Annotated in this window: 46 protein-coding genes and 1 other RNA gene; 18 read left to right on the top strand and 29 right to left on the bottom strand. The window is 64.2% G+C overall.

The window, feature by feature from the left end:
• The 4 genes from SO139_RS28860 to lepA form a co-directional block, all read right to left on the bottom strand.
• The coding region (locus SO139_RS28860) for a transposase (RefSeq protein WP_498541043.1) at window positions 1-374 on the bottom strand (374 nt) is incomplete at its 3' end.
• A 64-nt stretch (window positions 375-438) separates the two neighbouring features.
• Window positions 439-648 (bottom strand): hypothetical protein, encoded by a 210-nt coding sequence (locus SO139_RS28855; RefSeq protein WP_498541042.1) that lies wholly within the window; start codon window positions 646-648, stop codon window positions 439-441.
• Between the two features lie 148 nt (window positions 649-796).
• Window positions 797-1,318 (bottom strand): hypothetical protein, encoded by a 522-nt coding sequence (locus SO139_RS28850; RefSeq protein WP_449378258.1) that lies wholly within the window; start codon window positions 1,316-1,318, stop codon window positions 797-799.
• 191 nt (window positions 1,319-1,509) lie between these two features.
• The gene (lepA, locus tag SO139_RS28845) at window positions 1,510-3,321 is read right to left on the bottom strand and encodes a translation elongation factor 4 (RefSeq protein WP_474800703.1); all 1,812 of its coding nucleotides are present in this window, start codon (window positions 3,319-3,321) and stop codon (window positions 1,510-1,512) included.
• Window positions 3,322-3,467: 146 nt separating this feature from the next.
• Between lepA and SO139_RS28840 the strand changes: the two genes are divergently transcribed.
• The 3 genes from SO139_RS28840 to SO139_RS28830 all read left to right on the top strand — a co-directional run bounded on the left by SO139_RS28840 (window position 3,468) and on the right by SO139_RS28830 (window position 7,311).
• Complete coding sequence (locus tag SO139_RS28840) at window positions 3,468-4,826, top strand: YARHG domain-containing protein (protein ID WP_449378257.1); 1,359 nt, start codon at window positions 3,468-3,470, stop codon at window positions 4,824-4,826.
• The gene (locus tag SO139_RS28835) at window positions 4,823-5,599 is read left to right on the top strand and encodes a M15 family metallopeptidase (protein WP_449378256.1); all 777 of its coding nucleotides are present in this window, start codon (window positions 4,823-4,825) and stop codon (window positions 5,597-5,599) included. The genes SO139_RS28840 and SO139_RS28835 overlap by 4 nt, the downstream gene beginning before the upstream one ends.
• Before the next feature lie 86 nt (window positions 5,600-5,685).
• The gene (locus tag SO139_RS28830; protein WP_449378255.1) at window positions 5,686-7,311 is read left to right on the top strand and encodes a glycosyltransferase family 39 protein; all 1,626 of its coding nucleotides are present in this window, start codon (window positions 5,686-5,688) and stop codon (window positions 7,309-7,311) included.
• 127 nt (window positions 7,312-7,438) lie between these two features.
• Here the strand turns inward: SO139_RS28830 and SO139_RS28825 are convergent, their stop codons facing one another.
• From SO139_RS28825 to SO139_RS28805, 5 genes are all read right to left on the bottom strand, one after another.
• Window positions 7,439-7,777 (bottom strand): HPr family phosphocarrier protein, encoded by a 339-nt coding sequence (locus tag SO139_RS28825; RefSeq protein ID WP_449378254.1) that lies wholly within the window; start codon window positions 7,775-7,777, stop codon window positions 7,439-7,441.
• Window positions 7,774-8,175, bottom strand: a complete 402-nt coding sequence (locus SO139_RS28820) for a PTS sugar transporter subunit IIA (protein ID WP_011090868.1) — start codon at window positions 8,173-8,175, stop codon at window positions 7,774-7,776. The genes SO139_RS28825 and SO139_RS28820 overlap by 4 nt, the downstream gene beginning before the upstream one ends.
• A 177-nt stretch (window positions 8,176-8,352) precedes the next feature.
• Window positions 8,353-8,832: an HPr kinase/phosphorylase gene (locus SO139_RS28815; protein WP_498541041.1), complete on the bottom strand. Its 480-nt coding sequence runs from the start codon at window positions 8,830-8,832 to the stop codon at window positions 8,353-8,355.
• Window positions 8,829-10,631 (bottom strand): sensor histidine kinase, encoded by a 1,803-nt coding sequence (locus SO139_RS28810; RefSeq protein ID WP_449378252.1) that lies wholly within the window; start codon window positions 10,629-10,631, stop codon window positions 8,829-8,831. Before SO139_RS28810 ends, SO139_RS28815 begins: the two co-directional genes overlap by 4 nt.
• A 103-nt stretch (window positions 10,632-10,734) precedes the next feature.
• Window positions 10,735-11,436: a response regulator transcription factor gene (locus SO139_RS28805; protein WP_027520846.1), complete on the bottom strand. Its 702-nt coding sequence runs from the start codon at window positions 11,434-11,436 to the stop codon at window positions 10,735-10,737.
• A 246-nt stretch (window positions 11,437-11,682) separates the two neighbouring features.
• Here SO139_RS28805 and SO139_RS28800 point away from each other — a divergent pair, with 246 nt between their 5' ends.
• From SO139_RS28800 to SO139_RS28790, 3 genes are all read left to right on the top strand, one after another.
• Window positions 11,683-12,420 carry a HugZ family pyridoxamine 5'-phosphate oxidase gene (locus tag SO139_RS28800; RefSeq protein WP_449378251.1) on the top strand — a complete coding sequence of 246 codons (738 nt, stop codon included), beginning with the start codon at window positions 11,683-11,685 and terminating at the stop codon, window positions 12,418-12,420.
• An 81-nt stretch (window positions 12,421-12,501) separates the two neighbouring features.
• Window positions 12,502-15,087, top strand: a complete 2,586-nt coding sequence (locus tag SO139_RS28795) for a CHAT domain-containing tetratricopeptide repeat protein (RefSeq protein WP_498541040.1) — start codon at window positions 12,502-12,504, stop codon at window positions 15,085-15,087.
• Between the two features lie 297 nt (window positions 15,088-15,384).
• A complete protein-coding gene (locus SO139_RS28790) occupies window positions 15,385-17,001 on the top strand; it encodes a phosphoenolpyruvate carboxykinase (RefSeq protein ID WP_449378249.1) in 1,617 nt (538 codons plus the stop codon).
• A gap of 247 nt (window positions 17,002-17,248) precedes the next feature.
• Here the strand turns inward: SO139_RS28790 and SO139_RS28785 are convergent, their stop codons facing one another.
• Complete coding sequence (locus tag SO139_RS28785) at window positions 17,249-18,064, bottom strand: acyl-CoA thioesterase (RefSeq protein WP_449378248.1); 816 nt, start codon at window positions 18,062-18,064, stop codon at window positions 17,249-17,251.
• 235 nt (window positions 18,065-18,299) lie between these two features.
• On the bottom strand, window positions 18,300-20,825 hold the full coding sequence (locus SO139_RS28780) for a glycogen/starch/alpha-glucan phosphorylase (RefSeq protein WP_449378269.1): 2,526 nt from the start codon (window positions 20,823-20,825) through the stop codon (window positions 18,300-18,302).
• A gap of 239 nt (window positions 20,826-21,064) precedes the next feature.
• Here SO139_RS28780 and SO139_RS28775 point away from each other — a divergent pair, with 239 nt between their 5' ends.
• On the top strand, window positions 21,065-21,298 hold the full coding sequence (locus SO139_RS28775) for a hypothetical protein (protein ID WP_449378247.1): 234 nt from the start codon (window positions 21,065-21,067) through the stop codon (window positions 21,296-21,298).
• A 72-nt stretch (window positions 21,299-21,370) separates the two neighbouring features.
• Here SO139_RS28775 and SO139_RS28770 read toward each other — a convergent pair whose 3' ends face one another.
• Window positions 21,371-21,661, bottom strand: coding sequence for a GIY-YIG nuclease family protein (locus SO139_RS28770; protein WP_449378246.1), 291 nt, complete (start codon window positions 21,659-21,661; stop codon window positions 21,371-21,373).
• Between the two features lie 192 nt (window positions 21,662-21,853).
• Between SO139_RS28770 and SO139_RS28765 the strand changes: the two genes are divergently transcribed.
• Complete coding sequence (locus SO139_RS28765) at window positions 21,854-22,285, top strand: hypothetical protein (RefSeq protein WP_449378245.1); 432 nt, start codon at window positions 21,854-21,856, stop codon at window positions 22,283-22,285.
• 9 nt (window positions 22,286-22,294) lie between these two features.
• On the opposite strand, the gene SO139_RS28760 is transcribed toward SO139_RS28765, so the two are convergent.
• Together SO139_RS28760 and pyrE are read right to left on the bottom strand one after the other, a co-directional pair.
• Window positions 22,295-23,059 carry a DUF2865 domain-containing protein gene (locus tag SO139_RS28760; RefSeq protein WP_449378268.1) on the bottom strand — a complete coding sequence of 255 codons (765 nt, stop codon included), beginning with the start codon at window positions 23,057-23,059 and terminating at the stop codon, window positions 22,295-22,297.
• Window positions 23,060-23,268: 209 nt separating this feature from the next.
• Window positions 23,269-23,832, bottom strand: a complete 564-nt coding sequence (pyrE, locus tag SO139_RS28755) for an orotate phosphoribosyltransferase (RefSeq protein WP_449378244.1) — start codon at window positions 23,830-23,832, stop codon at window positions 23,269-23,271.
• Window positions 23,833-24,036: 204 nt separating this feature from the next.
• On the opposite strand from pyrE, the gene SO139_RS28750 reads away from it, so the two are divergent.
• Entirely contained in the window at window positions 24,037-24,663 is a 627-nt protein-coding gene (locus SO139_RS28750) for a glutathione S-transferase family protein (RefSeq protein WP_449378243.1), read from the top strand.
• Window positions 24,664-24,840: 177 nt separating this feature from the next.
• Here the strand turns inward: SO139_RS28750 and SO139_RS28745 are convergent, their stop codons facing one another.
• From SO139_RS28745 to SO139_RS28730, 4 genes are all read right to left on the bottom strand, one after another.
• Window positions 24,841-25,476, bottom strand: coding sequence for a LysE family translocator (locus SO139_RS28745; protein WP_449378242.1), 636 nt, complete (start codon window positions 25,474-25,476; stop codon window positions 24,841-24,843).
• Between the two features lie 31 nt (window positions 25,477-25,507).
• A complete protein-coding gene (locus SO139_RS28740) occupies window positions 25,508-26,107 on the bottom strand; it encodes an NADPH-dependent FMN reductase (protein ID WP_498541039.1) in 600 nt (199 codons plus the stop codon).
• 13 nt (window positions 26,108-26,120) lie between these two features.
• Window positions 26,121-29,204 (bottom strand): DNA polymerase I, encoded by a 3,084-nt coding sequence (gene polA, locus SO139_RS28735; RefSeq protein ID WP_449378240.1) that lies wholly within the window; start codon window positions 29,202-29,204, stop codon window positions 26,121-26,123.
• A 196-nt stretch (window positions 29,205-29,400) separates the two neighbouring features.
• On the bottom strand, window positions 29,401-30,468 hold the full coding sequence (locus SO139_RS28730; protein ID WP_449378239.1) for an acyltransferase family protein: 1,068 nt from the start codon (window positions 30,466-30,468) through the stop codon (window positions 29,401-29,403).
• 201 nt (window positions 30,469-30,669) lie between these two features.
• Between SO139_RS28730 and SO139_RS28725 the strand changes: the two genes are divergently transcribed.
• From SO139_RS28725 to SO139_RS28710, 4 genes are all read left to right on the top strand, one after another.
• Complete coding sequence (locus SO139_RS28725; RefSeq protein ID WP_449378238.1) at window positions 30,670-31,986, top strand: UDP-glucose dehydrogenase family protein; 1,317 nt, start codon at window positions 30,670-30,672, stop codon at window positions 31,984-31,986.
• Between the two features lie 142 nt (window positions 31,987-32,128).
• Complete coding sequence (gene hrpB / locus SO139_RS28720) at window positions 32,129-34,606, top strand: ATP-dependent helicase HrpB (RefSeq protein ID WP_449378237.1); 2,478 nt, start codon at window positions 32,129-32,131, stop codon at window positions 34,604-34,606.
• A 279-nt stretch (window positions 34,607-34,885) separates the two neighbouring features.
• Window positions 34,886-35,401 carry a TIGR02281 family clan AA aspartic protease gene (locus tag SO139_RS28715; RefSeq protein ID WP_449378236.1) on the top strand — a complete coding sequence of 172 codons (516 nt, stop codon included), beginning with the start codon at window positions 34,886-34,888 and terminating at the stop codon, window positions 35,399-35,401.
• A gap of 182 nt (window positions 35,402-35,583) precedes the next feature.
• Window positions 35,584-37,083: a phosphomannomutase/phosphoglucomutase gene (locus SO139_RS28710; protein WP_449378235.1), complete on the top strand. Its 1,500-nt coding sequence runs from the start codon at window positions 35,584-35,586 to the stop codon at window positions 37,081-37,083.
• A 189-nt stretch (window positions 37,084-37,272) separates the two neighbouring features.
• Here the strand turns inward: SO139_RS28710 and SO139_RS28705 are convergent, their stop codons facing one another.
• The 9 genes from SO139_RS28705 to SO139_RS28665 form a co-directional block, all read right to left on the bottom strand.
• Entirely contained in the window at window positions 37,273-37,782 is a 510-nt protein-coding gene (locus SO139_RS28705) for an Lrp/AsnC family transcriptional regulator (RefSeq protein ID WP_027520825.1), read from the bottom strand.
• A gap of 98 nt (window positions 37,783-37,880) precedes the next feature.
• A complete protein-coding gene (locus SO139_RS28700) occupies window positions 37,881-38,801 on the bottom strand; it encodes a sugar kinase (RefSeq protein WP_449378234.1) in 921 nt (306 codons plus the stop codon).
• A gap of 12 nt (window positions 38,802-38,813) precedes the next feature.
• A complete protein-coding gene (gene nudC / locus SO139_RS28695) occupies window positions 38,814-39,758 on the bottom strand; it encodes an NAD(+) diphosphatase (protein ID WP_449378233.1) in 945 nt (314 codons plus the stop codon).
• Between the two features lie 27 nt (window positions 39,759-39,785).
• Window positions 39,786-40,205: an HIT domain-containing protein gene (locus SO139_RS28690; protein WP_449378232.1), complete on the bottom strand. Its 420-nt coding sequence runs from the start codon at window positions 40,203-40,205 to the stop codon at window positions 39,786-39,788.
• 325 nt (window positions 40,206-40,530) lie between these two features.
• The gene (locus tag SO139_RS28685; protein WP_449378231.1) at window positions 40,531-41,658 is read right to left on the bottom strand and encodes a muconate cycloisomerase family protein; all 1,128 of its coding nucleotides are present in this window, start codon (window positions 41,656-41,658) and stop codon (window positions 40,531-40,533) included.
• Complete coding sequence (locus SO139_RS28680; protein WP_449378230.1) at window positions 41,655-42,410, bottom strand: SDR family NAD(P)-dependent oxidoreductase; 756 nt, start codon at window positions 42,408-42,410, stop codon at window positions 41,655-41,657. Before SO139_RS28680 ends, SO139_RS28685 begins: the two co-directional genes overlap by 4 nt.
• Window positions 42,410-43,228, bottom strand: coding sequence for an amino acid ABC transporter ATP-binding protein (locus tag SO139_RS28675; protein ID WP_449378229.1), 819 nt, complete (start codon window positions 43,226-43,228; stop codon window positions 42,410-42,412). Before SO139_RS28675 ends, SO139_RS28680 begins: the two co-directional genes overlap by 1 nt.
• On the bottom strand, window positions 43,225-43,887 hold the full coding sequence (locus SO139_RS28670) for an amino acid ABC transporter permease (RefSeq protein ID WP_254110009.1): 663 nt from the start codon (window positions 43,885-43,887) through the stop codon (window positions 43,225-43,227). Before SO139_RS28670 ends, SO139_RS28675 begins: the two co-directional genes overlap by 4 nt.
• Before the next feature lie 217 nt (window positions 43,888-44,104).
• A complete protein-coding gene (locus tag SO139_RS28665) occupies window positions 44,105-44,965 on the bottom strand; it encodes a transporter substrate-binding domain-containing protein (protein WP_449378228.1) in 861 nt (286 codons plus the stop codon).
• Between the two features lie 178 nt (window positions 44,966-45,143).
• Between SO139_RS28665 and ffs the strand changes: the two genes are divergently transcribed.
• The 5 genes from ffs (at window position 45,144) to SO139_RS28640 (ending at window position 48,586) form a co-directional block, all read left to right on the top strand.
• Window positions 45,144-45,240, top strand: an RNA gene (ffs, locus tag SO139_RS28660) — signal recognition particle sRNA small type.
• Window positions 45,241-45,334: 94 nt separating this feature from the next.
• Window positions 45,335-47,173, top strand: a complete 1,839-nt coding sequence (locus SO139_RS28655) for a DNA polymerase III subunit gamma/tau (protein ID WP_449378227.1) — start codon at window positions 45,335-45,337, stop codon at window positions 47,171-47,173.
• A 26-nt stretch (window positions 47,174-47,199) separates the two neighbouring features.
• Window positions 47,200-47,520: a YbaB/EbfC family nucleoid-associated protein gene (locus SO139_RS28650; protein WP_449378226.1), complete on the top strand. Its 321-nt coding sequence runs from the start codon at window positions 47,200-47,202 to the stop codon at window positions 47,518-47,520.
• A 1-nt stretch (window position 47,521) separates the two neighbouring features.
• Window positions 47,522-48,124 carry a recombination mediator RecR gene (recR, locus tag SO139_RS28645; protein WP_498541038.1) on the top strand — a complete coding sequence of 201 codons (603 nt, stop codon included), beginning with the start codon at window positions 47,522-47,524 and terminating at the stop codon, window positions 48,122-48,124.
• Window positions 48,125-48,154: 30 nt separating this feature from the next.
• Window positions 48,155-48,586 carry a hypothetical protein gene (locus SO139_RS28640; protein ID WP_449378225.1) on the top strand — a complete coding sequence of 144 codons (432 nt, stop codon included), beginning with the start codon at window positions 48,155-48,157 and terminating at the stop codon, window positions 48,584-48,586.
• A 139-nt stretch (window positions 48,587-48,725) separates the two neighbouring features.
• Here the strand turns inward: SO139_RS28640 and SO139_RS28635 are convergent, their stop codons facing one another.
• Together SO139_RS28635 and SO139_RS28630 are read right to left on the bottom strand one after the other, a co-directional pair.
• Complete coding sequence (locus tag SO139_RS28635) at window positions 48,726-50,099, bottom strand: AmpG family muropeptide MFS transporter (protein WP_449378224.1); 1,374 nt, start codon at window positions 50,097-50,099, stop codon at window positions 48,726-48,728.
• A gap of 86 nt (window positions 50,100-50,185) precedes the next feature.
• Window positions 50,186-50,363: GIY-YIG nuclease family protein (locus SO139_RS28630; protein WP_498541044.1), on the bottom strand; the 178-nt coding region annotated here is incomplete at its 5' end.

Genomic DNA, 50,363 nt, shown 5'->3' with positions numbered 1-50,363 from the left:
TATTGAGCCGCAACACCAACCGAGCGTTCGCCCTTCTTCGGCAGTGAGGTGTCATCAATAACCAGCACCGCATCCCTACCGCCGACAAGTCGGTCCGCCTGGTTGAGCAGCTCTGTCTCGAGCGGCGTCGTGTCCCAGACACCGTCCGCAATGAAATGGTGCAGCTGGTCGTAGTTGCCCGTGGCAAGGCGCTCCGCCATCGGCTGAACGCTCTTGCGATCGCCAGGACCGATCAGTCCCGCAACATACAGAGGACACATCCGCTGCCGAGTCTTATGACCCAGCCGGTCCAAGAACGGCATCAGCCAGCGTTCAAGTTCGTCTTCCCATCCCGCCATGGTCAGCCCTCCAAGAGCCGACCACCCATGAATCATTGAAAAATTGATTCGGGAATCCTATAAAGCACGGCAAAATCAACGATCTGCCAAAGTAGTGCTATCAGGCCGGCGCCTTGCGGCCGATCAACCCGAACATGATCATGACGATGCTAAGGCCGCCGACGGCACCGGAGACTTCGCCGACCGTGCGCATCAGGACGACAGGATTGTTGGACCAGGGTGTCATGTCCCGCATGGACAGAAAGAACAGCGCGGCGAGAGCCAGCAGCACCACGCCGACGGCGATCAAACGCCAGTTTCGCTTCCGCATGACAGACCTTCCTCGGGGCGACGCCAGGACGGGCGTGGCCGTACGATACGCAGAGGAATAGTGTCGTCGATTTCGGTTCGGGTTCGACCAGCCCACGAAATAAAGCAGGGCTCGGCGACCCACTTCGTGTCGCTGTTAACGCGCTACGCTATTTGCCGTCGATTTCTCGCCAGAGTGTCCAGATCCAGCCGGCGAAGGTCGCGACCAGCACGGGATAGGCGTAGGTCGGCAACGGTATGGACGTTGGCTCTAGCGGCTCACCCCAGAAAATTCTCGCCGCGGTGACGATGAACAGGGCCGCGCTCACGATGCCAAGGATTCGGATTGGCATGGCGAACAGCCCGGGAATGCTGATGAGGAGAAGCGCTGTCCCCCAAAGAGCGCTGCCGGCGGCAAACGCCGGGATGCTGCCCGCAACACCTGCCGCAGGGCCTGAAAGCATGATGATGCCCTCGCCGATGGCAAAAACCAGAAAGCCGCCGGCGACAACGTCATGCCCTGCCCGAAAGTATTTTGTGGCGAGCAGTGCTGCGGCCATCACGAGTCCCGAGCCGTCGATCGCCCACAGAATCCCCTGCACGTTCTGTTGCGTGACCATGGCCCCCGCCATTCCCAGGGCGCCACCAAGTGCAAGGCCTATAGCCGCGATCACGTTGATCGAGCGATGCATCGTCTTCCCCCAGCAGGACTCTGCCGATTCCACGGGTCGCGATGATGCCATCATGCCGGTGATTTGCCCGACGTGTCAATCGAATTTCGTAAAATCGGAAGGTGTCGCGCCGGCCGTCGCCGGCTACTTTGCATGGGGTTGTTTTCGAGTTTTTGTTGTCCGGCTCCAGGCCGGCCCCCGTCTCATCCGCCTCAGCTGTCGACCTTCAGCGCGGCAATGAAAGCTTCCTGCGGGATGTCGACCTTGCCGAACTGCCGCATCTTCTTCTTGCCTTCCTTCTGCTTCTCCAGAAGTTTCCGCTTACGCGTGATGTCGCCGCCGTAGCACTTTGCGGTGACGTCCTTGCGCAGCGCGCGCACGGTCTCGCGCGCGATCACCTTGCCGCCGATCGCCGCCTGGATCGGGATCTGGAACATGTGCTGCGGGATCAGCTCCTTCATCTTCTCGACCATGGCGCGGCCGCGGCCCTCCGCACGGGTCCGGTGCACCAGCATCGAGAGCGCATCGACCGGCTCGCCGTTGACCAGGATCTGCATCTTGACGAGATCGGCCGGCTTGTAGTCGGTGAGATGATAGTCGAACGAGGCGTAGCCCTTGGAGACCGATTTCAGGCGGTCGTAGAAGTCGAACACGACCTCGTTGAGCGGCAGGTCGTACTTCACCATCGCGCGGGAGCCGACATAGGTGAGCTCTTTCTGCGAGCCGCGGCGGTCCTGGCAGAGTTTTAGCACGCTGCCGAGATATTCGTCCGGCGTGAGGATCGTGGCCTCGATCCAGGGCTCGTCGATCTCCGATATCTTGACCACGTCGGGCATGTCGACGGGGTTGTGGATCTCGATCTCGGCGCCGTCGGTCAGCTTCATCTTGTAGATGACGCTCGGCGCGGTCGCGATCAAATTGAGATCGAACTCGCGCGACAGCCGCTCCTGGATGATCTCCAGGTGCAAGAGGCCGAGGAAGCCGCAGCGGAAGCCGAAGCCCAGTGCGGCAGAGGTCTCCATCTCGAAGGAGAAGCTGGCGTCGTTCAGGCGCAGCTTACCCATCGCGGCGCGCAGCGTCTCGAAGTCGTCGGCATCGACCGGGAACAGGCCGCAGAAGACCACGGGGATCGCCGGCTTGAAGCCCGGCAGCATCTCAGCGACCGGCTTCTTGTCGTCGGTGATGGTGTCGCCGACGCGGGTGTCGGCGACTTCCTTGATCGCGGCGGTGATGAAGCCGATCTCGCCGGGGCCGAGCTCGTCGACCTGCTGCATCTTCGGCGTGAAGAAGCCGACGCGCTCGACGTCGTAGGCGGCGCCCGTGCCCATCATGCGGACGCGGCTGCCCTTCTTCATGATGCCGTCGACGACACGGATCAGCACGACGACGCCGAGATAGACGTCATACCAGCTGTCGACCAGCAGCGCCTTCAAGGTCGCGTCGCGGTCGCCCTTCGGCGGCGGCAGGCGGGTGACGATGGCCTCCAGCACATCGGGCACGCCAAGGCCGGTCTTGGCCGAGATCATCACCGCATCCGACGCATCGATGCCGATGACGTCCTCGATCTGCTGCTTGATCTTTTCCGGCTCGGCGGCCGGAAGGTCGACCTTGTTCAGGACCGGGACGATCTCGTGATTGTTGTCGAGTGCCTGGTAGACGTTGGCGAGCGTCTGCGCCTCGACGCCCTGGCTGGCGTCGACCACGAGCAGGGAACCCTCGCAGGCCGCCAGCGACCGCGAGACCTCGTAGGCGAAGTCGACGTGGCCGGGCGTGTCCATCAGGTTGAAGATGTAATCCTTGCCGTCCTTGGCGCGGTACGAGAGCCGGACGGTCTGCGCCTTGATGGTGATGCCGCGCTCGCGCTCGATATCCATGGAATCGAGCACCTGCTCCTTGCCGGCCATTTCGCGCTCGGACAGGCCGCCCGTCATCTGGATCAGGCGGTCGGCCAGGGTCGATTTGCCATGGTCGATATGGGCGACGATGGAGAAATTGCGGATGTTGGAAATGGGGGCGGTCGTCATGGGGCGCGGGATACCACTCACATCCCCGTGCGGCAACCATTCCCTTGATCTGCCGGGGGATCGCTCAGGGCTTCCCAAACCTTCAACCCATCGATTTCAGGCGGCGCCTCTGCTATTTTTGCAGCTTTCAATGGTGGAGGCGGGCCATGCGTTGGAAAATTCTTTGCATTCTCGTATTTGCCGCATCTTTTACCTCCCCGGCCTCGGCGGAGAAGCGCGTAGCCCTCGTCATCGGCAACTCCGCCTACCAGAGCGTGCCGCGGCTTGAAAATCCGAAGAACGACGCGCTGCTGGTGGCCGATACGTTGCAACGGCTCGGCTTCACGCTGGTCGGCGGCACCGCCCAGGTCGAGCTGGACAAGGCGGGGTTCGACAACGCGGTCCAGCACTTCGGCAGCCAATTGATCGGTGCCGACGTCGCCTTGTTCTATTACGCCGGGCACGGCATCCAGATTCGCGGAACGAACTATCTCGTGCCGGTTACGGCGAACCCAGCCCGCGAGACAGACGTCGATTTCCAGATGGTCGATGTTGCGCTGGTGCTTCGACAGATGGACGGAGCAGGTACCAAGCTGAACATCGTCATCCTCGATGCCTGCAGGAACAATCCATTTGGCGGTCGCGGCTTGCGTGGGTCGGACGGCGGCCTGGCGCAAATCCGCGCACCGGAGGGAACGCTGCTCTCCTATGCGACGCAGCCTGGAAACGTTGCGCTCGACGGGAGTGATGGCCACAGCCCCTATACGCGGGCGCTGGTCGAAACGATGCAGCGGCCCGGGCTCGATGTGCTGCAGACGTTCAATCAGGTGGGACTCTCAGTGAAGCGTGCGACCGGAAGCGCGCAGCAACCCTGGGTTTCCACCTCCCCGATCGATGGCTCGTTCTACTTCTCCGGCGGCCCAGCAGCCCAGGTCGCGACGGTCGATGTGCCGGCGACGGTCGTGCCGCCGCCTTCCAACCTTCCGTCTTCCGCGCCTTCCGTGACGAGGACACAATCGGACTTCCTTTTTCCGGATTCGGATACACGCCTGCTTGACGAAAGCGATCTGAGGACGTTGAGCAAGGATGATCTGCGCCTTGCGCGCAACGAAATCTTTGCGCGGCGAGGGCGCTACTTCAACTCGCCAGATCTGACGGCCAGGTTTTCAATGTTCCCCTGGTACGCGCCCCACACCTGGGACCCTCAGCTGAACGCCGTCGAGAAGGCAAACGTTGCCTTGATCGAGCGTTACGAATCCGGCGGACCGACTCAAAACGGTTTCATCTTTCCCGATTCGGACCGGCGCCTGCTCACTCCCGCCGATCTGCGCGGGCTTTCGAACGACGAGCTACGCCTTGCGCGCAACGAGATCTTTGCGCGACGGGGACGCTATTTCGAGTCGGCGGATCTGAAAGCCCGCTTCGAGCGCTTCCCGTGGTATTCGCCCAATACATGGAATCCCAAGCTCAATTCGATCGAGGAGGCCAACATCGCGCTGCTCGATCAGGCCGGCAAGCACCGATGATCGCGTCGCGGGCGGCCCGCGTCCTCATCGTTCTCCTGCTTGCACCCGCGCCTGCGAAGGCCCAAACCAGGACCGAACTGCTCGATCGGCTGGTTCGTGCCTATCCCGAAGCTCTGTCGAGCCACGACGGCAAGCACATTCTTTGGCGTGATGGCACGACCATGCCCGTGGACGATGGTGTCGACGACAAGTCTTTTGATCAGCGCCTACGCAATGCCTCCATTCTCGACCAGCTGCGTTTGCCCTATCCTGTCGGCGCTTCCGCGCCCCCTGCATTGAACGCTGATCCCGGAAGGTTCCGGAACGAGGCGTTCTTCAAGAAGATGTATGGCGATTGCCACAATGGCGAGGTCCAGCGGAATCTCGTCACCGTCGTCTGGCTGCCCCGGTCGTGGGGAAAGACGATCCGGGTGACGCGGATCAATGGCGTCGCCGATCGGCTCAGAGAGGTGTCAGCGGAGATCGAAAAGCTCGATCCCGCGCTGAAGGCTGCCGCCTTTCCCATTGCGGGCGTCCTGTCGTGCCGGCCCGTCGCCGACACCGGAAGAATGAGCATGCATGGCTATGCCGCCGCAATCGATCTGAACTTGCGATACTCCGACTATTGGTTGTGGGCGGGCCGAAGCAAGTCCGTTCCCTACAAGAACAGGATGCCGCGGGAGATCGTCGACATCTTCGAACGCCACGGATTCATCTGGGGCGGAAAATGGTATCACTACGACACCATGCATTTCGAATACCGCCCGGAACTCCTGGTTGGTGGTTCTCGATAACTTTTCCGCGCCAAAGGCGCGTTCAGCGGTTCTCATTCACGCCAAGCTGATTTCACTAAAGCGCAAAACGCGCTAGGCAACGACCCATGTCGACGACTTCGATCCTGCCCGCCGGAACGCACGCGAAGCGCGGTTTGAGCCCGAGGCGGCTCGTAGCCCGGCTGGTCGCCAGCGCCACCGATCCCAAAACCCGCCTGTGGCTGGTGATCCAGCTCGCCGTCCTCCATGCGGTGGTGTGGACCTTCATTCTGATCAATCTGAAGGCCGCGCAGGACGTTCACATGGACGTCGCCGAAGCCTATGCCTGGGGTCAGAAATTCCTGCTCGGCTACGGCAAGCACCCGCCGCTGTCGGGCTGGATCGCAGGCCTCTGGTTCATGGTCTTTCCGCCGATGGATTGGGCGACCTATGCGCTCGCGATGGTGACCGTCAGCCTCGGCATGGTGATCTGCTGGCTGATCGCGCTGCGTGTGGTCGACGCCCGGCGCGCATTCCTCGTCCTGGTGATGACCGCGCTCTACCCGATCTTCAACTTCAAGGGTTTCAAGTACAACCCGGATTTGTTGCAACTCGTCACGCTCCCGCTCCTCGTGCTCGCCTATCTCAACGCGTTCGAGAAACGGAGCTGGCAATCCGGCGTCCTGCTCGGGCTCGCCGGGGCGCTCGCGCTGATGACGAAATACTGGGTGCTGACCATGATCGGCGCCATCGGCCTTGCCGCGCTGATCCATCCGGATCGCGTCAGATTCCTGGCCTCGCCGGCGCCATGGGTTGCAATCGCAACGCTGCTCGTCGCGATGATCCCGCATGGCATCTGGCTGGCTGACGCGCATTTCGTGCCGCTGACCTATGCCGGCGACACCTACAGCCTCAGCGATCGCGCGCAGATCAACGATCTCGTGCGCGGCTACGCCCTGCATAATTTCGCACTGCTCGCACTCCCGGTGGCGCTGGCGGCACTGGCGATGGCGCTGGTGCCGCCGTGGTGGAGATTGCTGCTGCGCGCCCCCCTGGCGATCGTCAGCCGCGCCTGGGCGCGCGGCGACAATCCTGGCGTCAACGTCTCGCAGGCGCTGAATATCTGGATCATCCAGATCATCGTCGCGGTCGGCCCGCCGCTCGGCGCGCTCGCCTTCGGCATCTACATGAAGACGGACTGGGGCATCTCGCTGTTCTTCCTGGTGCCGTTGGCGCTGGTTTCGATCCCGGCGCTGCGCGTGCAGCGCGCGAGCCTGTTCAACGTTGCAGCGATCTGGCTCGTGCTGTCGCTGGCAACGCTCGCCGCTTCGCCCTGGATTGCCGCGCGCGAAATGGCCGCTAATGCCGGCAACACCGCGACCTATGGCGCGCGCTCCGAGCTCGCGCGTGAATTGACGCAGGCGTGGCGCACCCGCTTCGGCTCACGCTGGCCGATCGTCGCCGGCACCATGGAAACCATCCAGCCGATGGCATTCTACAGCCCCGATCATCCGAGCCCGTTCACGCCGCACGAAGCCTGGAGCTCCGGCCTGACCGCAGCGGAGGACGTCAAGCGCCTCGGCTTCATCGGCGTGTTCGATCCCACCGACGGCCGCGCGGACGATTTCGACAAATGGGTCAAGGAAACCGCGCCGAACGCCGAGCGGATCGTGATGACGACGCGCCGCTTCACCCATGGCAAGGCAGGCCCTGCGATGACGTGGAACGTCTACATCGCGCCGCCGGGAGGGTAACTCTTCGCCGCAAGCTGTAAGGTGGGCGAAGGTGCGAAGCGCCGTGCCCACCACTTCTGTCGAGAGTTGGAGAGTGGTGGGCACGCTTCGCATTGCCCACCCTACGCAGCTTCATTCGCTGAAGCCGCTACGTCCCTTCCTCGTTGAACTTGCTTTCAACGAGCTCGGTGATCGCGGCGAGCGCGGCCTCGGCGTCATCGCCCTTGGCTGAAACGGTGATCGTCGTGCCGGGCCCTGCGGCCAGCATCATCAACCCCATGATCGAGGTGCCGCCGACGGTCTCGCCGCCGCGCGTCACCCAGACCTGCGCGTTGAAGCGTTCCACCGCCTGCACGAACTTTGCAGACGCGCGCGCGTGCAGGCCGCGCTTGTTGATGATCAGCAGTTCTTTGGAGATCGCCCCTTCGGGCACGCCAGTTCCCGCAGGAGGACTGGCCTCACTTCCGAGTGGCGCGTCGTCGCTCATTTGCCGGCGAGCACGCGGCTGGCGATGGTGACGTATTTGCGGCCGGCCTCCTGGGCCATCGCGATCGCGTCGGGCAGCGCGCGCTCCTCGCGCACCTTGGCGAGCTTCACGAGCATTGGGAGATTGATGCCCGCCAGCACTTCGACCTTGGGTCGGCTCATGCAGGATATTGCAAGGTTGGACGGCGTGCCGCCGAACATATCGGTTAGGATCGCAACGCCGTCGCCGGAATCGACGCGATTAACCGCTTCGATAATGTCGCTTCGACAGAGATCGGAATCATCCTCGGCACCGATCGTAATCGCTTCGATTTGCTTTTGTGGGCCCATGACATGCTCAAGCGCTGCCTTGAACTCGTCGGCAAGGCGCCCGTGGGTCACAAGTACTAGACCAATCATCGGAAAACTCCTCGCGGGCGCTTTTGGTGCGCCGCACGAACGCGCCACTTTGACCATCCAGAGCCCCCGCGCAAGAGGGGATGTTGCGTATCTCCCTGAATCTAGACGGATGGATGAGGGGAGCTGCGCCGATCTATTCGGTCGCGATAGTGGGGTTCATATGGTTACCATTTCCCTTCAAACAATCGCCCGAAGGGTTAACGGAGATGAACTCTTGGTAGTGATCAAGGCCGCGACAACCAGGGGAAGGGCCTGGTGACCCACTCCGACCGGGATTCGCGGTAATTCAACACCGGAAATGTTGGTTTTCAGGGCTTCTGGCGACGGCAGGCGCTCCGCATCAGGGGCAGCGAGGTCGACCACGAGGCCGACAGTCGCATGCTCCACGAAGTCGCAGCGGCGGATGCCGAGGCCCCGGATCTCGATCAGGCCGGCCAGGACGGGGGCAGGGCGGACTACAATTTCGTTGCCGACTGTCGCCAGATGGACACGGTCGTCGCCCACCAAAACGGCCCTTTCGACCATCCCGGCGCGGCCCGCCATGATCAAATCGAAGGCAAGGCGCGATTTACCGGCGCCCGAGGGCCCCCGGATCAGCACAGCCTTATTCCCGATTCTGACCGCGGAGGCGTGGACGCTAGCGCTGTCCTCGCTCATAGCGCCGGCAGCCTCACCAGGAAGCGTGCGCCGGCAACCGTGGGCTCGCCGTCGGCGTCCGGGGTACCAACGCGATTCTCCGCCCAGATGCGTCCGCCATGGGCCTCGATGATCTGCTTGGAGATCGACAGGCCGAGGCCGGAGTTCTGGCCAAAGCCCTGATGCGGGCGATCAGTGTAGAAGCGCTCGAAGATGCGCTCCAGCGCGTCCTCGCGGATGCCGGGGCCGTCATCGTCGACCAAGATCTCGATCTCGGTTCGCACGCGGCGGCAGGTCATGCGCACCTTGTTGCCCGGCTCGGAGAAGGACTGCGCGTTCGACAAGAGGTTGGAGATGACCTGCCCAAGCCGCGAATCGTGGCCGGTTACGGATAGGCCGTCGGTCGGGCCGCGGCCTTCGAATCGGGTTTCGACCGCGACGTCGTGGCCGAGCTTGGTCTCGTTGGCGACCGAGGTGAGCGTCGTCAGCAACCGCCGCAGATCGACCGGGATAGCATCCTGCCGCTGCAGTTCGGCATCGAGCCGGCTCGCATCCGAAATATCCGAGATCAGGCGGTCGAGCCGCTTCACGTCGTGCTCGATCACTTCCAACAGGCGCGCGCGGCTGGTGTCGTTGCGCGCGAGCGGCAAGGTCTCGACCGCCGAGCGTAGCGAGGTCAGCGGGTTTTTCAGCTCGTGCGCGACGTCGGCGGCGAACATCTCGATCGCCTCGATGCGGCGATAGAGCGCATTGGTCATGTCGCGCAGCGCGCCGGAGAGATGGCCGATCTCGTCGCGGCGGCGAGTGAAGTCGGGGATCTCGATGCGGGACTTGGTGCGGCGACGGACGCGCTCGGCACTGTCGGCGAGGCGCCGGACGGGACCAGCGATCGTGCTTGCGAGCAGCAGCGACAGCATGATCATGACGGCGGCTGCGACACCGCCGACTTTCAGGATCGCCAGCCGCTCGGCCGTGACCATCTGGTCGATATCGTCGCCCTGGGTGGACAGCATCAAGGCGCCATGGATGGCACGCGAGCGCAGCACGGGCACTGCGACCGAGACGATCACCTCGCCGCGCGAATTGACCCGCACCATCGACCGCTTCTGGCCCTTCAGCGCGTCACCCACCTCGTCATAGCCATTGCCGTTTTCGGGCCCGAGCTCGCGATAGAGCGGCAGGTCGCCGCGGTTGAGCCAGGTGCGCACCGAGGTCATGCCGCGTTCGAGGATGCCGGGCTTCTCGGACGGCGGCGGCAGGTCGTATCGCAGCACGTTCTCGAGGTTGCGGCTGTCCAGCAGGAGGATGCCGTTGGGATCGTAGATCCGCGCGCGCGTCTTGGTCGGTGAGATCAGCGTGCGCAGCACCGGCGCCACGCGCTCCGGATTGATCGGGAAATCCAGCGGCGAATAGTCGTCCGACCCGCTATAGCTGTCGCCCAGCTTGAGGTCGAGCAGCCGGTCGGGGTCGATGGTGATGGCGTTGGTCTGCACCGTCGCGGAGGCCGCGATCGCCCCCGCGATGATCTCTCCCTGCACCAACAGGCTCTGCGCGCGCGCGTCGATCAGGCCGGCGCGGAACTGCGACAGGTAAAGGATGCTCGCGACCAGCGCGACGAGGCCGGCGAGATTCAGCGAGACGATGCGGCGGGTCAGGCTCGAGAAAGAGAGAGCGAAGAAGAACTGTCCGGCGCGCTTCAGCCAGTTCAGAGGCCGCCAGCCCTGCGCGACCTGCTTCTCCTCAGCCGAATAGTCCTGAACGCCCGTGGACACGACATCCTCGGCGTTCAGGCTGGAATCAGGCTGTGTCCGGTCAAGCAATGCTTACGCCCGCGTTAGGACTGGTCGTGCGATTGGTCCCGCATCTTAGCCGAGACCGACAACCCCGTCAGTCCGCAAAGTCCCCGAAAGAGGCCAGCTCGCCTCAGGCTTCCTTGAAGCGGTAGCCGACGCCGTAAAGTGTCTCGATCATCTCGAACTCGTTGTCGACCACCTTGAACTTCTTGCGCAGCCGCTTGATGTGGCTGTCGATGGTGCGATCGTCGACATAGACCTGGTCGTCATAGGCAGCATCCATCAGCGCGTTGCGGCTCTTCACCACGCCGGGCCGGGTCGCCAGCGCCTGGAGGATCAGGAATTCGGTGACCGTCAGCGTCACCGGCTCGTTCTTCCAGGTGCAGGTGTGTCGCTCGGGATCCATACGCAGAAGGCCGCGATCCAGCGCCTTGGCGTCGTTCTCCTTCGGCGCGGCGGTCGGGTCCTTCGGCGCCGAGCGACGCAATACCGCCTTGACGCGCTCGACCAGCAGCCGCTGCGAGAACGGTTTGCGTATGAAATCGTCGGCACCCATCTTGAGGCCGAACAGCTCGTCGATCTCCTCGTCCTTGGAGGTGAGGAAGATCACCGGCAGATCGGATTTCTGGCGCAGCCGCCGCAGCGTCTCCATGCCGTCCATGCGCGGCATCTTGATGTCGAGAATGGCAAGATCGGGCTGCGTGGTGCGGAAGCCGTCCAGCGCGGAGGCGCCGTCGGTGTACGTCATGATGCGATAGCCTTCGGCTTCCAGCGCAATCGAGACGGATGTGAGAATGTTGCGGTCGTCGTCGACCAAAGCGATTGTGGGCATGAGCCTCTGCTTTCCGTTGGGGTCGTGATCTAAAACGGCGAGCAATTCAGTGATGCGCCGCATACATGGGCCCCCAAACCTGGGGTTCGAACCTTGTCACCGAGCAATGCAAGCTGGGCTGAAGTGTGACCAAAGTTCCTCGAAACGCGGCGAAGCTGCCGCGGTCCGACCCGTAACCGGACCCCGTTTAACCCCGAAAAGGCCGGCCTTGCAACCCGTAAAAGCCGGAAAACCGAAGAGAATCAGATGCAACCGACCTCCGATTTCGACCCCGGAAAGCTCGCCAAATCGCTGCTGCGGCGCTCCCGGCAGGGAGCGCTGGCGACCCTGATGCCCGGTACGGGCGATCCCTATTGCTCCCTGGTCAATCTGGCAAGCCACCCCGACGGCTCGCCGATTCTGCTTATCTCGCGGCTTGCCGTGCATACCAAAAATATCCTCGCCGACGGGCGGGTCTCGTTGATGCTGGACGAGCGCGGCCCCGGCGATCCCCTGGAAGGAGCCCGAATCATGCTGTCGGGACAGGCGGAGCAGGGGACGGAAGGCGAGCTGGAGCTCCTGCGCCGGCGCTACCTGGCCGCCCATCCCTCAGCGGAAGACTTTGTTTCGTTTAAGGATTTTTCTTTCTTCCGGATCAAGCCATCCCGAACCCATCTGGTCGCGGGATTCGGCCGTATCCTCGATCTCAAGCCCGAGCGGTTCCTCACGGACCTCGCGGGCGCTGGCGAACTGCTTGAAGCCGAGGAGCGCGCGGTCGCGCACATGAATGCCGACCATCGCGACACCATGAGTCTGTACGCGACAAGGTTGCTCGGTGCAGCCGAAGCCGACTGGCGCTGCACGGGCTGTGATCCCGAGGGCCTGGACATGCAGTCGGAACAGGCCGTGCTGCGGCTCGAGTTCCCCGAGCGGGTGACGGATGGCAACGCGCTGCGCAAGATGCTGGTGGAGCTGGCGGGCGAGGCGCGGGCCAAGGGCGGTTAGCAACAGCCGGCATGAACGGCGACGCCCATCGCTGCGACCCATGGTCAAGCAATATGGCCTGGGTTGGCAACGAGAGCTTTCATGACACGACATGTACGTTTGGCGCTGGCGGCTGGCCTTGCGCTCGCGCTCGGCGCATCCTTTGCCACATCTGCCACGGCCCAGAATTTCGCCGTGCAAAGCGCCAAGATCAACGAACTGAGCCGCGCCGGCAAATATGCGGAGGCGCTGCCGCTAGCGCAGGCCATGGTGGCAAGCCTCGAGAAGAGCAACAACAGCCGCGATCTCGCCGGTGCGCTGAACAACATTGCCCAAATCCATGTCGCGCAGGGTGATGACGATCAGGCCGAGCCCCTCTACAAGCGCGCCATCGCACTTCTGGAAAAATCCCTCGGCCTCGACACGGTGGAGATCGCGCCCGAGCTGAACAACCTCGCCGCGCTCTATCAGCGCCAGCAACGCTTCGCCGACGCCGAGCCGCTGTTCAAGCGCGCGCTCGCGATCCGCGAAAAGACGCTGCCGCGCGAACATCCCGATGTCGGTCAGTCCCTCAACAATCTCGCCACGCTCTATGTGAAACAGGAGCGCTATGCAGACGCCGAACCGCTGTTTCAGCGCGCGCTCGCCATCTACCAGAAGGCAGGCGGCCCGGAGCATCCCGCAGTGGCGACGCTCCTGAACAATATCGGCCAGCTCGATCGCGACCTCAACCGCGATGCGGATGCAGAGGCGCCGATCAAACGCTCGCTTGCGATCCGCGAAAAGGTGCTGGGCGCCGACCATCCCGATGTTGCGCGCTCGCTGAACAATCTTGCCGGGCTCTACGAGCACGAGCAGCGTTTCGCCGATGCCGAGCCGCTCTATCGCCGCGCGCTCTCGATCCGCGAGCGTGCGCTCGGACCCGATCATCCCGATGTCGCGACCTCGACCAGCAATCTCGCTTTTTTCCTGCAAGCGTCGGGTAAGACCGCCGAGGCGCTGCCGCTCGCGGAGAAGGCGCTTGCCAATAGCGGCGCGCAGCTCCGCGTCGTACTGCCGGTCCTGTTTGTCGCGCGGCAGCAGCAATTGCTGACTGACGACAAGGCGCTGGACGACGCGCTTGCCGCTATCCAGCGCGGCACGCAATCCTCCGCCGCGTCGGCCGTGAACAAGCTCGCGGTGCGGCTTGCCGCCGGCAGCGATCGGCTTGCCGAGCTGGCGCGGCGGGACCAGGATCTCGCCTCGGAGGCAGATGCACTCGACAGGGCGATCATCGCCGCAGTGTCGAAGCAGCCCGGGCAGCGCGATGCGGCCGGCGAGCAGCGCAATCGGCAGCGTCTTGCGGCGATCGCAAGCGAGCGCGCGAGCTTGCAGAAGACGCTTGCCGTCGAATTCCCGGACTATGCCTCGCTCTCCAATCCGCTGCCACTGGCGGTAAAACAGATCCAGGCGCTCTTGTCGGCCGATGAAGCGATGGTGCTCTATGCCGCCGTCGACAAAGAGAGCTATGTCATCGCGATCACGCGCGAAGGCGTCGACTGGAAACGGATTGCGCTCGGCGCTGACGCGCTTGCGCAAAAGGTCTCGGCGTTCCGCAAGGGGCTCGACGTCGGCAAGGCTGGCGATTCTTCAGGTAAATCGGGGCTGTTCGATCTGGCGCTTGCCAACGAGCTCTATATGACGCTGCTCGGGCCCGTCGAGACGCTTACAAAGGACAAGCGCAGCCTGCTCGTGGTCCCCTCCGGTGCGCTGACGGCACTGCCGTTTCATCTGCTGGTCACCGACAAGCCGCAAGCGGCCATTCCGGACACGCTCGAGGGTTATCGCCGCGCTGCGTGGTTGTTGCGGCGCCAGGCCGTCTCGGTTTTGCCCTCGGTGGTCAGCCTGAAGTCGCTGCGCGCCTTTGCGCGCAGGGATCAGAGCGTCAAGCCGATGACCGGCTTTGGCGATCCACTGTTCAATCCGGCGCAGGAGGCGCCTGCTGACCGGCGCGCGACAAAGGCTGCGGCGCGCAGCATCGCGACGCTTGCCTATACCGAATTCTGGCGCGGCGCCGGCGTCGATCGCGTGCGGCTCGCCCAGGCGCTGCCGCAACTGCCCGATACGGCCGACGAGCTCAGTGCCGTGGCAAAGGACGTCGGTGCTGCCGAAGCCGATGTCCATCTCGGCCGCGACGCCAGCGAGACGACACTGAAGCGGGCAGCGCTTGCCCAATACAGCATCATCTATTTCGCCACCCATGGTCTCGTCGCCGGAGACGTCAAGGGATTGGGCGAGCCTTCGCTCGCGCTCTCGATGCCGGATCAGCCGACCGACTTCGACGACGGCCTGCTCACCGCAAGCGAAGTCGCGCAGCTCAAGCTCAATGCGGACTGGGTCGTGCTATCGGCGTGCAACACCATCGCCGGCGACAGGCCTGGCGCGGAGGCGTTGTCGGGACTGGCACGCGCGTTCTTCTATGCTGGCGCGCGTGCGCTTCTGGTCTCGCATTGGGCAGTCGATTCCGAAGCTGCCACCCGGCTGACCACATCGACTTTCGATTTGCTCAAAAACGAACCAGGACTCGGCCGAGCCGAAGCATTGCGGCGCGCAATGTTAACCTATCTCGATGACGCCTCCTCGCCGCGCAATGCCTATCCTGCGATCTGGGCGCCCTTCGCGCTGATCGGAGAAGGTGCGGTACGATAGAACAGCGCTGGAAAAGCAGCGAGGATTGTGCGTTGCAAAATCCCTGACGGCGCTGATTTGCCCATTTGGTTGCGCGACCATCGATCGTTTTCTACGCGCACGCGTTAGAACAGGCATGCGCGACTTTTGGCCCGGCCCTTGAATAAACCAAATCCTACGGGATCAGCTTGGCAACGCCAGCGTTCATCAGTATTAGGTCGTTCAGCCGAGGCCGGACGGCCTATTATTCACGGTGGCCGCGATGGATGGCGCTCAAAGATGATCGCGCCAATAATGCGGGTTCTAGGAGGATTTTTCGTGCAAGAGACGGGCGTGCGCAACGGTGCCTTTGGCGCCGACAAATTCGGCTTAAAGAATCTCAAGCGGGTTCATTGGAATCTCGGCGCACCACAACTTTATCAGTACTCGCTCTCCGCCGGAGAAGCGGTGCTCTCCGCAGACGGCGCGCTCTGCGCGGATACCGGTGAGTTCACCGGCCGCAGCCCGAAGGACAAGTTCACGGTTCGCGACGCCACCACCGACAAGAAGATGTGGTGGGCCGGCAATCAGTCGATCACCTCGGAGCAGTTCGAGACGCTCTATCAGGATTTCCTCAAGCACGCCGAAGGCAAGAGCCTGTTCGCGCAGGACCTCTATGGCGGCGCCGATCCGGCCTACCGGATCAAGACGCGTGTCTTCACCGAGCTCGCCTGGCACTCGCTGTTCATCCGCACGCTCCTGATCCGCCCCGAGGCGATCGAGCTGTCGACCTTCGTGCCCGAGCTCACCATCATCGACATGCCGAGCTTCCGCGCCGATCCGAAACGTCACGGCTGCAAGTCGGAGAACGTCGTCGCGATCGACTTCGCCCGCAAGATCGTGCTGATCGGCGGCTCCTATTATGCCGGCGAGATGAAGAAGTCGGTCTTCACCACGCTGAACTATTACCTGCCCGAGCGTGGCGTGATGCCGATGCATTGCTCGGCCAATGTCGGATCGAAGGGTGACACCGCGATCTTCTTCGGCCTGTCCGGCACCGGCAAGACCACGCTGTCGGCCGATCCGAACCGCACGCTGATCGGCGACGACGAGCATGGCTGGGGCCCGAACGGCGTGTTCAATTTCGAAGGCGGCTGCTACGCCAAGTGCATCAAGCTGTCGAAGGATGCCGAGCCGGAGATCTACGCCGCCTCGACGCGCTTCGGCGCGGTGCTCGAGAACTGCGTGCTCAACGAAGACACCCGCGTCGTCGATTTCGACGACGGCTCCAAGACCGAGAACACGCGCTCGGCCTATCCGCTGGATTTCATCCCCAACGCCTCGCGCACCGGACGTGCGCCGCAGCCGAAGAACGTGGTGATGCTCGCCGCCGACGCCTTCGGCGTGCTGCCGCCGATCGCAAAGCTCTCGCCGGCACAGGCGATGTACCACTTCCTGTCCGGTTACACGGCGAAGGTTGCGGGCACCGAGCGCGGCCTCGGCAACGAGCCGCAGCCGGAATTCTCCACCTGCTTCGGCTCGCCCTTCCTGCCGCTCGATCCAAGCGTCTACGGCAACATGCTGCGCGACCTGATCGCCCAGCACAATGTCGACTGCTGGCTGGTCAACACCGGGTGGACCGGTGGCAAGTACGGTGTCGGCTCGCGCATGCCGATCAAGGTGACGCGCGCGCTGCTCACCGCCGCGCTCGACGGATCGCTTCGCAACGTCGAATTCCGCACCGACAAATATTTCGGCTTCGCGGTCCCGACCGCGTTGCCGGGCGTGCCAGCTGAGATCCTCAACCCGGTCAACACCTGGAAGGACAAGGACGAGTTCGACAAGACTGCTCGCGCGCTGGTCGGCATGTTCCAGAAGAACTTTGCCAAGTTCGAAGCCCAGGTCGACGCCGAAGTCCGCGCCGCCGCGCCGGATGTGAAGCTGGCGGCGGAGTAACGCTTCGTTACGTGGAAATGAAAAAGGGCGGCCGAGAGGCCGCCCTTTTTGTTTGCGTCTGTTGGCACACCGCTGTAGCCGCCGGCCACGCGCTCGGTGTCGTCCCGGCGAAGGCCGGGACCCATACCCCCAGGGAGAAGTTGTGGCGCGAGCTGACAACTCCGAATCTTTCGCCAAACTACTCCCTGGGGGTATGGGTCCCGGATCTGCGCTCGCTCCGCTCGCTTGTCCGGGACGACGAGTGTACTCACGCCTTGAAATACGCGATCTGCGTCGTGGTCGCGAGCAGGCGGCCGTTGGGCGACCACAGCTCGCCGGTCTGATCGCCGTAGCTTTTGTGGAAGATCTTGGCATCGGCGGTGGCGAGCACGCGCGTGATGTCCTCGGCGGCGAGCGCCTCGCTGTCAGTGTGAAAATAGGTCGTCAGCGACACCGTGCCGAACGGCACCAGCTCGCGCCGCGCGTGGAAGATGCGGCCGAAGAAAGCATCCGACATTGCCATCAGCGACGGCATGTCGAGCTTGCGCGGTGTGCGATCGCTGATCCACACCTTCGAATAGGTGCTGGCTAGTTCTTCCTTCCCGGCGCCGATCCGCATCTCTCCCTCGACGAAGCGGAATTCGTACTGGTTGGCCCAGGACGCCTTGATCTTGGGAAAGGGCAGCGTCGCTTCAAAAGGCGGCGCGTCGGGAAACTGTGCCACCTGATGGGACCAGGAGGGGCGGCGATCGGCAAACACGGCGGTGGCAAGCGTTGCGACCTCGCCGCCGTCCTGTGACAGCTCGACGCACCAATGCTGGCTGGAGCGATTGGCCTTCACCAGCCGCACGTCGAGATCGAACACGCCCTTGGCGATCGGCGCGCAGTAGTTCACGGTCATCGACAGCGGGTCGCCGGCGGCCTGCGGATGGTCGATCAGTGCGCGCAAAATCGTCGCAGCCGTAGCGCCGCCGAATGGGCCGACGAAGGCCCAGTAGTCGTCGCTGGTCTGACCCTGCCAGCAACTGTCACCGGCGGTGATGCGCGTCGCTTCGTCGAAGAGGTGCGGGAGTTTGGCGTGCATGAACTAGACCTCGATACCGACCCGGTCGTCATTGCGAGGAGCGAAGCGACGAAGCAATCCAGACTCCCGCTGCGCAAAGATTCTGGATTGCTTCGCTCGCAATGACGATCGTTGAGGCGAGGGTGACCATCACTGACGCCCCTCCCTTGGAGATGATGACGGTCATATCATCATTGCAGAGGAATTATGCAATGACCTCACAGGTAACGCAGATTTCGCCGAGCGGAAAATCAGCTCAGCCTGTCGCGCCGCGCTGGTCCTCTGCTTCCTGAAATGGCGGCGTGACCGGATTCACCGGCACGTTCCAGATCTCTTCGGCATATTCGCGGATGGTGCGGTCGGAGGAGAACCAGGCCATGCGCGCGACGTTGAGGATGGAGGCCCGTGTCCAGGCCGGCGCCACCTGCCAGCGCGCGTCGATGCTACGCTGCGCCTCGTAATAGGAATCGAAGTCGGCACTGACCATGTAATGGTCGAGATAGCGCAGCGCATGCGCGATGGATTCGAAGCGGCCGGGATCGCCGGGCGAGAACTCGCCGCTGCCGATCGAATTGATGGCGCGCCAGAGCTGCGGGGATCTGCGGATCACGTCGGCCGCATCCAGGCCCTGCTTGCGCCGGATCATCACGTCGCCAGCCTCCATGCCGAAGATCGCGATGTTCTCCGCGCCGACATGGTCGCGGATCTCGATATTGGCGCCGTCGAGCGTGCCGATGGTGATGGCGCCGTTCAGCGCCAGCTTCATGTTTCCGGTGCCGGAGGCTTCCATGCCGGCGGTCGAGATCTGCTCGGAGAGATCGGCCGCGGGAATGATCACCTCGGCGAGGCTGACGTTATAGTCGGGCAGGAAGGCGACCTTGAGCTTGCCGCCGATCGCGGGATCGTTGTTGACGACCTCGGCGACGTCGTTGATCAGCTTGATGATCAGCTTCGCGTAGCGGTAGCTCGCCGCCGCCTTGCCGGCAAAAATCTTCACCCGCGGCACCCAGTTGCCGTTGGGATTGTCCTTGATCGCCTGGTACAGCGCGACCGTCTCGATGATGTTGAGAAGCTGGCGCTTGTATTCGTGGATACGCTTGATCTGCACGTCGAACAGCGCGCCCGGGTCGACCTTGATGCCGAGTCGCTCGCCGATCACGCGCGCGAGCGCCGTCTTGTTGTGATGCTTGACCGCGCGGAATTTCTGCTGGAACGCGACATCGCTGGCGCGCGCTTCCAGCAGCATCAGTTGCGTGGGATCGTCGAGCACGGCCTCGCCGCAGGCCTCGCGCAAGAGGTCGGTGAGCTTCGGGTTCGCCAGCATCAGCCAGCGGCGGAAGGTGATGCCGTTGGTCTTGTTGGTGATGCGGCCAGGATAGAGATGGTTGAGATCGTGGAACACGGTCTCGCGCATCAGGTCCGAATGCATCGCCGAGACGCCATTGATGCGGTGCGAGCCGACGAAGGCGAGCTGGCCCATGCGCACGCGGCGGCCGCTCTTCTCGTCGATCAGCGAGACCGAGGCGCGGAAATCGATGTCGCCGGGGCAGCGCGCTTCGGCCAGCGCGAGGTGCTGAACGTTGATGCGGTAGATGATCTCGAGATGCCGCGGCAACAGCCGCTCGAACAGCTCGACCGGCCAGGTTTCCAGCGCTTCTGGCAGCAGCGTGTGGTTGGTGTAGGAGAGCGTGGCGACGGTGATCTTCCACGCCTCGTCCCAGCGGAAATTGTGCAGGTCGATCAGGATCCGCATCAATTCGGTCACGGCAAGGGACGGATGCGTGTCGTTGAGCTGCACCGCGACCTTCATGGACAGGCTGCGCAGCTGTCCGTCGGAGGAGAGATGTCGCTTGACAAGATCCTGGAGCGAGGCCGAGACGAAGAAGTATTCCTGCCGCAGGCGCAGCTCGCGGCCGGCCGGGCTCTCATCATTCGGATAGAGGAACTTGCAGATCGCTTCCGCGCGCGCCTGCTCGGACGAGGCGCTGACATAGTCGCCCGAATTGAACACGTCGAGCTTCAGCGGATCGGGCGAGCGCGCCGACCACAGCCGCAGCGCGTTGACGTGCTGGCCGCGCCAGCCGACGATCGGAGTGTCATAGGCGATTGCCTGCACGGTCTCGGCCGGATGCCAGATCGAGCGGTCACGGCCCTTGTCGTCGACATGCTCGACGCCGCCGCCGAAATGGACGTGATAGATGACTTCCGGCCGCTGCAATTCCCAGGGATTGCCAAAGCTCAGCCATTCGTCCGGATATTCCTGCTGCCAGCCCTGATTGATGATCTGGCGGAACAGGCCGTAATCATACCGGATGCCGTAGCCGATCGCGGGGATCGACAGCGTCGCCATGCTCTCCATGAAGCAGGCGGCGAGCCGCCCCAGGCCGCCGTTGCCGAGCGCGGCATCCGGCTCGCATTTGCGCAGCTCAGGGAGCGAGACGCCGAGATCGCCGAGTGCGACCTCGAAGATGTTGAGCAGTCCCATGTTGTTCAGCGCGTCGGTGAAGAGACGGCCGATCAGGAATTCGAGCGAGAGATAGTAGACGCGCTTGCGTCCGGCATCGTAGCTGCGCTTCTCCGCGCTGAGCCAGCGATGCACGATACGGTCGCGTAGCGCGAGAGCTGCGGCCTGGTACCAGTCGTGCCTGGTCGCCATGCCCGCGTCCTTGCCGATGGCAAGGCGCAGCTTTGCCAGGATCGCACCCTTGATCTCCGCCAGTGCCAGCTCGTCGATGGGCTGGCCGGCTGCGGGAAAATTCGGCTGGGACGATTGCTCTTGCAAAACAGTCACTTCCTGGTCTCGGGACACTGAACAAAGCTTACGCGCCAAATCGTGCGCGGCAAACCTTACGCGGCTCGCCGCGGAAGCGGAACCATTGTCGGCGCGACCGTGCACTGCGCTGGCGTAAATTTATGCAAGGAATGGGCCGCTTTGGGAACCCGGTCGCGCACGGAGAGAGGGGGATTTTCGTGCTAGATTGGTGAAGGATTCAGCCCTTGGTGTGGAGGGAGAGTACGTCCATGAGACTGCTGATCGAAATCGCCACCGCCGCTCTGCTCGTGATCTGCATCACCGCCTCCAGCGCCGCCTTTGCCGCCGGCCAGATCCGCCGCAGCGCTGACGGCGTGAGTTGCGCATTCTCCCTGCCCCAAAACGCCACACCCGCCGCGCGCTGCGCCGCCATCAAGCGCCAATGCGGCGGCAAGTTCTACGCGAATTATTGCGGCGACAGGATGCTGTCGGCGGCGAATTGAGGGCGGAGGTAGGAGCCAAGGCTCGCTCCCCATCGTCGTCCTGGCGAAAGCCAGGACCCATTACCCCGGCTGTCAGATGAGGCCCGACCGGTCATTCCAATCGGGATTTTCTTGTTCGATTAGCTTGATCTTCCAATCACGTTTCCAGAACTTCAGTTGCTTCTCGCGCGCGATAGCGTCCTGCGGCGTCGCGAATGCTTCGAGGTGGACGAGGCGGAAGATTTTGTATTTCTGCACGAACTTCGACCCGCGACCGGAGCGGTGCAGCTCAAGCCTCGTACGGATGTCGTTGGTGACGCCGATGTACAGCGTTCCGTGATGGCGGCTGGCCAGGATGTAGACGTAGTAGCTGCCTGCGCTCATGGTGGGGCAATCTCGCAAGAGCAACGCTGACCGGGGTAATGGGTCCTGGCTTTCGCCAGGACGACGCTTTTCAGCCAGCCAAATGTTCAACAGAACAAATTAAGAACAGTTTAGCAAGCCTTTGATATATCATTGTGATTCGGCGTGTTGCCGACACAATATCTAGCGTCTGTCCGATTTCGCGAGGACTACATGTCCACCATTGCCTTTGATCAATTCGCCCTCACCCGAATTGGCGACTTCGCGCGCTCGCTGTCGCGGCTGCATCAGGCGGCGCGGCGCTACGCGGTCGATGACGACCAGATCGATCGCGAGTTCAACGCGGTGTGCCAGTCGATCTGGGGCTACACCATCGATGACATCAGCGATGACCTGTTCTCGGCCGGGGACCACCTGTTCCTCGACACGCTCGACGAGGCGCAGGCGCGCATCTTCGCGGCCGAGCAAGGTTATGACCTCGTCGACGACGCGGGCATGCTGACGGACTGGTGGGGGTTTTGCTGGATGATCCTCGCCGAGAAGCGCGGATTGCTCACGCCGGAAAACCGCGCCGCTGCGCGCGCGGCGATCGAGGAGAAGTATCTGGCAGCGCCGAACGTGATCGGCGTGATCATCGGACGGTGACGCGAAGCGTCAATTCAGCCCCGCGCGCCTGCCCGATTTCTGCGTCGGCGTCTTCGGCACCGTCACATCCGGCGGCGTCTCGCGCACGATCTCAGGGGGTGGCGCGTCCGTCGCCACCGTCTCGGCGCGCACCGGCGCAACCTTCATCTCGCCGAGGCGGGAGCGGACCTGTGCGGTGAGGCCGGGATAGGAGGCGACCGGTGTGAAGTCGGCGGCCTGCTCGTTGCCGAGGCGAACGCCGGTATAGGCAACGAGACCGTCGCTCGTCGCGATCACGTCACCGGCCTTCAGCGACGTATCGAGCGCCAAGTCCACCGGCGCAAGTCCGACCGGCTCGCGGCCATTGCAGGTGCAGTCCGCACGGAGCGCCTTGCGGAAGGCAAACGCGTTCTCGCTATCGGCATAGCGCTCGCCGGTCTGCGAAGTGGCGCCGTCGATGTTCGAGCCGAAATAGATTTTTGTCGTGGTGGCAGGACAGAACGCCTGACACATCTGCGCCGGCGAGGCCACGCCGCGCATCAGCGGGAAATACTTGCCGTCACAGGTGCGCACACAGAACGCCGGACCGGAACCGCTGGCGGCCGAACGCGTCGGCGAATCCTGGGCGGGCCCATTCGGCTGCGCCGCCGCGAAGGGATCGATATAGGAACTCGCCTGCGGCGCGCTGCGCTGCGGACGCTGTAGTGCGTTGAAGAAGAAGTCGAACAGGCCCTCGGCGGACACGGGGGCAGGCGCCACGAGAAGCGGCGTGGCAACAGTTGCAGCCACAATCATCGCGCGGTGCGGCCAACGCACATTGGACAAATCTGTACGCAATGCCCACTCCACCCGACGCCACGAACCGCACCGAGAGCGACGTGTCTCAGCGCTGATTCACCATAGTGTCGGATAGTAAATGAGCGATGACCGTGGCGGTTGTTGGATCGAATCGCGTCAAGGCCGGGGACAAGCCCGGGCAAGACGATGGACAGAGCCTTGCCGTCTCAACCCTTCAAAAATTCCGACGCCTTGTAGAGCGAGCGGAACGGCAGGCCGGCCTGACCGAAGGTATCATTGGCGCCTTCCTCGCGGTCGACCATGGTCAGCACCAGCACCACATTGGCGCCGGCCTCGCGCACCGATTCCACCGCCTTCAGCGCCGAGCCGCCGGTGGTGGTGACGTCCTCGACGATCACGACGCGCTTGCCTTGAAGCGTCTCGCCCTTGGCAAGGCCTTCGATGGCAAGCTTGGCGCCGTGCTCCTTCGGCTTCTTGCGCACGAAGAAGGCCGCGATCGGATGGCCTTTGATCCATGAGATCTGCGCGAGCGCACCGGCGAGTGGCACCGCGCCCATCTCCAGTCCACCGATGAAATCGAGCTCGTCGTCCTTCAGCGCTTCATAGGTGAGCTCGGCGAGCAGCGTCGCCCCTTCGGGGTCGAGCATGGTCGGCTTCAGGTTGAAATAGAAATCGCTCTTGCGGCCCGACGCGAGCGTCACCTCGCCGCGGCCGAAGGAGCGCCGGCGGATGATTTCGAACAAGCGGGCGCGGGAGGCTGATTTCGACACGACGGTCCCTCTGGGGCACTTTTGGAGGAGGCGGAATTTATCCGCCACAGAGCCGACATGCCAGAGGGGGGTGGCCCCGCAAAACCACCGTCAACAGGGGATCGTCCGCGCCTTTCGGACAGCCACCATGCCGGACCGCTGGTTGTAAGGCCGCGACGTCCTGGAGTAGTGGGGTGCCAGACAAAGCGGGAAGGAAACCGGCAAATGACCATCGAGCTCCACACCTGGAATACGCCGAACGGCCGAAAAATTTCGGTCGCGCTGGAGGAAATGGGGCTCCCTTACAAGGTCTTCCCGGTCAACATCACCAAGGGCGAACAGATGGCGCCCGAGTTCCTCAAGCTCAGTCCGAACAACAAGATCCCGGCGATCGTCGACCCCGAGGGGCCGGACGGCAAGCCCGTCAGCGTGTTCGAATCCGGTGCGATCCTGCTCTATCTCGGCGAGAAGACCGGCAAATTCCTCCCGAAATCGCTGGCCGGCCGCGTTCCCGTCTATGAATGGTTGATGTGGCAGATGGGCGGCTTCGGACCGATGCCCGGCCAGGTGCATCACTTCATCGCGCTGGAGAACGAGCAGGACCGCGCCTACGGGTTGAAGCGCTATATGGCCGAGACGCGCCGTCTCTACGGCGTGCTGGATCGCCGCCTCGAGGGCCGCGACTTCGTCGCGGGCGATCTCTCGGTCGCCGATTTCGCCATCCTGGGCTGGGCCTGGCGCCACCCGCGCCACAAGGTGGAGCTGGCGGATTTTCCGAACGTGAAGCGCTGGTACGAGGCGCTGATGGCGCGCCCCGCGGTGAAGCGCGGGATTGAGGCGAAACTGGATTAGTCGACCAGTCGGCTCTCGTGCCCCGGACGCAGTACAGCGCGTTAGCGGTGCACTGCAGAGCCGGGGCCCATGTGGAATTAGGTCCTGGCTCTGCGCAGCAGCGCACCGGACGATGCTTCGGATCGCCGGGGAGCGCTGCAGCGCGTCCGGGACACGAGCATGTGCTTTGCTGCTCGGCTATACCCGCTTCGCTTCCACCGCCATCCGCACGGCAAGCCCGGCGAGCACCGTGCCCATCAGCCAGCGTTGCACCAGCATCCAGCTCGGGCGGGTCGCCAGGAACAGCGCGATCGAGCCGGCCGCAAGCGCAATCATCGCGTTGACGCTGACACTGATCGCGATCTGGATCGCACCCAGCACCAGCGACTGCGCCAGCACGCTGCCGACGGCGGGGTCGATGAACTGCGGCAGCAGCGCCAGATAGAGCATCGCGATCTTGGGATTGAGCAGGTTGGTGACGAACCCCATCGCGAACAGTTTTCGCGGGCTGTCGACGGCGAGCTTCTTCACCTGAAACGGCGAGCGTCCGCCCGGCTTCACCGCCTGCCAGGCGAGCCAGAACAGATAGCCGGCGCCGGCGAAGCGCAGCGCGTCATAGGCAAAGGGAATGGCGAGCAGCAGCGCGGTGATGCCGAACGCCGCGCACAGCATGTAGAACACGAAGCCCAGCGCCACGCCGCCGAGCGAGACGATGCCGGATGCGGGCCCCTGCGTGATCGAGCGCGAGATCAGATAGATCATGTTCGGCCCCGGCGTCAGCGCGATGCCGAAGCAGACGAGGGCGAAGCCGAGCAGGGAGGATGTGTGGGGCATCGGTAGAACCCGTGCGGGAGATGCTCTGGTTCTAATATGCGAGGGTCCGCGCCGCTATCGCGCAATTGCACGCAGGACAATTCATTAATTGGGACACGTCGGCCTGCACGCTCCTGACGAACGCGGCAAAACGTTCCATCGCCGAACGCAGCGGCGCCGCGACTGCAGGATCTGCGGCGATGCTACGCTCGTCCCAGGCACCGCCGAGCAGGGGCAGCGTCACGCAAGCGTCCTCTGCGATCCGGGCCGACATCGTCTCCAAGGTGAGAGTGAGGGCAGCAAGCGCGTGCGTGGCGCGAGGCGACGTGTTGATCAAGGCGACCGGCTTGCCCGGAAATTCATGGCTTCCGACCAGCCAGTCGAGCGCGTTCTTCAGGACGCCGGCGACACCGCGGGCATATTCGGGGCTGGAGATCAGGAGGCCATCCACGCTTCCGATGAGGTTGCGCATTGCGCCGACCGGGGCAGGCACGTCGTCGCCATCGAGATCCGGATTGAAGAAGGGCAGGTCCGCAATTCCTTCGAAGGCCACGACTTCGACGCCAACAGGCGCGAGCAGAGCCGCTGCGCGCAGCGCAGCCGTATTGCTCGAACCGGCGCGCAAGCTGCCGGAGATCGTTGCGATCTTCATCAAGTGTCCGCCGTCAGTGCGCCTCGTCCCAATTGGTCGCCGCGCGGGCATCGACATGCAGCGGCACCGAGAGCAGCACGGCCGGGAACGGCGCGTCCTGCATCACGTGCTGCACGACCGGGAGCGTCGCCTCCACCTCCGCATCCGGCACCTCGAAGATCAATTCGTCATGCACCTGAAGCAGCATCTGCGCCGAGAGCTTCTTTGCCGCCAGCGCGTCCTCCACCCGCGTCATGGCGCGGCGGATGATGTCGGCGGCCGTGCCCTGCAGGCGCGCGTTGATCGCGGCGCGCTCGTTGAAGGCGCGCACCGAGGCGTTGGATGCCTTGATGTCGGGGTAGTGACATTTGCGGCCGAACAGCGTGGTGACATAGCCGTGGTTCCGGCAGAAATCGCGCGTCTCGTCCATATAGGCGCGGATGCCGGGGAAGCGCTCAAAATACTTCTTGATGTAGGCGGAGGCCTCCTCGCGCGCGATGCCGAGCTGGTTGGCAAGGCCAAACGCCGAGATGCCGTAGATGATGCCGAAATTGATCGCCTTGGCCCTGCGCCGGATTTCGCTCGGCATGCCCTTGATCGGCACGCCGAACATTTCCGACGCGGTCATCGCGTGAATGTCGAGCTCGTCCTTGAAGGCCTGCTTGAGCACGGGAATGTCGGCGATCTCGGCGAGCAGCCGAAGCTCGATCTGCGAATAGTCGGCCGAGACCAGCTTGTGGCCAGGCGTTGCAATGAAGGCGCGGCGGATCTTTCGCCCGTCCTCGGTGCGAACCGGGATGTTCTGCAGGTTCGGCTCGTTCGACGACAGCCGGCCGGTGGTGGTCGCTGCCAGCGCGTAGGTCGTATGCACGCGATGGGTCTGCGGATTGACGTAAGTCGGCAGCGCGTCGGTGTAGGTCGATTTCAGCTTCGAGACCTGGCGCCATTCCAAGATCTTTTTCGGGAAGCCGTGGCCCTGCTCGGCGAGATCATCCAGCACCTGGGCCGTCGTCGACCACGCGCCGGTCTTGGTCTTGGTGCCGCCCGGAAGTCCCATCTTGCCGAACAGGATGTCGCCGATCTGCTTCGGGCTGCCGACATTGACGGGCTCGCCGGCGATCTCCTGGATCTCGGCTTCCACCCGCGCCGCGGTCTGGGCAAAGTCGCCCGACAGGCGTGACAGCACCTGGCGGTCGATCGAGATGCCGCGACGTTCCATGCGCGCGAGCACGCTGGTGAGCGGACGCTCCAGCGTCTCGTAGACGGCGGTCATGTGCTCGGCGATAAGGCGCGGCTTCAGCACGTGCCATAAGCGCAGGGCCACATCGGCGCGCTCGGCCGAATGCTCGGTCGCCTTGTCGATCGCGACCTGGTCGAAGGTGAGCTTGTTCTTGCCGCTGCCGACGAGCTCGCTTTCGGCCAGCACAGCGTGGCCGAGCCAGCGCTCGGCGAGCGATTCCAACGCGTGCGAGCCCCGGCCGGCATCGAGCACATAGGAGATCAATTCCGCGTCGTCATGGTTGCATAGTGTGATGCCGGCCTGCGCCAACAGCACCGCGATGAACTTGGCATTGTATCCGATCTTCAGGATGCCATTCGATTCGAGCACTGGCTTCAGCGCGGCAACGGCCGCTTCGAATTTCACCTGGTCGGGTGCGAGCCCGGCGTCGAACAGTCCGGCGCCGCCGCCCGGCGGCTTGTGGGCCAGCGGCACATAGGCGGCATCATCAGCGCCGAGCGCCAGCGCGATGCCGCAGATATCGGCCTGCATCGGGTCTTCCGAGCTTGCCTTCACCTCGATCGCGACATGGCCGGTATCGTGGATGCGCGCGATCAGCGCGTTGAGCTGGTCGAGGGTCTTGATCGTCTGATATTTGGCGCGGTCGATCCTGGTCTTGCGCGCGGCCTCCGCGCGGGCCTCGGCGAGCGAGACCGGCGTGCCCTTGGGACTGGCGGCCTTGTCTTCCTTGCCGGCGGCCTTGTTGGCCTCCTTGGGCGCAGCTTGCGCTGCTGCGCCAGCTTCCGACGCCGGCACGACGTCCGAGGGCGGCAGTGGCGAGAACACGCTGGCGCCGGTCTTGTAGCCGGGATCGGCCTCCACATCGGCGGGATCGACCTGGGCGTATTCGGCGACGCGGCGGGTCAGCGTCGTGAACTCCATCGCCTTCAGGAAGGCGATCAGCTTGCGCGCGTCGGGCTCGTGGACGGCAAGATCGTCGAGCGGCACCTCGAGATCGACCTTGTCGTCGAGCAGCACGAGCTGGCGCGAAATCCGCGCCTTCTCGGCATTCTCGATCAGCGCTTCGCGCCGCTTCGGCTGCTTGATCTCGGTCGCGCGGAACAGAAGCTGCTCCAGGTCGCCATATTCGACGATCAGTTGCGCCGCGGTCTTGATGCCGATGCCGGGCACGCCCGGCACGTTGTCGGTGGAATCACCGGCGAGCGCCTGCACCTCGACCACCTTCTCCGGCGGCACGCCGAATTTCTCGATCACCTCGGGAATGCCGATACGGCGATCCTTCATGGTGTCGTACATGGTGACGCAGTCGGTGACGAGCTGCATCAGATCCTTGTCGGAGGAAACGATGGTCGCGCTCGCGCCACGCTCGCAGGCCTGCCGCACATAGGTCGCGATCAGATCGTCGGCCTCGAAGCCCACCTGTTCCAGGCAGGGCAGGTCGAAGGCGCGCACGGCCTCGCGGATCAGCGCGAATTGCGGAATGAGATCGTCCGGCGCCGGCGGCCGGTGCGCCTTGTAGTCGGGATAGATCTTGTTGCGGAAGGTGACTTCCGACTTGTCGAACACGATCGCCAGATGCGTCGGCCGGTTGTCCGCGGGCATGTCGCGGAGCAGCTTCCACAGCATGTTGCAGAAGCCGAGCACGGCGTTGACCTGCAAGCCGTCGGACTTGCGGTTGAGCGGCGGCAGCGCGTGATAGGCGCGGAAAATATAGGAGGAACCGTCGACCAGGAAGACGTGATCACCCTTGGCGGCCCTCTTCGCCGCCACGGGTTTGGCAGCAGGCTTGGCAGCAGCGGATTTGGTTTCGGCGGCCGCCTTGGGCGCAGCAGCCTTGGAGTCAGCTTTGGCGGTGGTCTTCGGGGAGGTTTTGGGCATGGCCGCAATGTATGAATTTTTGCGGCATTTGACAGCCTTGGAGGGGCGATTTTTGGGCTGCTGGCGCCGCTATCCCCACTGTCATTCCCCGGCTTGACCGGGGAATCCAGTACGCCGCGGCCCATCGGTCAATAACCGCTGTCTCTGGAAGACTGGGTCGCCCGGTCGAGCCGGGCGACGACCGCGGAGCGAGAAACTATTCCGCCGCCTGCAACACCGGCCCCGCCTTCTTCGGCGCGACCCAGAAGGCGTTCGGCCGCTCGAACAGGAAGTTCGCATGCATGCGCAGCGCGGCCTGCCAGATCAAGAGTGCACCGACCACGCCCACGATGGTGACGATCACCGACATCATGCCGATGTCGGGAACGATGCCGGTGCGCAGCAGCAGCGTCCGCGTCGCGGCCATCGGCAGGAAGAAGGCGAGATAGATCACGATCGAATGCTCGCCGCAGAACCGAAGAAAGTTGAGCCAGCGCGAATGCGCGAGCAGCGTGCCCAGCGTTACGATGGCGACGGCTCCGGAGAAGCCGAGCAGAAGCGAGATCATCGGCCATTCGCTTGCGCCGCGTGCGACGAGACCCGCATTGATGAGCGCCCACGCGCCAAGCGCGGCAAGGGCAACGGCGGGATGCCTGCGCGCGCGTTCCGACAACGCGAACACGTAATCGGCAAACAGATAACCGGAGTAGAAATAGACGAAGCGCGCGCAGAACTCGTCGATGGCGGTCCATCCTGTTGCGATGCGGGCCGTCTCCAGCAGCACTGCTGCGAGCCAGATCGCGAGCGGCGGGATTCGTCGTGTCAGTTTTGTGACGACGAAGAAGATCGGCAGCAGGTAGATGAACCAGAGCGTGCCGAACGGCTCGATGAATGATTCGAGGTACAGAAGGCCCGCATCGCGCCAGCCCGTTTCGGCTGCGAAAGCCGGCGCCTTGAAGCCAAACTGGATTGTCACCCAGAGGACATAAAAATAGGCGAAATGCACGACCTTGCGGTCGAGATAGATTCGCCAGTCGCGGTCGATCACGAGCGGCAAGAATAGTCCCGAAATCAGGAAGAAATCCGGCATCCGGAACGGCTTTGCGAAGGCGACCAGACCATGCATGAACCCGGGTTCGCCGGCAGCGAGCTCAACCCCGATCACCGAGTGCATCATCACGACCATGACGATGCAGATGCCCTTGGCATAATCGACCCAATCGACGCGCGCCGGCGGCGAGGTCTTGGAGCCTCCGCTTGCCGCGATCGTGCCAATTGGTGTCATGGTGTCCCTTTTCGAGGCGCTTACCGCCCAAGAGCGAGGCACAGTATGCCGGCGGCAGGTTTCGGTCCCCTTTACTGTACAAATCACATGCCGGTCTTCTTGCCGTTTTTCTGGGGATCAGCCTCTTCCCCGCGGACCTGAAAATGCTTTAAGACCGCTCCAAAGCGTCATCATGCGTTAACCAAGACAGGCAGGTTTTTCATGCGAATTGCCATGATCGGCACGGGCTATGTAGGGCTGGTTTCCGGTGCGTGCTTTGCGGATTTCGGCCATGACGTCACCTGCGTCGACAAGGACGAGCGCAAGATCGCCGCGCTCCACCGCGGCGAGATCCCGATCTACGAGCCGGGGCTGGACTCGCTGGTCGAGACCAACGTGAAGGCCAAGCGCCTGAGCTTCACGACCGACCTTTCGGGGCCGGTTGCGGAGGCGGACGCCGTGTTCATCGCGGTCGGCACGCCGTCGCGGCGCGGCGATGGTCATGCTGACTTGTCTTACGTCTACGCCGCCGCGCGGGAGATCGCTGCCTCGCTTTCCGGTTTCACGGTCGTCGTTACCAAGTCCACGGTTCCGGTCGGCACCGGCGACGAGGTCGAACGCATCATCCGCGAGACCAATCCGAAGGCCGATGTGGTGGTCGCGTCCAATCCTGAATTCCTGCGCGAGGGCGCAGCGATCCGCGATTTCAAGTTCCCTGATCGCATCGTGGTAGGCACGAATGACGAGCGTGGCCGAAAAGTGATGAGCGACATCTACCGTCCGCTGTCGCTGAACCAGGCGCCGCTGATGTTCACCGCGCGCCGCACCGCGGAAATGATCAAGTACGCCGCCAACGCGTTTCTGGCGACCAAGATCACCTTCATCAACGAGATCGCCGATTTGTCCGAGAAGGTCGGCGCCAACGTCCAGGAGGTCGCGCGCGGCATTGGCCTGGACAACCGCATCGGCACCAAGTTCCTGCATGCGGGCCCGGGCTTCGGCGGATCCTGCTTCCCGAAGGACACCAAGGCCCTGATCAAGATCGCGCAGGACTATGATGTGAGCCTGCGCATCGTCGAATCCGTGCTTGCCGTCAACGAGAACCGCAAGCGCGCGATGGCGCGCAAGGTCAGCCACGCGCTTGGCGGCGCGCTGCGCGGCAAGACCATCGGCGTGCTCGGTCTCACCTTCAAGCCCGACACCGACGACATGCGCGATGCGCCGTCGATCCCGCTGGTGACCGGACTGCTCGACATGGGCGCGAAGGTGCGCGCCTACGACCCGGTCGGCATGGACCAGGCCAAGCACGAGCTGCCGGCGATCGAATATTGCGAGGATGCGTATGCCTGCGCCAAGGGCGCGGACGCGCTTGTCATCGTCACCGAATGGGTGCAATTCCGCGCGCTCGATCTCGATCGGCTGAAGGAGACCATGGTGCAGCCGGTCGTGGTCGATTTGCGCAACATCTATCGTCCCGAAGACATGGAAGCCGCCGGCTTCGTCTATGAGAGCGTCGGACGACCCGCCGGGCAGGTTTGATCGCCGCATCTTGTTGTCATACCCCGCGAAGGCGGGGTATCCAGTATGCTCGACCCTCGTCGGTGACGAGGGTCTGAGTTTACTGGATCGCCCTCTTTAGTCCGCCATTTCGCACGAGGCGGGCGATGACGGATGCCGGATATTGGCTCGCAGCTTCGACACGCCCCTACCGATCGATGCGGTGCTCGACGACCTGTCGCGCACGCTGGAAGCGCATAATGCTGCCGTGCTGGTGGCGCCGCCTGGTGCCGGCAAGACCACGCGCGTGCCGCTGGCGCTGCTGGATGCGCCCTGGGCCAGGGACAAGAAGATCATCGTGCTGGAGCCGCGGCGCATCGCGGCGCGCGCGAGCGCCGACCGCATGGCCAAGTCGCTCGGCGAGCGCGCCGGCGAGACCGTCGGTTATCGCGTCCGCTTCGGTTCGAAAATCTCGCGTGCGACCCGCATCGAGGTGGTGACGGAAGGCATCTTCACCCGCCAGATCCTCGACGATCCCGAACTGACAGGCGTTGCCGCCGTCCTGTTCGATGAATTCCACGAGCGCTCGCTCGATGCCGATCTCGGTCTCGCGCTGGCGCGCGATGCGCAATTGGGCCTGCGCGAGGATCTGCGCATCCTCGTGATGTCGGCGACGCTGGACGGCGCCCGGGTGGCGAGGCTGCTGGGGGAAGCGCCCGTCGTCGAGAGCGAGGGCCGTGCGTTCCCGGTCGAGACGCGCTATCTCGGCCGCAAGGCGGACGCCCCGCTGGAGCGGCAGATGGCGGATGCGATTGCCTCTACGCTGCGCACTGACGCCGGCTCGGTGCTGGCGTTCCTGCCCGGCGCGGCCGAGATCCGGCGCACGCAGAACTTTCTCGCCGAACGCATCCATGATGCTGCAATCGAGATCGTGCCGTTGTTCGGCGCGCTGGATGCCGCCGTGCAGGACCGCGCCATCGCGCCGGCGCCCAAGGGCACGCGCAAGGTGGTGCTGGCGACCTCGATCGCGGAGACCTCGCTCACCATCGAGGGCGTGCGCATCGTCGTGGATTGCGGCCTCGCCCGCGTGCCGCGCTATGAGCCCGATATCGCCTTGACGCGGCTAGAGACCGTGCGAGCTTCGCGCGCTGCGGTCGATCAGCGCCGCGGCCGCGCCGGCCGCACCGAGCCCGGCGTGTGCTACCGGCTCTGGGACGAGCCGCAGACCGCCTCGCTCGCGCCCTACACGCAGCCTGAAATTCTGAGCGCGGACCTCTCCTCGCTCGTGCTGGATCTTGCGCAATGGGGCGTCAGCGATCCTGCCGCGCTCTCGTTTCTCGATCCGCCGCCTCAGCCCGCCCTGAAAGAGGCAAACAGCCTGCTTGCCGAGCTCAACGCGCTCGATGCCGACGGTCGCATCACCGCGGAAGGCAAGAGCCTGCGCGCGTTGGCGCTGCCACCGCGGCTCGCACGCATGATCGTGGATTCGCATCGCGCTGGCAGCGGCGGGGCCGCCGCCGAAATCGCCGCGATCCTCACCGAGCGCGGGCTCGGCGGCGACAGCGTCGATCTCGACCATCGTCTCGACCAATTCCGCCGCGACCGCTCACCGCGTGCCACCAGCGCCCGCGACCTCGCACGACGCTGGGCCTCGCAAGTCGCGTCATCGGAGAATGGGACGCCGAGGCAGGGCGACTTGCGCACCGGCATCATGCTCGCCTACGCCTTCCCCGACCGCGTTGCGCGCAACCGCGGCAACGGCAGCTTCGTGCTCGCCAACGGCCGCGGCGCGGCCGTCGAGCAGACGTCTTCCCTTGCGCGCGCGCCCTACATAGCGGTGGCCGAGATGACGGGTACGGCGGCGAGCGGACGCATCCTGCTTGCCGCGCCGATCAGCGAGGACGATATTGAAGGTCACTTCGCCGAGCACATCGAAACCTCGGACGAGATTTCCTTCGATCGCGGTGCAATGGCGCTGCGCGCACGTCGCAAACGTGCGCTGCACGCCATCACGTTGTCCGAGGCGCCGCTCACGCTCACGCCGTCCGAGACGACGGCCCGCCTCCTCGCCGACGGCCTGATTGCCGCCGGTCTCGATCGGTTGCCCTGGTCGAAAGCCGCCATTCAATGGCGCGACCGCGTGATGTTCCTGCGCAAGGCCGAAGGCGAGAGCTGGCCCGATCTGTCCGACGCCGCCTTGATCGCGCGGCGCGATGACTGGCTGGTGCCCGCGCTCTACGACAAGACGGCGCTGAAGGACGTCGCCGCCGGCGACCTCTCCGAGGCGCTGATGGCGCTGCTGCCGTGGGAGCTGCGCGCACGGCTCGAACGCGAGGCGCCCACCCATTTCGAGGCGCCGACCGGGACGATGCTCGCGATCGATTACGAGGCCGAGCAGGGCCCGACCATCGCCGTCCGGCTCCAGGAACTGTTCGGCCTCAACACTCATCCGTCCATCGCGGGCGGCAAGGTGCCGCTCGTTCTCGAACTGCTGTCTCCGGCACAGCGCCCGGTGCAGGTGACGCGCGACCTGCCCGGCTTCTGGCGTGGTAGCTACATCGCGGTCCGCTCCGACCTGCGCGGCCGGTATCCGCGCCATCCCTGGCCGGACGATCCAGCGAATGCGCTCCCGACCCGGCGTGCCAAGCCGCGCGGGACGTAAACCGGGGCAGACCCTCATGGTGAGGAGCGCGGAACGCGCGTCTCCGGACGATGCTGCGCATCGCCGGGCGAACCATGCAGGCCCCGCTCGTACCCGCGGCCATCCTTCGAGGCGCCCGCTTCGCGGGCTCCTCAGGATGAGGGCTTTGTGGTGTTGCCACGCGGTCGCATTAACCCTTCCGTCACGCTTTTCGCCAAAATGGCGGCGTCCCGGCCGCAAGCTCGCTCGCGGAGGGACGCGTAGCGTGCTGAAATCGTGTTTTCGGTTCCGAGTGGTGCCATGCGTAACATTATGATCTTCGCGGCCATCATGATTGGGCTGGGCACATTCATGGCGCAGATGGCCGACAAGATGAGCTCCGCCTCCGCCACCTCGGCGCCGCGCCAGATGGCCGCAGTGCAGGCGGCCGCGCCGCAAGCGAGCAATCGCAGCGTCAGCATCCCGCCCGACGCCCGCGGCCACTTTCAGACCGAGGGGCGCATCGACGGTCAGCGCATCGGCTTCATGGTCGACACCGGCGCTTCCGTGGTGGCGCTGAATGAGACCTCGGCTGCCCGTTTCGGCCTGCGCCCGTCGCGCGGCGACTACAACGCCAGCGTCGCCACCGCCAACGGCACCATCAAGGGCGCGCGCACCCGCATCGCCATGCTCGACGTCGGCGGCCTCATCGTTCGCGACGTCGATGCCATGGTGTTGCCGGACGAGGCGCTGTCGGAGAATTTGCTCGGGCTTTCCTTTCTGTCCAAGCTGAGGCGCTTCGAATACGCCAACGGCCAGATGGTGCTGGAGCAATAGCGCGGGTCGCTCCGGGCTTCATTTCGCTTTGTTGCGTTGATTTGAAGGGCGGCGGGTAAGGTTTCCCCGTTACCAAACTGCCGCAATTATCCGCCATAAGCCGCCGATCCCGCCTTCCGCTCGGCCTGAGCATTCGCTATGCCTGCGGTATATTCCTCCTGCCCATTAACGAGATTGTCTCGATGTTTCCCAAGCCGAAATCCGCGCTGCTGCCCAACACCTATGCCTTCGAATCCGAGCCGATGGTGAAGGCCACAGGCTTTCGCGAATACGACGCGCGCTGGCTGTTTCAGAAAGAAATCAACCTGATGGGCGTGCAGGCGCTCGGCATGGGGCTGGGTGCGCTGATCGCCGAGCTCGGTGTCAAACAGGAGATCGTCACCGGGCACGATTTCCGCGGCTATTCGGCCTCGATCAAATATGCGCTGATCTCCGGCCTGATGGCGGCGGGCTGCAAGGTGCATGACATTGGCCTCGCCGTGACACCGATGGCCTATTTTGCGCAGTTCGACCTGGATGTGCCCTGCGTCGCCATGGTCACGGCCTCGCATAACGACAATGGCTGGACCGGCGTGAAGATGGGTGCCAACCGTCCGCTGACCTTCGGCCCCGATGAGATGACGCGGCTGAAGGAGATCGTGCTGGGCGCCGATTTCAAGAACAAGGTCGGCGGCTCCTATCAGTTCCACGAAAATTATCCGGCGCGCTATATCGCCGATCTCACCAACCGTCCGAAGCTGAAGCGCAAGCTCAAGGTGGTCGCGGCCTGCGGCAACGGCACCGCCGGTGCATTCGCGCCGCAGGTGCTGGAGGCGATCGGCTGCGAGGTGATCCCGCTCGACACCGAGCTCGACCACACCTTCCCGAAGTACAATCCGAACCCCGAGGACATGGAGATGCTGCACGCGATCCGCGACGCCGTGCTGCATCACAAGGCCGACGTCGGCCTCGGCTTCGACGGCGACGGCGATCGCTGCGGCGTCGTCGACAATACGGGCGAGGAGATCTTTGCCGACAAGGTCGGCGTGATGCTGGCGCGCGACATGTCGGCGATCCACAAGGACGCGCAGTTCGTCGTCGACGTGAAGTCGACCGGCCTGTTCATCACCGATCCCGTGCTGCAGAAGCAGGGCGCGAAGACCGCCTACTGGAAGACCGGCCATTCCTACATGAAGCGCCGCACCAACGAGATGGGCGCGCTTGCCGGGTTCGAGAAGTCGGGCCACTTCTTCTTCAACAAACCATTCGGACGCGGCTATGATGATGGCCTCGTCTCCGCGATCGCGATCTGCGACATGCTTGACCGCGCCCCCGGTAAAACGATGGCGGATCTGAAGAACGCGCTGCCAAAAACCTGGTCGTCGCCGACCATGTCGCCGCACTGTGCCGATGAGGCCAAGTATGGCGTCGTCGACGCCGTGGTGAAGCACTTTGAAGGTCTTCAGAAGGGCGGTGCGAAGATCGGCGGCCAGGCGATCCGCGATCTCGTCACCGTCAACGGCGTGCGTGTCACGGTGGAGGACGGAAGCTGGGGCCTGGTGCGCGCATCCTCGAACAAGCCCGAGCTCGTCGTGGTGGTCGAAAGCCCGGTCTCCGAGCAGCGCATGCACGACATGTTCGAGATGGTGAATAGCGTGCTGCGCACGCATCCGGAAGTCGGCGAGTACAATCAGAAGATTTGAGCGAGGCTCCCGCCTCTTTCACCGCTGTCATGCCCCGCCACCGGGTCTCGCCTTCGGCGAGCCCGATGACAGGCTCCGGCGGGGCATCCAATACGCCGCGGCTTCTCGGTTCAATAACGAACGTCTCAGAGTACTGGATCGCCCGGTCAAGTCGGGCGATGACAGTTCCGTTGTGGTGAGATTCGAAGCCTAAGCCGCCACCACCGCCGGGATCGGCAGTGCGGTGACCGACTTGATCTTCTCCATGGCGAAGCGCGAGGTGACGTTCTTGAGCGGCACGGCGCTGATCAGCTTCTTGTAGAAGACGTCATAGGCCTGCATGTCCGCGACCACGACGCGCAGCATGTAATCGACATCGCCCGCCATGCGGTAGAACTCCATCACCTCGGGCATAGCGCTGACGGCCTCGGCGAATTTCTTCAGCCAGGCCTCCGAATGGTCGGCGCTCTCGACCGACACGAACACCGAAATGCCGAGCCCGATCTTGTTCTGGTCGACCAGCGCCACCCGCTTGAGGATCACCCCATCGGCCTCCAGACGCTGGATGCGCTTCCAGCAAGGCGTGGAGGATAGTCCGACCCGGTCGCCGATCTCGGCAACCGACAGGGAGGCATCTTCCTGGAGGACCATCAGAATCTTGCGGTCGATGGCGTCGAGGCGGCGGTTGGTCTCTGGGAGTTGGACGGCGAGGTCGCTCATTTGAGGAACTTTTTTCCATTTCAGGGGTCGAAACCCCTCATATATAGAAAAATCTTCTAGAGCAAGCTGATATTCAGGCGACAGGGTGCCCGCGCTGGTTAGCTTCCGAGCAAAAGCCCTTCAACTTCAATGCGTTGCGGCGCGGCGAGGCCGCCACCAAAGCGAGTGCATTTCAGCGCGGCCGCGGCCGCGGCGAATCGAAGCGCCTCCCGGGCCTCCACGCCTTCGGCGAGGCGAAGGGCAAACGCGCCATGGAAGACGTCGCCCGCGCCGAGCGTATCCACGGCATGAACCGGAAAGGCCGCCGTCTCCTCCAGCCCACCCCGCTCGTTCAGCCAGATCGTGCCGCGCGGGCCGCGGGTGGCGGCGACGAATGCCGGTGTCAGCCTCGCAAGCGTCTTCAGCGCTCCACCGTCGTCGGCAACACCGGCCGTTTCCTGCAACTGCTCGCTGGCGAACAGGATGTGCGAGGTGACCGCGAAGAGGCCATCGCCTTGCGACATCGCGCGGTCGACGCCGACGATGACGGCTATGCCGCGGCGTCGCGCCTCGGCGCAGAGGGGAAGGGCGAATTCGGCGCAGCGGCTCTCGACCAAAATCGCGTCGCAATCGCCGAGCAGCGCGTCGGCATCAGGCAGCTTCACTGTCCAGAGTTTGGGATCGCGATAGATGACGAGGGTGCGCTCGCCGCTCGCGTCGATCATGATCGCCGAGACCGGCGTCGTCAGGCCCGGCATGCGCACGACGTGTCTGGCATCGATGCCCTCTTGCGCCATGCGCTCGAGGATGAAGCCACTTGAGGTTTCCTGCGCATCACCCATCGGTCCCGCGAAGGCGACGCGGCCGCCGAGCCGCGCGATGGTGATCGCGGCGTTGAGCGCGTTGCCGCCGCAGATCTCCTCCAGATGCGTGGCGTTCGCCTTGCTGCCATGCTCGGGCACGCCTTCCACGCGGAAGGTGAGGTCGCGCACGGGGATGCCGATGCAGAGGATGCGTGGCGCGATCGTTTTGGCGGACATCGGCGGTCGCCGCTATACGCCGTCCTTGCCCTGCAACCAGCGGCCGACCAGATGATGGGCGATGGCGAAGGGGTGCGGGCCGGCAAGCCCGTCCGGATGCGTCCGCGTCAGCATCAGCCGGGCCTCGTCGCGGCTGAACCAGCGCGCGTCCTCCAGCTCCGAGTGGTCGACGGTGATCTCATCGGTCAACGCGCGTGCGCTGCAGCCGATCATCAGTGACGACGGGTAGGGCCAGGGCTGCGTCATGTAATACTGCACATCGGTGCAGCGGATGCCGGATTCCTCGAAGATCTCCCTGCGCACCGCGTCCTCGATGGTCTCGGCCGCCTCGACGAAGCCGGCGAGGCAGGAATACATGCCCGGCGGAAACTGCTTCTGGCGGCCGAGCAGGCACTTGTCGCCGGAGGCGACCAGCATGATCACGACCGGGTCGGTGCGCGGAAAATGCTCGACCTTGCAAGCAGGACACTCGCGCTTCCAGCCGCCTTCCCTCATCGCGCTGCGCGCACCGCAATTGGCACAATAGCCGTGGCGCTGATGCCAGGTGACCATCGACTTCGCCATCGCGATCGCGGACAGCTCCTGCGGCGGAATCGCGCCTTGCATGGCCATGCCGCGCAATTCGGTCACGCTATAGTCCTCACTGCCGATGAGTTTTTCGGCCGCCGCCTGCGGCATGCCCATGCCGAACACCGCAGCGCCATCGCGCAGCCCCAGGAAGATCGTGCCGGGATTGGCGCCGCATTTGGTGGCTTCATCGATCGAGAGCAGGGCGCGGACGCGCTCGCCCTCGCGCTTCACCAGGAGCGAGTCGCGGTAGATCACATAAGCGCGCGACGACGGGTTCTGTTCGAGTGCGAAGAGTTTTTCGTCATTGAGGCGCAGATGCGCGGCGCGATCGAGGACGTTGGTGACGAAGGCCGGCTGCCCCAGCGGAAACGAGTCGAATGCTGACATTATTGTTCTTTCAACCCAATCGTTCTTTCAACCCAACCAGATCTTGCGGCGAAGCGCGCTGATGAAGTTCTGCACCTCTTCGGCGTCATGCGCCAACGGCGGCATCACCCCCCAGACCGGGCGCGGCCAGGCAGCGTCGCTGGTGCGGCGCGCGATGATGTGCACGTGAAGCTGCGGCACGAGGTTGCCAAGCGCTGCGACGTTGAGCTTGTCGCATTTGGTGGTCTCTTTCAGCGCCCGGGAGACGCGCGTGATCTCCGTCATCAATTGCGCCTGCTGGACCTCGTCGAGATCGATGATCTCGACCGCATCCGCACGGCGCGGCACCAGCAACAGCCAGGGGTAATGCGCGTCCTTGATGACCAGCACTTTCGACAACGGCAGGTCGCCGATATCGATGGTGTCCTCTTTCAGGCGGGAGTGCAGCGACCAGGCGGGATCAGGCATGAAAGTGTTTCCGAAAGGCCCGGCGCGATCGGGCGGCGAGGGCAGGAACCCCTGAGTGTTGGCTCCGACCATACGACAGCGATTCCGTTAGGGGAAGGATCGTGCTCCGCGGAGTCCGCATACTCGATCGTCGTCCCGGACAAGCGCAGCGAAGCGGAGCGCAGATCCGGGACCCATAATCCCAGGAAGGAGTCATGGCGCGAGTTGGTAACCCCGAGTCTTCGCCAAACTCAATCCTGTGGTTATGGATCCCGGGTCTGCGCTGACGCTTGCCCGGGACGACGATTGAGTTTGTGGCTGGCGCCGGCGGCCATGCCGACGCTCCTCACGCCTCCGCCAGCACGCGCGCGTTGGCGCGGACTGAGGCTTCGCTGACGCGGATGCCAAGCCCCGGACCATCGGGCACGACGACATGGCCGCCTCGGTTCGGGATGCGCTCCTCCAGGACGTCCTCGGTCAGTACGTGGTGCGGCATGTAGAATTCGCAGCCAAGCGAGATGCCGGGCGTTGCCGCGATGAGCTGCGTGGCGGCGGCGAGCCCGATGCCGCCTTCCCACAGCGTGCCGCCATAGCCGGGCAGCCCGGCGACATCGGCGATCGCCATGATGGCTTGCGCCTCGAACAGGCCGCCGGCCTTCATCAGCTTGATGGACACGGCGTCAGCAGCTTGCCGGCGCACCACGTCCATCATGTCGCGGCGCTCGAAGCAGCTCTCGTCGGCGAGCACGGGTGTCTCCAGCTCCGCTGTGAGCTGTGCCATGACGTCGAGATATCTACGCGGCACGGGCTGCTCGATGAAGGTCGGCGAAAATTGCTCGATATCGCGCAGGATCTTGATGGCGCCGAACGGCGCCAAGGCCTGGTTGTAGTCGACGCGAAGATCGACCTTGTCGCCGAACTCCTTGCGGATCGCCGCGAGGTGATCGAGGTCCTCGCGATGCGGCTTCACGCCGGTCTTGACCTTGTAGATGACGTTGCCGTCCGGAACCATTTTGCGCATGCGCTCGAGGTCGGCGGCGAAATCGGGATCGGCGATCGAAAAGGAGAGGGGGATCGAGTCGCGCACACGGCCGCCGAGCAGATCGGCGACCGAAAGTCCCGCCGATTTGCCGACGATGTCGAGCAGCGCCATCTCGATTGCGACTTTTGCTTCGGCATGTCCAACCAGCGCGCGCTCGAGTTCCGCCATCAGCGCGCGGATGCGGCGCACCGGCTTGCCGAGCAGGATCGGACGCAAGTAGATGTCGAGCGCGGAGAACGCCGCCTCCGGCGTTCCCGTAAACACCTCCCACGGCGCCGCTTCGCCCCAGCCGACCACACCGTCGCTCGCGGTGAGCTCGAGCAGCACGCGCTTCACTGTGCCCTTGACGTTGCCGACGCCCTGAAGCCGCGCCATCTTGATCGGGCTTTCGATCAGGAACAGCCTAAGACGCTCGACGGTCGCTTCGGTCATGTCAGGCCTCCATTGACGTGCCAGACCTGGCCGGTGACATAGGATGCCTTCGGTGACGCCAGGAAGGCGATGATCTCGGCCACTTCCTCCGGCCGTCCGCGACGGCGCATCGGGATCAATGCTTCTGTTGCGGCGATCTGCTCGGGTGAAAGTCGGCTCTCGCTCGGCTTGTCCTTGACGATGAGGCCCGGCGCAACCGCGTTGACAGTGATGCCGTCGCCGGCGAGCTCGACCGCGGTGAGCCGTACCAGGGCTTCCAGTGCAGCGCGGCTCGCGGCCGTTGCCGCGAAGGGCGCGAAATCAGGGCGGATTGCGTGTGCGACGAAGGACGACACCGCGACAATCCGCGCATCGCGGCCTGCACGCAGGAGCGGAAGCGCGGCCTTGACGAAACGTGTGAAGGCGAGGGCGGATTCGTCCATAGCCTGCAGGAATTGATCTGCGGGCGTGCCGATCGGACTGCCGCGGCGGGCGTGGCCTCCAACCAGGATCAATCCGTCAAGCCGGTCAAAATTGAGATGCGCAGTCGCACATGCAAGCGTCACAGCCACTTCATTGGCGAGATCGCCGAGACATGTTGCAACGGCCGCACCGCATGCTTCGGCGTCCGCCGCGCTCGCCCTAAGTCCGTCCTCGTTCGCGCGCGTATGCAGAACGAGCCCAATGCCGGGCGCGGCGAGCAGCTTTGCCGTGGCGCGGCCGATACCGCTGGCGGCACCGGTGACGAGATAGACGCGATCGATATCTGACATCAGGATGCTGTGGTGGCCGGCGGCAACGCGCCGGTGCGGTGGAAATGGCTGAGGAAGGCGCGCGTCGCGGCCTCGCGCGGGCTGTCGATCACCTGCCGCGCCGGGCCGTCCTCGACCACGACGCCGCCGCGCATGAACACCACGCGGCCCGCGACCTCGCGGGCAAAGGCGATCTCATGCGTCACGATCACCATGGTCATGCCTTCGGAAGCGAGCTGCTGCATCACGCCCAGCACCTCGCCGACGAGCTCTGGATCGAGCGCGGAGGTCGCTTCATCGAACAGCATCACGTCCGGCTCCATCGCGAGCGCCCGCGCGATAGCGACGCGCTGCTTCTGTCCGCCCGAGAGTGTCGCCGGATATTGATCGGCCTTTTCCAGAAGCCCGACCTTTGCCAGTTGCGCTCGCGCCAATTTCTCGGCGCCTGCCTTCGGCATGCGGCGCACCGTGACGGGCCCCTCCATGACGTTCTGGAGGGTCGTCATGTGCGGGAAGAGATTAAAATGCTGGAACACCATGCCGGTGGTGGCGCGGAATTTTGCCAACGTCTTCACATCAGGCAGCTTCGCGCCTTCACCGAATGCGAAACGCGTCTCGCCGACACGGACGCTGCCGCCATCGGGCACGACCAGCAGGTTGATGCAGCGGAGCAGCGTCGACTTGCCGGAGCCCGACGGCCCGATCAGCGCGACCACGCCGCCCTTGGCGACGTCGAGGTTGATGTTTTTCAGCACCTCGTTGCTGCCGAAGCTTTTGCGCAAGCCGCGGATCTCGATCTTGCAAGTATCCTTGCAAGTATCTTTGGACGTATCGCTCATTCGCTGACCGCCAGACGCTTCTCGCCCCGCCGCACGATGATGGTCAGGGGAATCAGGATCGCGGCATAGGCGAGCGCCACCGCGGTGTAGGTCTCGAGCGGCCGGTAGCTGTCATGCGCGGCGACCTGGCTCTGATAGACGAGGTCGGGCACCGCGAGCACCGAGACCAGCGAGGTGTTCTTGAACTGGATGATCGACTGGTTCATCAGCGCCGGGATCATGCGCTTGATCGCCTGGGGCAGGACGATGCGCATCATGGCCTGGCGCGGCGTCATGCCGAGCGCGGCGCCTGCTTCGGACTGGCCGCTGTCGATCGAGACGATGCCGCCGCGGATGATTTCCGAATAGAACGAGCCGCCATAGAGCGACAGTGCCAGCGCCGAAGCCGTGATCGGCGTCATCTCGACGCCGGCGAGGATCGGCAGCGCGTAATAGAACCAGATCAGCTGCACCAGGATCGGCGTGCAGCGGAACGCCTCGACGAAGGTCAGCGCAATGCCGCGCAGCCAGCCAAAGCGCGACAGCATCGCGAGCGCGGCGATGAGGCCGAACAGCAGCCCGAGCAGCACGATGACCACGGTGAAGCCGACGGTGACGCCGAGCCCGTTCAGGAAGAGCCAGCGATAGCCCCAGAGGATGCCGAAGTCCCACTGATACATGTTGCGCTACTCAGCCGTCGAAAGCTTGGAATACTGGCGCCGCAGTCTCGCTGCACCTCTCCCGCTTGCGGGAGAGGTCGGCGCGAAGCGCCGGGTGAGGGCTCTCTCCTCATCGGGGTTCTTCATTGTGGAAATACCCTCTCCCCAACCCTCTCCCGCAAGCGGGAGAGGGAGCGCAGCAGAGTGTGCGGATCGAACTCGAGCCAATCTCACCACACTACAACGTCACGCCCGGCGGAATGTCCGCTTCCGTCACCCCCACGAGCTCCATGTTGGTGAGGATCGCGGTGCGGATGAAGCCGAGGCCCTTGTTGAAGTCGATCCAGGTGTTGACGTAGTCGCGCCAGGTCTTGTCGGTCTCGCGGCGGAAGCCGGCGTTCGAGGTGGTGGCGAAGATCGGCGTCGGCAGCACGAACTGACCGAGCGAGGGATTCTTCTTCAACACCGTGAGCGAGAGCATGGTGATCAGGCACTGCGCGTCGACGCGGCCGGTCTGCAGCGCGGCGGTGGCGTCATCCGCCGTCTTCAGGCGCGAGATCTGCGCCTTCGGGATCAGGCGGCTGACGACCTGGTCGTGCGAGGAGCCCTGGTCGACGGCGATCTTGATGTCGGGCGAATTCAGCTCGGCCCAGGTCTTCGGCTTGAAATCCTTTTTCGCGAGGAAGCCGAAGGCGTTGTTGAAGACGGGAATCGAGAAATCGACCACCAGCGCGCGCTTCGGCGTCGGGTTGAGGCCGAAGAAGATGTCGATCTTGTTGGACTGCAGATCGAGCACCGAATTGCCCCAGGTCGTCTCGGTGATCTCGAGCTCGGCTTCCATGTCGTCGGCGAGCGCTTTCGCGATGTCGACGTAAAAACCCTTCCACTGGCCGCTGGCGAGGTCCTTCATGTAGTAGGGCGCACCGCCATTGACTGCGCCGATCCGCATCTTCTTGGTGCGGCGGATGCGCGCGAAGGTGGATTCGCTGGGATCGGGGGCCGTCTGCGCCACCGCCGGGGATGCGACCGCGCCTGCCGCCATTGCCGCGCCGACCGCGCCCAGCCCGACAATCGATGCAACATCACGACGTGTAACCATTTTTGTTATCGCTTTTCTGATTGGGTGAAGTTCCGGCAGCGTTCTTACCAAGGCGGCACTGTCAGCGAAAGCACAGCCTCTTGGCGCTTTGGGCGGGGATTTGCCCGGATGCTGGGCAGGCTGATACCGACCCGATACCCGCTTGCTTTCCGGCCCTTTTGGCCCCAAATAGGGACCGGGAGATTGGCGGTGGACGAGCCACTCGCCAACCGGGTCAGGTCCGGAAGGAAGCAGCCCTAACGAGGTCCGGATCGGGTCGCTCGTCAGTCTCCTACCTGTTTTTCGAGCGAATTGCGCCGGCGGGACTCCCCGCCAGCGCGCTCCTTTCCGCAAAAGCCGGCCGAGAGAGATTTCATTGCGGATCGACCGATGACCGACGCTGGCGCCCCCACCGATCCTGACAGCGCCAGCCAGGCTGGCTTTGCGCTCGGCGCCCAGCCGGGAACGCCGTACCGGGTGCTGGCGCGCAAATACCGTCCCTCCAGCTTTGACGATCTGATCGGCCAGGAGGCCGTGGTCCGCACCGTCTCCAATGCGTTCGAAACCGGGCGTATTCCGCAGGCCTGGATCCTCACCGGCGTCCGCGGCGTCGGCAAGACCACCACCGCGCGCATCCTCGCCCGCGCGCTCAACTACGAGATGCCAGACGGCTCGGTGAAGGGCCCGACCATCCACATGCCGACGCTCGGCGTGCATTGCCAGGCCATCATGGAAAGCCGGCACATGGACGTGCTGGAGATGGACGCCGCGTCGCACACCGGCGTTGATGACGTCCGCCAGATCAACGACAGCGTGCGCTATGCGCCGGCCAGCGCCCGCTACAAGGTCTACATCATCGACGAAGTCCACATGCTGTCGACGGCGGCGTTCAACGCCTTCCTGAAGACGCTGGAGGAGCCGCCGGAGCACGCCAAGTTCGTGTTCGCGACCACCGAGATCCGCAAGGTTCCGGTCACGGTGCTGTCGCGCTGTCAGCGCTTCGACCTGCGCCGGGTCGAGGCCGACGTGCTGATGAAGCACCTTGCCAACATCGCCGCGAAGGAAGGCGTCGAGATCGAGCCGGAGGCGCTCGGCATCATCGCCCGCGCGGCGGAAGGTTCCGTGCGCGATTCGCTGTCGCTGCTCGACCAGGCGATCGCGCATGCGGCCGGCCAGGTGAAGGCCGACGCCGTGCGGCAGATGCTGGGGCTTGCCGACCGCACCCGCGTCATCGACCTCTTCGATTCGCTGGTCCGCGCCGACATCGCGTCAGCCTTCAAGGAGTTCCGCGACCAGTACGACACCGGTGCCGATCCGATCGTCGTGCTCTCGGATCTCGCCGAGTTCGTCAACTTCGTCACCCGCGTCAAGATCGTGCCGGCCACCGCCGACAACGTCGCCTATGGCGAGACCGAGCGGCTGCGCGCGCGCGACTTTGCGTCGAAGATCTCGATGCGCGTCTTGTCGCGGATGTGGCAGATGCTGCTCAAGGGCATCACCGAGGTGCAGGCCGCAACGCGCCCGGCAGCCGCCGCGGAGATGGTGCTGGTCCGCATCGCCTATGTCGCCGACCTGCCGACGCCGGACGAAGCGATCAGGATGCTGGAACAGAACGGTGGTGGTTCGCCGATCGTGAGCGGCGGAAGCGCTGCGCGCAGTACGCCGACCGCGCCGGTTGCCTCGGCGGCGCCGGTGCGCGCGCCGTCGTCGCCGTCCTCGTTCGGTGGTGGTGCGCGGCCGCAAATGGCAGCGCCCGCGCCGGAGACTCAGGGCTCGGCGCCCGCGCTGCGTATCACGAGCTTTACCCAGCTCGTCGCGCTCGCCGGCCAGAAGCGCGACCTCATGACCAAGGGCGCGCTCGAAGCCGATATGCGCCTCGTCCGTTTCGAGGAGGGCCGGCTGGAGGTTGCGCTCGAGCCCAACGCCTCCAAGACCATGATTTCCGAGCTGGCGCGCAAATTCGAGCTCTGGACCGGTCGCCGCTGGACGGTGATCGTGTCCAACGAGCAGGGCCAGCCGACGCTGCGCTCGGTCAACCAGGCCGCCAAGCAGGAGCACGCGCGGACCGCCGAGGCCGATCCACGGGTGCAGGAGGTGCTGTCGCGCTTCCCCGGCGCCAAGGTGGTCGAGGTCCGCAGGCTTGCCCCCGAGACGCCGGAATCCAATATTAACGCCGACTATGGCAGTGACGATCCGCCCGACGGTTCCGACGGCGACGACGATCTCTGAGCCTATCTTTCCAAGGACGAACACCCATGGCTGATTTTCTCGGCATGATGAAGCAGGCGGCGCAGCTGCAATCCAAGATGCAGGCGATGCAGGACGAGCTCGGCAATGTCGAGGTCGAGGGCATATCCGGCGGCGGCCTGGTTGCGGTGCGCATGACCGCGAAGATGGACGTCAAGGGCGTCAGGATCGATCCCTCGCTGATGAAGGCCGAGGAGCGCGAGGTGCTGGAGGATCTGCTCGTCACCGCATTGGGCGATGCGCGCCGCAAGGCGGAAGCCGCCATGCAGGAGAAGATGCAGGCGCTCACCGGCGGACTCGGCCTGCCGCCGGGCCTGTTCGGCCAGTGACATGGGAGCCGTTGCCGGTCCCGAGATCGAACGCCTGATCCAGCTTCTGGCGCGGCTGCCCGGTTTGGGGCCGCGCTCGGCGCGGCGCGCCGCGCTGCATCTGATCAAGAAGCGCGAAGCGCTGATGATGCCACTCTCCGCCGCCTTGCAGGTCGCGCTCGACAAGGTCCAGGTGTGCAAGACCTGCGGCAATATCGATACGCAAATTCCCTGCACGGTCTGCACCGACCCGCGGCGCGATGGCGCCATCATCGTCGTGGTCGCCGACGTCGCCGATCTCTGGGCGCTGGAGCGGGCCAATGCGACGCAAGGGCGCTATCACGTGCTTGGCGCGACATTGTCGCCGCTCGACGGCGTCGGACCGCAGGACCTCACCATCGACGCGCTGGTCGCCCGCGCGCATGATCCGCAGGTACACGAGATCATCTTGGCGCTGAACGCGACGGTGGACGGCCAGACCACGGCGCATTACATCACTGACCTGCTCCAGGACGCCAACGTCAAGGTGACGCGGCTCGCCCATGGCGTGCCGGTTGGCGGAGAACTTGATTATCTCGATGAAGGTACGCTATCGGCAGCAATGCGGCAGCGGACCCTGTTCTAGCTATTCCCTTAAGACGACGGAACGGACGACATGACGAAACGATTCGCCAGACGGTTGGCTTTGGTCGCGACGATGATGACGCTGGTGACGCCGGCCGTCTCCGCGCAACAGGAGGATGAGGCGCCCCCGCCGTCAAAGCCCGGCAAGCCGATCAGCAACGGCGAGGTGCTCTCCGGCGAGCTGAACACCATGCGCGTGCGCGACGTCAAGAATGGCAAGAAGGTTGCGACCTACCAGATCACGTCCGAGCCACGCCGCCTGCCGGCGCCGAGCGGGTTGTGCAATCTCGAGACCGGTCCCGAGACATTCCAGCTCGTCACCTCCAGTGACGCGCAGGCCACGCAGCTGAAATCATTCGTCGGCAAGGAAATTTCCGTGAAGGTCGACGAAGTCACCTGCGCCAGCGATCCCGGCCAGATGAGCGAAGCCGTGATCACGAAGTGGAGCCTGGTGAAGAAGTAGTTGGGGGCGGCTCGCCGCGAAGGCAGCTGCCGTAGGGTGGGCAAAGGCGCGCTTGCGCCGTGCCCACCATCTTTGCACGATTGCAACAGAAGAGGTGGGCACGCTCAGCTTTGCCCACCCTACGGCGGCCACCGCAGCGCTACACCCTGACCGGCCCCAGCGTCTCGAAATGTCCGCGCTTCTGCAAATATGCGAGCAGGATCAGGCTCGGCACCGCGACCACCACGCAGATCATGAAGAACAGCGGCCATCCCGTCATCTTCGCCACGAAGCCGGCGCCTGACGACAGATAGGTGCGCCCGACCGCGGCCAGCGCGGTGAGCAGCGCATATTGCGTCGCCGTGTGCAGCGGGTTCTGGCACAGCGCGGAGAGATAGGCGACGAAGATCACGGTGCCGATGGCGCTGGTGAAGTTCTCGCAGGTGATCGCAAAGGCGAGCGCCCATTGGTTGGTGCCGACCAGCGCAAGCCATGAGAAGGACAGGTTGGCAATCGCCTGCACCACGCCGCCGATCCACAGGCTCGTTGCCAGCGAATAGCGCCGCGCGACGAAACCGCCGGCAAAACCGCCGATCAGAGTCGCGGCAAGGCCGACGCCCTTCACGATCGCGGCATAGTCGTTGCGGGAGAAGCCGAGGTCGATCACGAACGGGGCCGTCATGGTGCCGGAGAATGCATCGGTGAACTTGAACAGCACCACGAAAGCGAGCGCAGCGAACGCATCCTTGCGCGACAGAAATTCCGAGAAGGCGCCGATCGCGGCGTGCAGGACGCGCGCGAATGCCGTCTCGGTCTGCGTTGCGGCCTCCGCCTTTGCCGATTGTGCGGGCTCAGTGGCGAGCAGCGCGGTGATCGTGCCGATCAGCACCATCGCCGCCATCACCACATAGCCCCACATCCACGCGGACGGCTTCGGAATGCCGGTGCTTTCGAAGCCGGATACGATGAACAGCGCGCCTGCGGTCGAGACCAGCATGCCGATGCGATAGGCCGCCACATAGGACGCCATGCCGGCCGCCTGCTCGCTCTCGGGCAGGCTCTCGACGCGGAAGGCGTCGACCACGATGTCCTGTGTCGAGGACGTCGTTGCCACCAGCAAGGCGCCGAGCGCGACGAAGAACGGCGAGCGCGCAGGATCGGTCAGCGCCAGCAGCAGGATCGAGATGATCAGCAAGAGCTGCGAGAACAGCAGCCAGCCGCGGCGGCGCCCGAAGGCGCGGGTGAACAGCGGCACATGCAGCGCATCCACCAGCGGTGCCCAGATAAACTTCAGCGTATAGGGCGTGCCGACCAGCGCAAACAGCCCGATGGTCCCGAGATCGACGCCGGACTCCCGCATCCACACCAGCAGCGTCGAGCCCGACAGCGCCAGCGGCAGGCCGGAGGAGAAGCCGAGAAACAGCACGATCAGCACCCGCGGCTGCAGGTACACGGCCAGGCTCTCGCGCCAGGAAGTGGCGGGAGCATCGGTAGTCGCGGGAGCGGTTCCGGAAGTCGCGTCAGGTGCGGTCATGGAGGGGTGTTAGCAGATTCTGACGGCCACAAGTGAGGTGTCGTCGCCCGGCTTGACCGGGCGACCCAGTATTCCAGAGACCGCAGTTATGGAGGACCAGCGATCCCCGGGTAGAGATCGTTCCAGTCGGGATTGTCCTTTTCGATCAGCGCGATCTTCCATGCGCGCTTCCATTTCTTGAGGCGCTTCTCCCGCTTGATCGCATTCTCGGGATCATCGAACTGCTCGAAATAGACCAGCTTCAGGACGTCGTATTCCTTCGTA

This window comes from Bradyrhizobium sp. UFLA05-89, from assembly GCF_059803475.1.
Note: the sequence above shows the minus strand (reverse complement) of the source record. Positions and strands in the feature narration are given on the sequence as shown.

What these genes read in the sequence shown, in the direction of transcription:
- SO139_RS28855 (WP_498541042.1), bottom strand. Translation starts at nt 648, where the DNA reads ATGCGGAAGCGAAACTGGCGTTTGATCGCCGTCGGCGTGGTGCTGCTG.
- SO139_RS28850 (WP_449378258.1), bottom strand. Translation starts at nt 1,318, where the DNA reads ATGCATCGCTCGATCAACGTGATCGCGGCTATAGGCCTTGCACTTGGT.
- lepA (WP_474800703.1), bottom strand. Translation starts at nt 3,321, where the DNA reads ATGACGACCGCCCCCATTTCCAACATCCGCAATTTCTCCATCGTCGCC.
- SO139_RS28840 (WP_449378257.1), top strand. Translation starts at nt 3,468, where the DNA reads ATGCGTTGGAAAATTCTTTGCATTCTCGTATTTGCCGCATCTTTTACC.
- SO139_RS28835 (WP_449378256.1), top strand. Translation starts at nt 4,823, where the DNA reads ATGATCGCGTCGCGGGCGGCCCGCGTCCTCATCGTTCTCCTGCTTGCA.
- SO139_RS28830 (WP_449378255.1), top strand. Translation starts at nt 5,686, where the DNA reads ATGTCGACGACTTCGATCCTGCCCGCCGGAACGCACGCGAAGCGCGGT.
- SO139_RS28825 (WP_449378254.1), bottom strand. Translation starts at nt 7,777, where the DNA reads ATGAGCGACGACGCGCCACTCGGAAGTGAGGCCAGTCCTCCTGCGGGA.
- SO139_RS28820 (WP_011090868.1), bottom strand. Translation starts at nt 8,175, where the DNA reads ATGATTGGTCTAGTACTTGTGACCCACGGGCGCCTTGCCGACGAGTTC.
- SO139_RS28815 (WP_498541041.1), bottom strand. Translation starts at nt 8,832, where the DNA reads ATGAGCGAGGACAGCGCTAGCGTCCACGCCTCCGCGGTCAGAATCGGG.
- SO139_RS28805 (WP_027520846.1), bottom strand. Translation starts at nt 11,436, where the DNA reads ATGCCCACAATCGCTTTGGTCGACGACGACCGCAACATTCTCACATCC.
- SO139_RS28800 (WP_449378251.1), top strand. Translation starts at nt 11,683, where the DNA reads ATGCAACCGACCTCCGATTTCGACCCCGGAAAGCTCGCCAAATCGCTG.
- SO139_RS28795 (WP_498541040.1), top strand. Translation starts at nt 12,502, where the DNA reads ATGACACGACATGTACGTTTGGCGCTGGCGGCTGGCCTTGCGCTCGCG.
- SO139_RS28785 (WP_449378248.1), bottom strand. Translation starts at nt 18,064, where the DNA reads ATGCACGCCAAACTCCCGCACCTCTTCGACGAAGCGACGCGCATCACC.
- SO139_RS28775 (WP_449378247.1), top strand. Translation starts at nt 21,065, where the DNA reads ATGAGACTGCTGATCGAAATCGCCACCGCCGCTCTGCTCGTGATCTGC.
- SO139_RS28770 (WP_449378246.1), bottom strand. Translation starts at nt 21,661, where the DNA reads ATGAGCGCAGGCAGCTACTACGTCTACATCCTGGCCAGCCGCCATCAC.
- SO139_RS28765 (WP_449378245.1), top strand. Translation starts at nt 21,854, where the DNA reads ATGTCCACCATTGCCTTTGATCAATTCGCCCTCACCCGAATTGGCGAC.
- SO139_RS28760 (WP_449378268.1), bottom strand. Translation starts at nt 23,059, where the DNA reads ATGATTGTGGCTGCAACTGTTGCCACGCCGCTTCTCGTGGCGCCTGCC.
- SO139_RS28750 (WP_449378243.1), top strand. Translation starts at nt 24,037, where the DNA reads ATGACCATCGAGCTCCACACCTGGAATACGCCGAACGGCCGAAAAATT.
- SO139_RS28745 (WP_449378242.1), bottom strand. Translation starts at nt 25,476, where the DNA reads ATGCCCCACACATCCTCCCTGCTCGGCTTCGCCCTCGTCTGCTTCGGC.
- SO139_RS28740 (WP_498541039.1), bottom strand. Translation starts at nt 26,107, where the DNA reads ATGAAGATCGCAACGATCTCCGGCAGCTTGCGCGCCGGTTCGAGCAAT.
- polA (WP_449378240.1), bottom strand. Translation starts at nt 29,204, where the DNA reads ATGCCCAAAACCTCCCCGAAGACCACCGCCAAAGCTGACTCCAAGGCT.
- SO139_RS28730 (WP_449378239.1), bottom strand. Translation starts at nt 30,468, where the DNA reads ATGACACCAATTGGCACGATCGCGGCAAGCGGAGGCTCCAAGACCTCG.
- SO139_RS28725 (WP_449378238.1), top strand. Translation starts at nt 30,670, where the DNA reads ATGCGAATTGCCATGATCGGCACGGGCTATGTAGGGCTGGTTTCCGGT.
- SO139_RS28715 (WP_449378236.1), top strand. Translation starts at nt 34,886, where the DNA reads ATGCGTAACATTATGATCTTCGCGGCCATCATGATTGGGCTGGGCACA.
- SO139_RS28710 (WP_449378235.1), top strand. Translation starts at nt 35,584, where the DNA reads ATGTTTCCCAAGCCGAAATCCGCGCTGCTGCCCAACACCTATGCCTTC.
- SO139_RS28705 (WP_027520825.1), bottom strand. Translation starts at nt 37,782, where the DNA reads ATGAGCGACCTCGCCGTCCAACTCCCAGAGACCAACCGCCGCCTCGAC.
- SO139_RS28700 (WP_449378234.1), bottom strand. Translation starts at nt 38,801, where the DNA reads ATGTCCGCCAAAACGATCGCGCCACGCATCCTCTGCATCGGCATCCCC.
- nudC (WP_449378233.1), bottom strand. Translation starts at nt 39,758, where the DNA reads ATGTCAGCATTCGACTCGTTTCCGCTGGGGCAGCCGGCCTTCGTCACC.
- SO139_RS28690 (WP_449378232.1), bottom strand. Translation starts at nt 40,205, where the DNA reads ATGCCTGATCCCGCCTGGTCGCTGCACTCCCGCCTGAAAGAGGACACC.
- SO139_RS28685 (WP_449378231.1), bottom strand. Translation starts at nt 41,658, where the DNA reads ATGACCGAAGCGACCGTCGAGCGTCTTAGGCTGTTCCTGATCGAAAGC.
- SO139_RS28680 (WP_449378230.1), bottom strand. Translation starts at nt 42,410, where the DNA reads ATGTCAGATATCGATCGCGTCTATCTCGTCACCGGTGCCGCCAGCGGT.
- SO139_RS28675 (WP_449378229.1), bottom strand. Translation starts at nt 43,228, where the DNA reads ATGAGCGATACGTCCAAAGATACTTGCAAGGATACTTGCAAGATCGAG.
- SO139_RS28670 (WP_254110009.1), bottom strand. Translation starts at nt 43,887, where the DNA reads ATGTATCAGTGGGACTTCGGCATCCTCTGGGGCTATCGCTGGCTCTTC.
- SO139_RS28665 (WP_449378228.1), bottom strand. Translation starts at nt 44,965, where the DNA reads ATGGTTACACGTCGTGATGTTGCATCGATTGTCGGGCTGGGCGCGGTC.
- SO139_RS28655 (WP_449378227.1), top strand. Translation starts at nt 45,335, where the DNA reads ATGACCGACGCTGGCGCCCCCACCGATCCTGACAGCGCCAGCCAGGCT.
- SO139_RS28650 (WP_449378226.1), top strand. Translation starts at nt 47,200, where the DNA reads ATGGCTGATTTTCTCGGCATGATGAAGCAGGCGGCGCAGCTGCAATCC.
- recR (WP_498541038.1), top strand. Translation starts at nt 47,522, where the DNA reads ATGGGAGCCGTTGCCGGTCCCGAGATCGAACGCCTGATCCAGCTTCTG.
- SO139_RS28640 (WP_449378225.1), top strand. Translation starts at nt 48,155, where the DNA reads ATGACGAAACGATTCGCCAGACGGTTGGCTTTGGTCGCGACGATGATG.
- SO139_RS28635 (WP_449378224.1), bottom strand. Translation starts at nt 50,099, where the DNA reads ATGACCGCACCTGACGCGACTTCCGGAACCGCTCCCGCGACTACCGAT.